At 71.4% G+C, this 55,539-nt stretch carries 54 protein-coding genes and 1 tRNA gene (2 of these 55 only partly in view); 17 read left to right on the top strand and 38 right to left on the bottom strand.

All coding sequences use genetic code 11. The features are described from left to right. On the bottom strand, window positions 1-95 hold the 5' end (the start) of the coding sequence (locus tag P5G59_RS19035; protein WP_301220597.1) for an RNA polymerase sigma-70 factor. 802 nt of this gene lie to the left of the window's left edge; only the first 95 of its 897 coding nucleotides appear in the window; it begins with the start codon at window positions 93-95; its stop codon lies beyond the left edge, outside the window. Further along, a complete protein-coding gene (locus P5G59_RS19030) occupies window positions 92-1,306 on the bottom strand; it encodes an NAD(P)/FAD-dependent oxidoreductase (protein ID WP_301220596.1) in 1,215 nt (404 codons plus the stop codon). Before P5G59_RS19030 ends, P5G59_RS19035 begins: the two co-directional genes overlap by 4 nt. Before the next feature lie 165 nt (window positions 1,307-1,471). Between P5G59_RS19030 and P5G59_RS19025 the strand changes: the two genes are divergently transcribed. Both P5G59_RS19025 and P5G59_RS19020 read left to right on the top strand, forming a co-directional pair. After that, window positions 1,472-3,016, top strand: a complete 1,545-nt coding sequence (locus P5G59_RS19025; RefSeq protein WP_301220595.1) for an ABC transporter permease — start codon at window positions 1,472-1,474, stop codon at window positions 3,014-3,016. Between the two features lie 35 nt (window positions 3,017-3,051). Next, the gene (locus P5G59_RS19020; RefSeq protein ID WP_301220594.1) at window positions 3,052-3,723 is read left to right on the top strand and encodes an ABC transporter ATP-binding protein; all 672 of its coding nucleotides are present in this window, start codon (window positions 3,052-3,054) and stop codon (window positions 3,721-3,723) included. Between the two features lie 66 nt (window positions 3,724-3,789). Here the strand turns inward: P5G59_RS19020 and P5G59_RS19015 are convergent, their stop codons facing one another. Next, entirely contained in the window at window positions 3,790-4,422 is a 633-nt protein-coding gene (locus P5G59_RS19015; RefSeq protein ID WP_301220593.1) for a hypothetical protein, read from the bottom strand. Next, window positions 4,419-5,015 (bottom strand): pentapeptide repeat-containing protein, encoded by a 597-nt coding sequence (locus P5G59_RS19010; protein ID WP_301220592.1) that lies wholly within the window; start codon window positions 5,013-5,015, stop codon window positions 4,419-4,421. Before P5G59_RS19010 ends, P5G59_RS19015 begins: the two co-directional genes overlap by 4 nt. Before the next feature lie 59 nt (window positions 5,016-5,074). Here P5G59_RS19010 and P5G59_RS19005 point away from each other — a divergent pair, with 59 nt between their 5' ends. The 3 genes from P5G59_RS19005 (at window position 5,075) to P5G59_RS18995 (ending at window position 7,595) form a co-directional block, all read left to right on the top strand. Further along, a complete protein-coding gene (locus tag P5G59_RS19005; protein WP_301220591.1) occupies window positions 5,075-5,623 on the top strand; it encodes an isochorismatase family protein in 549 nt (182 codons plus the stop codon). Window positions 5,624-5,775: 152 nt separating this feature from the next. Further along, complete coding sequence (locus P5G59_RS19000) at window positions 5,776-6,882, top strand: epoxide hydrolase family protein (RefSeq protein ID WP_301220590.1); 1,107 nt, start codon at window positions 5,776-5,778, stop codon at window positions 6,880-6,882. A gap of 65 nt (window positions 6,883-6,947) precedes the next feature. Beyond that, window positions 6,948-7,595 carry a DedA family protein gene (locus tag P5G59_RS18995; protein ID WP_301220589.1) on the top strand — a complete coding sequence of 216 codons (648 nt, stop codon included), beginning with the start codon at window positions 6,948-6,950 and terminating at the stop codon, window positions 7,593-7,595. 26 nt (window positions 7,596-7,621) lie between these two features. On the opposite strand, the gene P5G59_RS18990 is transcribed toward P5G59_RS18995, so the two are convergent. Then, window positions 7,622-8,044 carry a MarR family winged helix-turn-helix transcriptional regulator gene (locus P5G59_RS18990; protein ID WP_301220588.1) on the bottom strand — a complete coding sequence of 141 codons (423 nt, stop codon included), beginning with the start codon at window positions 8,042-8,044 and terminating at the stop codon, window positions 7,622-7,624. 71 nt (window positions 8,045-8,115) lie between these two features. Between P5G59_RS18990 and P5G59_RS18985 the strand changes: the two genes are divergently transcribed. Then, window positions 8,116-9,051, top strand: a complete 936-nt coding sequence (locus P5G59_RS18985) for a quinone oxidoreductase family protein (protein ID WP_301220587.1) — start codon at window positions 8,116-8,118, stop codon at window positions 9,049-9,051. A gap of 7 nt (window positions 9,052-9,058) precedes the next feature. Here P5G59_RS18985 and P5G59_RS18980 read toward each other — a convergent pair whose 3' ends face one another. Genes P5G59_RS18980 through P5G59_RS18965 form a run of 4 tightly spaced genes read right to left on the bottom strand, consistent with a single transcriptional unit; the run spans window position 9,059 to window position 13,082 of the window. After that, a complete protein-coding gene (locus tag P5G59_RS18980; protein WP_301220586.1) occupies window positions 9,059-10,093 on the bottom strand; it encodes a sugar phosphate isomerase/epimerase family protein in 1,035 nt (344 codons plus the stop codon). Then, window positions 10,090-11,256 carry a Gfo/Idh/MocA family protein gene (locus P5G59_RS18975; RefSeq protein WP_301220585.1) on the bottom strand — a complete coding sequence of 389 codons (1,167 nt, stop codon included), beginning with the start codon at window positions 11,254-11,256 and terminating at the stop codon, window positions 10,090-10,092. Before P5G59_RS18975 ends, P5G59_RS18980 begins: the two co-directional genes overlap by 4 nt. 9 nt (window positions 11,257-11,265) lie before the next feature. Next, window positions 11,266-12,363, bottom strand: coding sequence for a Gfo/Idh/MocA family protein (locus tag P5G59_RS18970; RefSeq protein ID WP_301220584.1), 1,098 nt, complete (start codon window positions 12,361-12,363; stop codon window positions 11,266-11,268). After that, a complete protein-coding gene (locus P5G59_RS18965) occupies window positions 12,360-13,082 on the bottom strand; it encodes a sugar phosphate isomerase/epimerase family protein (protein WP_301220615.1) in 723 nt (240 codons plus the stop codon). The genes P5G59_RS18970 and P5G59_RS18965 overlap by 4 nt, the downstream gene beginning before the upstream one ends. Before the next feature lie 165 nt (window positions 13,083-13,247). On the opposite strand from P5G59_RS18965, the gene P5G59_RS18960 reads away from it, so the two are divergent. The 5 genes from P5G59_RS18960 (at window position 13,248) to P5G59_RS18940 (ending at window position 18,298) form a co-directional block, all read left to right on the top strand. Beyond that, window positions 13,248-14,438, top strand: a complete 1,191-nt coding sequence (locus P5G59_RS18960) for an ROK family transcriptional regulator (RefSeq protein ID WP_301220583.1) — start codon at window positions 13,248-13,250, stop codon at window positions 14,436-14,438. 74 nt (window positions 14,439-14,512) lie between these two features. Next, window positions 14,513-15,664: a Gfo/Idh/MocA family protein gene (locus P5G59_RS18955; RefSeq protein WP_301220582.1), complete on the top strand. Its 1,152-nt coding sequence runs from the start codon at window positions 14,513-14,515 to the stop codon at window positions 15,662-15,664. Beyond that, on the top strand, window positions 15,661-16,395 hold the full coding sequence (locus tag P5G59_RS18950; RefSeq protein ID WP_301220581.1) for a ThuA domain-containing protein: 735 nt from the start codon (window positions 15,661-15,663) through the stop codon (window positions 16,393-16,395). The genes P5G59_RS18955 and P5G59_RS18950 overlap by 4 nt, the downstream gene beginning before the upstream one ends. 41 nt (window positions 16,396-16,436) lie before the next feature. After that, window positions 16,437-17,480 carry a Gfo/Idh/MocA family protein gene (locus P5G59_RS18945; protein ID WP_301220580.1) on the top strand — a complete coding sequence of 348 codons (1,044 nt, stop codon included), beginning with the start codon at window positions 16,437-16,439 and terminating at the stop codon, window positions 17,478-17,480. Between the two features lie 35 nt (window positions 17,481-17,515). Continuing rightward, on the top strand, window positions 17,516-18,298 hold the full coding sequence (locus tag P5G59_RS18940; RefSeq protein WP_435871288.1) for a YqaJ viral recombinase family protein: 783 nt from the start codon (window positions 17,516-17,518) through the stop codon (window positions 18,296-18,298). Here the strand turns inward: P5G59_RS18940 and P5G59_RS18935 are convergent. Further along, the gene (locus P5G59_RS18935) at window positions 18,190-18,948 is read right to left on the bottom strand and encodes a DUF998 domain-containing protein (protein ID WP_301220578.1); all 759 of its coding nucleotides are present in this window, start codon (window positions 18,946-18,948) and stop codon (window positions 18,190-18,192) included. The two genes, P5G59_RS18940 and P5G59_RS18935, sit on opposite strands and share 109 nt — an antisense overlap. A gap of 205 nt (window positions 18,949-19,153) precedes the next feature. Here P5G59_RS18935 and P5G59_RS18930 point away from each other — a divergent pair, with 205 nt between their 5' ends. Then, window positions 19,154-20,122 carry an NADP-dependent oxidoreductase gene (locus P5G59_RS18930; RefSeq protein WP_301220577.1) on the top strand — a complete coding sequence of 323 codons (969 nt, stop codon included), beginning with the start codon at window positions 19,154-19,156 and terminating at the stop codon, window positions 20,120-20,122. Here P5G59_RS18930 and P5G59_RS18925 read toward each other — a convergent pair. The 9 genes from P5G59_RS18925 to P5G59_RS18885 form a co-directional block, all read right to left on the bottom strand. Next, window positions 20,119-20,652, bottom strand: coding sequence for a GNAT family N-acetyltransferase (locus tag P5G59_RS18925; RefSeq protein ID WP_301220575.1), 534 nt, complete (start codon window positions 20,650-20,652; stop codon window positions 20,119-20,121). The two genes, P5G59_RS18930 and P5G59_RS18925, sit on opposite strands and share 4 nt — an antisense overlap. A gap of 83 nt (window positions 20,653-20,735) precedes the next feature. Then, on the bottom strand, window positions 20,736-22,733 hold the full coding sequence (locus P5G59_RS18920; RefSeq protein ID WP_301220574.1) for a S53 family peptidase: 1,998 nt from the start codon (window positions 22,731-22,733) through the stop codon (window positions 20,736-20,738). A gap of 329 nt (window positions 22,734-23,062) precedes the next feature. After that, window positions 23,063-23,752 (bottom strand): 50S ribosomal protein L1, encoded by a 690-nt coding sequence (gene rplA / locus P5G59_RS18915; RefSeq protein ID WP_301220573.1) that lies wholly within the window; start codon window positions 23,750-23,752, stop codon window positions 23,063-23,065. 72 nt (window positions 23,753-23,824) lie between these two features. After that, on the bottom strand, window positions 23,825-24,256 hold the full coding sequence (rplK, locus tag P5G59_RS18910) for a 50S ribosomal protein L11 (protein WP_175335715.1): 432 nt from the start codon (window positions 24,254-24,256) through the stop codon (window positions 23,825-23,827). A 118-nt stretch (window positions 24,257-24,374) separates the two neighbouring features. Beyond that, window positions 24,375-25,298, bottom strand: a complete 924-nt coding sequence (gene nusG / locus P5G59_RS18905) for a transcription termination/antitermination protein NusG (protein WP_301220572.1) — start codon at window positions 25,296-25,298, stop codon at window positions 24,375-24,377. A 52-nt stretch (window positions 25,299-25,350) separates the two neighbouring features. Further along, a complete protein-coding gene (gene secE / locus P5G59_RS18900) occupies window positions 25,351-25,623 on the bottom strand; it encodes a preprotein translocase subunit SecE (protein WP_175335717.1) in 273 nt (90 codons plus the stop codon). Between the two features lie 42 nt (window positions 25,624-25,665). Then, window positions 25,666-25,738: transfer RNA gene (locus tag P5G59_RS18895), tRNA-Trp, on the bottom strand. A gap of 125 nt (window positions 25,739-25,863) precedes the next feature. Beyond that, window positions 25,864-26,538, bottom strand: coding sequence for a LuxR C-terminal-related transcriptional regulator (locus P5G59_RS18890; protein ID WP_301220571.1), 675 nt, complete (start codon window positions 26,536-26,538; stop codon window positions 25,864-25,866). After that, window positions 26,535-27,770 carry an ATP-binding protein gene (locus P5G59_RS18885; RefSeq protein WP_301220570.1) on the bottom strand — a complete coding sequence of 412 codons (1,236 nt, stop codon included), beginning with the start codon at window positions 27,768-27,770 and terminating at the stop codon, window positions 26,535-26,537. Before P5G59_RS18885 ends, P5G59_RS18890 begins: the two co-directional genes overlap by 4 nt. 115 nt (window positions 27,771-27,885) lie before the next feature. On the opposite strand from P5G59_RS18885, the gene P5G59_RS18880 reads away from it, so the two are divergent. The 3 genes from P5G59_RS18880 (at window position 27,886) to P5G59_RS18870 (ending at window position 31,587) form a co-directional block, all read left to right on the top strand. Continuing rightward, complete coding sequence (locus tag P5G59_RS18880) at window positions 27,886-29,088, top strand: PspC domain-containing protein (RefSeq protein ID WP_301220569.1); 1,203 nt, start codon at window positions 27,886-27,888, stop codon at window positions 29,086-29,088. A gap of 23 nt (window positions 29,089-29,111) precedes the next feature. Continuing rightward, window positions 29,112-29,390 carry a hypothetical protein gene (locus P5G59_RS18875; protein WP_301220568.1) on the top strand — a complete coding sequence of 93 codons (279 nt, stop codon included), beginning with the start codon at window positions 29,112-29,114 and terminating at the stop codon, window positions 29,388-29,390. A 106-nt stretch (window positions 29,391-29,496) separates the two neighbouring features. Continuing rightward, the gene (locus P5G59_RS18870) at window positions 29,497-31,587 is read left to right on the top strand and encodes a RecQ family ATP-dependent DNA helicase (protein ID WP_301220567.1); all 2,091 of its coding nucleotides are present in this window, start codon (window positions 29,497-29,499) and stop codon (window positions 31,585-31,587) included. Window positions 31,588-31,618: 31 nt separating this feature from the next. On the opposite strand, the gene P5G59_RS18865 is transcribed toward P5G59_RS18870, so the two are convergent. The 13 genes from P5G59_RS18865 to P5G59_RS18805 all read right to left on the bottom strand — a co-directional run bounded on the left by P5G59_RS18865 (window position 31,619) and on the right by P5G59_RS18805 (window position 47,469). Then, a complete protein-coding gene (locus P5G59_RS18865; protein ID WP_301220566.1) occupies window positions 31,619-32,434 on the bottom strand; it encodes a hypothetical protein in 816 nt (271 codons plus the stop codon). Window positions 32,435-32,523: 89 nt separating this feature from the next. Beyond that, entirely contained in the window at window positions 32,524-33,666 is a 1,143-nt protein-coding gene (locus P5G59_RS18860; RefSeq protein WP_301220565.1) for a UDP-N-acetylmuramate dehydrogenase, read from the bottom strand. Then, window positions 33,663-34,100: a MaoC family dehydratase gene (locus tag P5G59_RS18855; protein ID WP_301220564.1), complete on the bottom strand. Its 438-nt coding sequence runs from the start codon at window positions 34,098-34,100 to the stop codon at window positions 33,663-33,665. The genes P5G59_RS18860 and P5G59_RS18855 overlap by 4 nt, the downstream gene beginning before the upstream one ends. Continuing rightward, the gene (locus P5G59_RS18850; protein ID WP_175335725.1) at window positions 34,100-34,546 is read right to left on the bottom strand and encodes a MaoC family dehydratase N-terminal domain-containing protein; all 447 of its coding nucleotides are present in this window, start codon (window positions 34,544-34,546) and stop codon (window positions 34,100-34,102) included. Before P5G59_RS18850 ends, P5G59_RS18855 begins: the two co-directional genes overlap by 1 nt. 514 nt (window positions 34,547-35,060) lie before the next feature. Continuing rightward, window positions 35,061-36,257 (bottom strand): MFS transporter, encoded by a 1,197-nt coding sequence (locus P5G59_RS18845; RefSeq protein WP_301220563.1) that lies wholly within the window; start codon window positions 36,255-36,257, stop codon window positions 35,061-35,063. Further along, window positions 36,238-39,027 carry an FAD-binding and (Fe-S)-binding domain-containing protein gene (locus tag P5G59_RS18840; protein WP_301220562.1) on the bottom strand — a complete coding sequence of 930 codons (2,790 nt, stop codon included), beginning with the start codon at window positions 39,025-39,027 and terminating at the stop codon, window positions 36,238-36,240. Before P5G59_RS18840 ends, P5G59_RS18845 begins: the two co-directional genes overlap by 20 nt. A gap of 13 nt (window positions 39,028-39,040) precedes the next feature. Continuing rightward, entirely contained in the window at window positions 39,041-40,687 is a 1,647-nt protein-coding gene (locus P5G59_RS18835) for an ABC transporter ATP-binding protein (RefSeq protein WP_301220561.1), read from the bottom strand. Next, on the bottom strand, window positions 40,684-41,862 hold the full coding sequence (locus P5G59_RS18830) for a serine hydrolase domain-containing protein (RefSeq protein WP_301220559.1): 1,179 nt from the start codon (window positions 41,860-41,862) through the stop codon (window positions 40,684-40,686). Before P5G59_RS18830 ends, P5G59_RS18835 begins: the two co-directional genes overlap by 4 nt. Continuing rightward, window positions 41,859-43,067, bottom strand: coding sequence for an anhydro-N-acetylmuramic acid kinase (locus tag P5G59_RS18825; RefSeq protein WP_301220558.1), 1,209 nt, complete (start codon window positions 43,065-43,067; stop codon window positions 41,859-41,861). The genes P5G59_RS18830 and P5G59_RS18825 overlap by 4 nt, the downstream gene beginning before the upstream one ends. Then, complete coding sequence (murQ, locus tag P5G59_RS18820) at window positions 43,067-43,999, bottom strand: N-acetylmuramic acid 6-phosphate etherase (RefSeq protein WP_301220556.1); 933 nt, start codon at window positions 43,997-43,999, stop codon at window positions 43,067-43,069. Before murQ ends, P5G59_RS18825 begins: the two co-directional genes overlap by 1 nt. Continuing rightward, complete coding sequence (locus tag P5G59_RS18815; protein WP_301220555.1) at window positions 43,999-44,892, bottom strand: ABC transporter permease; 894 nt, start codon at window positions 44,890-44,892, stop codon at window positions 43,999-44,001. The genes murQ and P5G59_RS18815 overlap by 1 nt, the downstream gene beginning before the upstream one ends. Next, window positions 44,889-45,866 carry an ABC transporter permease gene (locus P5G59_RS18810; protein ID WP_301220554.1) on the bottom strand — a complete coding sequence of 326 codons (978 nt, stop codon included), beginning with the start codon at window positions 45,864-45,866 and terminating at the stop codon, window positions 44,889-44,891. Before P5G59_RS18810 ends, P5G59_RS18815 begins: the two co-directional genes overlap by 4 nt. A 55-nt stretch (window positions 45,867-45,921) precedes the next feature. Further along, window positions 45,922-47,469, bottom strand: a complete 1,548-nt coding sequence (locus tag P5G59_RS18805; RefSeq protein WP_301220553.1) for an ABC transporter substrate-binding protein — start codon at window positions 47,467-47,469, stop codon at window positions 45,922-45,924. Between the two features lie 185 nt (window positions 47,470-47,654). On the opposite strand from P5G59_RS18805, the gene P5G59_RS18800 reads away from it, so the two are divergent. Then, on the top strand, window positions 47,655-48,536 hold the full coding sequence (locus P5G59_RS18800; RefSeq protein WP_301220552.1) for a MurR/RpiR family transcriptional regulator: 882 nt from the start codon (window positions 47,655-47,657) through the stop codon (window positions 48,534-48,536). Between the two features lies 1 nt (window position 48,537). Here the strand turns inward: P5G59_RS18800 and P5G59_RS18795 are convergent, their stop codons facing one another. From P5G59_RS18795 to P5G59_RS18785, 3 genes are all read right to left on the bottom strand, one after another. After that, on the bottom strand, window positions 48,538-49,026 hold the full coding sequence (locus P5G59_RS18795; RefSeq protein ID WP_301220551.1) for a GNAT family N-acetyltransferase: 489 nt from the start codon (window positions 49,024-49,026) through the stop codon (window positions 48,538-48,540). Then, the gene (locus tag P5G59_RS18790) at window positions 49,023-50,159 is read right to left on the bottom strand and encodes a mandelate racemase/muconate lactonizing enzyme family protein (protein WP_301220550.1); all 1,137 of its coding nucleotides are present in this window, start codon (window positions 50,157-50,159) and stop codon (window positions 49,023-49,025) included. The genes P5G59_RS18795 and P5G59_RS18790 overlap by 4 nt, the downstream gene beginning before the upstream one ends. Window positions 50,160-50,262: 103 nt before the next feature. After that, a complete protein-coding gene (locus tag P5G59_RS18785) occupies window positions 50,263-51,501 on the bottom strand; it encodes a S1C family serine protease (protein WP_301220549.1) in 1,239 nt (412 codons plus the stop codon). A 266-nt stretch (window positions 51,502-51,767) separates the two neighbouring features. Between P5G59_RS18785 and P5G59_RS18780 the strand changes: the two genes are divergently transcribed. Beyond that, window positions 51,768-52,592 carry an alpha/beta fold hydrolase gene (locus P5G59_RS18780; RefSeq protein ID WP_301220548.1) on the top strand — a complete coding sequence of 275 codons (825 nt, stop codon included), beginning with the start codon at window positions 51,768-51,770 and terminating at the stop codon, window positions 52,590-52,592. A 66-nt stretch (window positions 52,593-52,658) separates the two neighbouring features. On the opposite strand, the gene P5G59_RS18775 is transcribed toward P5G59_RS18780, so the two are convergent. The 3 genes from P5G59_RS18775 to P5G59_RS18765 all read right to left on the bottom strand — a co-directional run. After that, on the bottom strand, window positions 52,659-53,990 hold the full coding sequence (locus P5G59_RS18775) for an ABC transporter substrate-binding protein (protein WP_301220546.1): 1,332 nt from the start codon (window positions 53,988-53,990) through the stop codon (window positions 52,659-52,661). Window positions 53,991-54,058: 68 nt separating this feature from the next. Beyond that, on the bottom strand, window positions 54,059-54,991 hold the full coding sequence (locus P5G59_RS18770) for a carbohydrate ABC transporter permease (RefSeq protein WP_301220545.1): 933 nt from the start codon (window positions 54,989-54,991) through the stop codon (window positions 54,059-54,061). Beyond that, window positions 54,988-55,539 carry the 3' portion of a carbohydrate ABC transporter permease gene (locus tag P5G59_RS18765; RefSeq protein WP_301220544.1) on the bottom strand. Its footprint extends 378 nt past the window's final position, so only the last 552 of its 930 coding nucleotides appear in the window; its start codon lies off the right edge, out of view; the stop codon is at window positions 54,988-54,990. The genes P5G59_RS18770 and P5G59_RS18765 overlap by 4 nt, the downstream gene beginning before the upstream one ends.

Here is a 55,539-nt window from a genome sequence, read left to right as displayed (position 1 = left end):
GCCGCCGATCCGAGCATCTCGTACGCCACCGTGAACAGCAGGTTGCGGTGCGCGATGAACTCCGCCGTCGCCGCATCCGTCCCGTTGCCGCTCATGGCCGCGCCGCTCCCCCGCTCGCGGGCGCCGTCGTCCGCACCGTGGCGCCGCTGCTAGCGAGCATACGGGCACGGCTCCGGTCGCCGAAGGCCGCCGGGAGGCGCGTCGCTCCGGGATGCCGTGCCTCGAGGACGAGCTGCTGGACGGTCCCCCGGCACACCAGCTCTTTGACGGAGGCTCCGGCCCTCCCGGCGATGCGGGCGCCGGTCGGCGAGTCGTCCCTGTGCTCGAACTGGAACACTCCGTTCCGCCGCCCGAGGCTCAGGCACAGCCCGATGAACCCCATGGCGAACGGCCGCGGCTCGTCGCCGTGGATGCGCTGCAGCACGGTGTCGGCCGCGTGGCCGCCCAGCGGACCGGCGGCCTGGCAGCTCATCCGCAGGGGCATTCCGGACGGGGATGCGGCGTCGCCGGCGGCGAGGATGCGCTCGTCGTCGACGCTGGTCAACGTCTCGTCGGTGAGCAGACGGCCGTGCGCGTCGGTGCTGAGGCCGCTCGCGCGGGCGAGCTCCGGCACGAGGAAACCGGCGGTCCACACCACGGTCCCGCCGATCGTCCGCCCGTCGGCCAGCACCGCGCCGTCCGCGGTCACCGCCACGACGCGCGAGCCGGGGCCGTCGAGCACGTCCACCCCGAGAGCAGCGAGCCGCCGCGCGACGCCGCGGCGCGTCCGCTCGTGCAGCGTGGGCCCCAGCGGACCGCCGCAGGCCAGCGCGACGGGCCTACCCTGCTCCGCGAGCTCGGCGGCCAGTTCGATCCCGGCCGGGCCGCCTCCCGCCACGACGACGGGGGTCTCCGGCCCGGCCGCGGCGAGCGCCTCCCGCAGCGCCTCCGCGTCGCGCAGGTCGGCGATCGCGTGGGCGTGCTCGCCGCCGGGGACGTCCGCGACCGCGCGTCCGCTACCCGCCGCATAGATGAGGTGGTCGTAGTCGAGCGCCGCGCCGGATGTCAGCAGCACCCGGCGGCTCGCCGCATCGATGCGCCGCACCGTGTCCACCCGCAGGCCGACGGCGGGCGCGAGCACCCGGTCGAAGTCGACGACCGCGTCGTCGGTCCCGGCGACCAGCTGGTGCAGCCGGATGCGCTCGACGAAGACGTCGCGCGGGTTCACCAGGGTGACGCTCACGCTGTCGTCCGCGGTGAGCCGGTTCGCCGCCGTCACTCCGGCGTAGCCGCCGCCGATCACGACCACGCGGGTCTGCTGCTGCATGGGATCCCCTTCCACCGAAGAACGCTGTCGACCCTGAGACACCGCAGCGCCCGGATGTGTGACATCGCGGCACACGGCGGATGCATAGCTTCGCCATAGCGACCCGAAAACGGCGGTCCTTAACCTCGCGCAAGAACCACATCCGCCCCCACAGTTTGGAAGCCAATGTTCGGGACCTACCTGCGCCGCGAGCTGCTCAACCGCCGCAAGCAGACGATCATCATCGCCATCGGCATGGCGCTCGCGATCGCCCTCGTCATCATCGTCAACGCCGTGTCGGCTGGCGTGAAGCAGGCGCAGGAGAGCGTCCTGCAGTCCGTCTACGGCGTCGGGACAGACATCACGGTCAGCCAGCCGGCGACCGCTCAAGGTGCGAACGCGCTGCAGGGAGCCGGCGGGGGCCCGCGCTTCGACTTCGGCGCGAACGCGGGCACCGACACCGGCACCGCGCGCCAGGTGAACACCTCGCGCCTGGAGGCGACCCGCGGCTCGACGACCATGGACGCGGCAACGCTCTCCACCGTCCAGAAGGTGCAGAACGTGTCGGCCGCCGCCGCGGTGCTGTCGCTGACCAACACCAGCTTCAGCGGCACGCTGCCGAACTTCCAGCAGCTCCGCCAGGAGCGCCAGAACGGCCAGGCCGCCTCCCCGACCGCCCCGCCGACCGGCGGCTCCGACGGCGCGGGCGGGAGCTCCTTCACCGTTGACTCCTTCTCGGTGATGGGGCTGGACCCGGCGGGCAAGTCGGTCGGGCCGCTCGCCTCCGTGACGCTCACCGGCGGCCGCAGCTTCACCGCGGCCGACAAGGGCAAGGACGTCGTCGTGCTGGACGCGAGCTACGCCAAGACCGCGAGCAAGGCCGTCGGCGACACCGTCACCATCGGCGGGACCTCGTTCTCCGTCATCGGCATCGTCTCGGCGACCGGCTCCGACTCGACCACCGCGGCCAACGCCTACATCCCGCTGGATGTCGCCCAGACGCTCTCCGGCGAGACCGGCAAGATCTCGTCCGTCTACGTGAAGGCCGCGTCGTCGGGCGACATCGACCAGATCAAGACGGACCTGACCAAGGCCGTCTCCGGTGCGACGGTCAGCACCCAGGCCGACCTCGCGTCCACCGTCTCCGGCTCGCTCGGCAGTGCCGGCGAGCTGATCGGGAACCTCGGCACCTGGCTGTCGGTCATCGTGCTGGCGGCGGCGTTCCTGATCGCCATCCTGTTCACCATCTCCGGTGTCACCCGGCGCACCCGTGAGTTCGGCACGCTCAAGGCGATCGGCTGGTCCAACCGCCGCATCGTCGGGCAGGTGGCCGGCGAGTCGGTGGTGCAGGGCGTCATCGGCGGCGTGATCGGCGTCGCCGTCGGGCTCCTCGGCGTGCTCGTCGTCAACCTGGTCGCGCCGACCCTGACCGGCAGCATCAGCCACGGAGTGAGCGCGAATGCTGCCGGTCGGTTCGGGGGAGGCGCCGGCGCCGCCGGTGCCGCGACGGACGCCCCGCGCGCCGGAGGCTTCGCCGGCGGCGGGGCGTTCGGCGCCGCCCGCGAGGCGGCCACCTCGTCCGCGAACATCGCGCTGCACGCCCCCGTGACGCTCTGGATCATCGTCGGAGCGGTCGCCCTCGCGGTGCTCGGCGGTCTTCTCGCCGGCGCGATCGGCGGCTGGCGGGCCTCCCGTCTCCGCCCCGCCGCCGCCCTCCGCTCGGTCGCCTGAGCCTGCCCGCGCATCCCGAACCCAAGGAGTCACCCGTGTACACCCTCACCGATGTCACCAAGAAGTACAGCCAGTCCAAGCGCCAGGTCGTCGCGCTCAACGACGTGAGCCTTACGATCCCGGACGGCCAGCTGGTCGCCATCCAGGGCCCGACCGGCGGCGGCAAGTCGACGCTGCTGCAGATGCTGGGCGCGCTCGACCGGCCGACGTCCGGCTCCGTCGAGCTGGGCACGGACAGCCTGTCGAAGCAACGGGACTCGCGGCTCGCGAAGATCCGCGCCAAGGAGATCGGCTTCGTCTTCCAGGGCTTCAACCTCATCCCGACGCTCACCGCCCAGGAGAACGTGGAGACGGCCCTCGCCCCGCTGCACGTCAGCGCCGCCGACCGGAAGCGCCGCGCCGCGGAGGCGCTCGCCTCGGTCGGCCTCGCCGACCGCGGCAACCACCTGCCGTCCGAGCTCTCCGGCGGCCAGCAGCAGCGCGTCGCCATCGCCAGGGCCCTCGTGAAGGACCCGGAGGTGCTGCTGGCCGACGAGCCCACCGGCAACCTCGACGAGGAGACCCGCGACGAGATCATGGACCTGCTGGAGGGCCTGTGGCGCGACCGGGGCCTCACCGTCGTCATCGTCACCCATGACACCGCCGTGGCCCGACGCGCCCAGCGCCGGCTGCACATCAAGCACGGGCAGGTCAGCGAGGTCGCCTGACCGGCCGGCCCGCCCGCGCTGACGGCGCCCGCCCCCGCGACACCGGGGGCGGGCGCCGTCAGCGCGTCATGCCGGAGGCGTGAGGGTGACGCCGCGGTGCGCGAAGAACCGCTCGAACGTCGGGAGATCGACCTCGGCGTTCTCCGCGGTGCCCGGCACGCCCGACGGGTTGTGCAGCGTGATGCGGTCTCCGTCGAACCGGTGCACGAGCACGAGATGGCCGCCGCGACGGGCGTTCGGCCGGTCGGGGTAGCGGATCTCGGGCGAGACGGAGGCCAGCGCGACGCCACCGGCGCGGACGTGCGCGAGAAGGCCCTCCGCCTCCACGAACGGGTGGACCGTGCCCTCGATCCCGAAGTCCTCGCCGATCCACTCCACGAACGGCCGGTAGAAGAGGCCGCCGACCACGTCGCCGTCGCGCGTCAGAGCGCCGCGCCGCCGCGCCCGGCGGACCAGCTCGAACATGGCGATCCGCCCGTGCTCCGGAGTCCACGCGCGGAGCACCGAGCGAAGGGACGCCAGGCCGCAGACGTGGTGCGACCAGAAGAGGTACTCCTCCACCGAGGGATACCCGTCGGTGGCCCAGTCGAAGAACCGGGACGGGTCGGCTCCCTCCTCGATGAGCGGCCGGTTGCAGGCGATGTCGCCCCACTGCGACTCGTACGGATAGACGACCACCGGAGACACTCGCCCGCTCACCGGACCGGCACCACGACCATCCCGAGCGCCTCGGCCAGCACCACGGCCTGGCGCTCGTCGATGACCGTCCCCCGCAGCGTCACGTCGGAGAGGTCGACGCCGGTGAGGTCGCTCCCGGCGATCGTGGCCGCGCTCAGGTCGGCCCGGTCGAGTGCGACGGCGCTCAGGTCGCAGCCCTCGAAGGTCGCCTCCTGCGCGCGCACCTGAGACAGGTCGGCCTCCCGGAACCGCACACCCGTGAAGGTCGCGCCGCGCAGCTCCGCCCGGGACAGGCCGGTGAACGACCAGTTGCCGCCCTCCACCTTCAGCAGCGCGAACTCGCAGCCCTGGAACGTGCTGCCGGTGAGCTTGCACCGCCGGAAGGTGGAGTCGAAGAAGTTGCACGACTCGAACCGGCAGTTCACGAAGGCGGAGTCGGTGTGCTCGCTGACGTTGAACCGGACCTTGCGGAAGACGCACTCGGTGAACGTCGCCCCCGAGCTCCGCAGCTCGGTCATGTCGACGTCGTCGAACACCACTCCGGTGTACTCGACCCCGTCGAGATCGCGGCCGTACCAGTCCTCGCCCTTGATGGCGTCGGGGATGCTCGTCACCCGGCGAGCCTAGCGCCGACCGCAGACAGCGGGGTGCCTGCGGGGGTAGCATCCCGCTCGTGACGACTCTCCAAGGACGGACCGGGACGGCTCTGCTCGTGATCGACGTGCAGAACGGGGTGATCGGGGGCGCCCACCGGCGCGACGAGGTGGTCGAACGCATCGGCGGCCTCGTCGAGCGGGCGCGCACCGAAGGCGTGCCCGTGGTGTGGATCCAGCACTCCGACGAGCAGCTGGCGGAGGGCTCCGAGGAGTGGCAGTACGTCCCGGAGCTCGACCGCGACGAGGCCGAGCCGCTCGTCCCGAAGCACTACGCCGACGCGTTCGAGGAGACGACGCTGGAGGACGTGCTCGCCGCGGCGGGCACCGGGCGCATCGTGGTGACCGGGTCGCAGACGGACGAGTGCATCCGCTCGACCATCCATGGAGGTCTCGTGCGCGGCTACGACGTCACCCTGGTCGGCGACGCGCACACCACGGAGGACCTCTCGGAGTGGGGCGCGCCGACCCCCGACCTCGTGATCGCGCACACCAATCTCTACTGGTCGAACCACCGAGCGCCCGGACGCACGGCCGAGGTCGTGGACGCGGCCGACGTGCGGTTCTGAGGGGCCGAACTGCTGCGGAACTGAGCAATCGAACGGCCGAATCTCCTTCCTCGCTGCCTTACGTCGGAGTTCCGCCGCTCAGATGACCGAAGCTCCGACGGAAGCGGCTGAGTGCCGGTCGCGGTGTCAGAGCCCGGTCGTATCGTGTCGGCATGGCAGCTGTGATGGAGGGAACCCAGGCGGCACCGCAGGCCGTGTCCGACGACGCACTGGAGGATGTGCGACAGCGACTGCGCCGGTTCCGCGCGGTCCGAACCGTCGACGCCGGGGCGTGGGAGCTGGGGGTCGACGGCGAGTGGCTTCGCGGCCTCCTGCGCCACTGGGCGGAGGAGTACGACTGGAGGCGCCGGGAGGACGAGCTGCGCCGCCGCCCATGGGTGCTCGTCGACGATGAGCTTCCCGTGCGGCTCGTGCACCACCGCGTCGGGCCGGAGGCGCCGACGGTCCTTCTGCTGCACGGCTGGCCCGACTCGGTGCTGCGGTTCGACCGGGTCGTGCCGCTGCTGTCCGAGTACAACCTGGTCATCCCCGCGCTTCCCGGATTCCCCTTCTCGGCGCCGGTCGCGGCGGGCGGGATGCGCGCCAAGGACATCGGCGCGGCCGTCGGCTCCGCGGTCGCGGCGCTCGGCTACCGCGACTACGTGGTGTCGGCCGGCGATGTGGGCACGGATGTTGCAGAAGGACTGCTGGAGGCGCATCCCGGAGCGGCCGCCGCCGTGCATTTCACCGACATCTCGCAGTACCACTTCCTTCACGGACTGCCCGACGATCTGACGCCGGAGGAGCGGCAGTACGTCGAGCACGGGAAGGCGTGGCAGGCCGCCGAAGGCGGTTACATGCACGAGCAGGGCACCAAACCCGCGACCATCGCCGCCGCCCTGGGCGACTCTCCCGCCGGCCTCGCGGCCTGGATCGGCGAGAAGCTGCGCTCGTGGACGGATTGCGACGGCGACCTCTCCACCGTCTTCGACCCGGACGACGCCGTGACCTGGATCGCCGCGTACTGGCACACGGCCAGCATCGGCACCTCGTTCACGCCCTACGCGATACCCAGCCCCAAACCGACAGGACGCGTCGAGCTGCCGACCGTGTTCACCGTCTTCCCGAAAGACCTCGTGAACGCACCACGATCGTTCGCGGACCGCTTCTTCGACGTGCGCGAGTTCCGCACGCTCGAGCGCGGCGGCCACTTCGCCGCCTGGGAACAGCCCCACGACTACGCCGCCGGTGTCGTCTCGGCGGTCTCGTACGCGCGCTGACCGCCCGCGCCGACTCCCGGCCGTCTCCCATGCCGCCGCGCCCGCTTCCCCGATACGCTCGAAGCATGGCCCACGACCTCGCAAACGTCCTCGGCGACGTCGGGCCGCTGCTGTTCTACCTCGCGGTCTGGGGGCTGGTCTTCGCCGGCACCGCGCTCTTCGTCGGGGTGTTCATCCCCTTCATCACCGGCGACTCGCTACTGTTCGCCGCGGGGCTTCTGACGGGGACGCATCCCGAGCTCTCGATCTGGGTGCTCGCCGTCGGCGTCGGCATCGCCGCGGTGCTCGGCGACCAGGTCGGGTTCTGGCTCGGGCGGCGGTTCGGGCGGCCCTACCTCACCCGGCGCGGCGGCCGCTGGGTGCAGGCGGGTGTCCGCCGCGCCGAACGGTTCTACGAGCTCTTCGGCTGGTGGTCCGTGGTCATCAGCCGCTACATCCCGTGGGGACGCGTCTTCATCCCGCCGATCGCCGGGATCAGCGCGATGCGCTACTGGCGCTTCCTCACGGCGAACATCGTGGGCGCCCTCAGCTGGGGCGTCCTCATCACGGTCATCGGCTACTTCGCCGCGGTCAACCCGAGCGTTCGGCCCGTCGCCTACATCGTCGCCGGGGTCGTCATCGCCGCGTCGATCGTCGCCGGCATCCGCGCCTGGGTGCTCGACCGGCGGTCCCGGCGGCGCGAGGCGGAGGAGACCGCGGAGGGCGCCCGCTAAGCGGGCCGCCGGCCGCCCACGAGGCGTCACGCGAGGAGCGACTCCAGGAGGCCGGTGAGCGTCTGTCGACGCGTCCCGTCCAAGCCTGCCAGCAGAGGCGCGATCCGCTCGTGGATCTGTGCCGCCCCGCGGCCGGCGAGCTCCCGGCCGGCGGGGGTGAGGGCGACCCGCGCCGATCGCCGGTCGGTCTCATCGCGGGTCTTCGTGACGAGGCCGCGCTGCACCGCGCGGTCGATCAGGCCGGAGATCGACGACCGGTCGAGCCCGAGGTGGGCGGCCAGGTCGGACATGGTCGGCTCGCGGTCGCGCAGGATCGCGAGCAGCCGCAGCTGGGTGAGCGACAGCTCGCTCTCCGCGGCGACCCGGCTGACGACGCCGATCACCTCGAACGAGGTCTGCACGAGGGCGTCCAGCAGGCGGTCGGGATCGTCGTCGGTTCTCGCGGTCATAGAGCTAGCGTAACGCAATGGTTGGGGTTACCATCTATTTAGTTTGTAACCCCAACTATATTGGAGCAACCATGAGAGCAGCGCTGGTCACCCGCTTCGACACTCCCCCGCGCTACGCCGAGGTGGAGGAGCCGCGCGCCTCGGTCGCGCACGAGACCGTGGTCGAGGTCCTGGCGGCCGCCGTCTCGCCGCGCGTCCGCTCACAGGCCTCCGGGAGCCACTACACGAGCACGGGAGCGCTGCCCCTGGTCCCCGGGATCGACGGCGTCGGCCGCATGGAGACGGGCGAGCTGCGCTACTTCATCCTCCCCGACACCGACCGCGGGTCGCTCGCGGAGAAGGCGGTCATCGACCTGCGCCGCAGCGTCCCCGTCCCGCACGGCAGTGACCCGGTACAGCTGGCGGCCGCCATGAACCCGGCGATGTCGTCGTGGATCGCCCTGCGCCACCGCGCGCACCTGCGGCCGGGCGCGAGCGTGCTCGTGCTCGGCGCGACCGGGAGCGCAGGTGCGATGGCGCTCCAGGTCGCCCGCCGGCTCGGAGCCGCACGGGTCACGGCGGTCGGTCGCGACATCGAGCGCGTCGCCGACGCGGGAGCCGACGCCCTGGTCGACCTGAGCGACACCGCCGGCCTGTCCGAGGCGGGACGACGGGTGGATGTGGTGCTCGACTACCTCTGGGGCGAGCCGGCCGCCGACACGCTGCGAGCGATCGTTCCGCACCGCGACGACGACGCCCAGACCCTCACCTGGGTGCAGATCGGCTCCGTCGCAGGTCCCGAGGCGCCCATCCCGTCGGCCGCGCTGCGCGCGATCGACCTCGTCCTGGTCGGGAGCGGCCAGGGGTCGGTCAGCACCCGCGACATCGTCGCCGACCTGGGCGACCTCGCCAGCGAGGTCGCGGCGGGCGCGTTCACGACGCAGGCGCGGGCCGTGCCGCTCGCGGAGGTCGAGCGGGCATGGCACGAGGCGGCCACGACCCGCGACCGCCTCGTGCTCGTTCCCTGAGCGGGGTTCAGTCCTGGTTGCTGAACGCGGCGTCGAACGATGCGGTCGGCTGCTTCCAGAGCAGCGACCGGATGTACCCGACGGCCTCCTTCGCACCATGCAGGCGGTCCATCCCGGCGTCCTCCCACTCGATCGAGATCGGGCCGGTGTAGCCGATGGATTCCAACGCGCGGAAGGCGTCCTCCCACGGCACGTCGCCGTGGCCGGTGGAGACGAAGTCCCAGCCGCGACGCGGGTCGCCCCACGGCAGGTGCGAGCCGAGCACGCCGGCGCGGCCGTTCTTCGGGCGCAGGCGCGTGTCCTTGCAGTCGACGTGGTAGATGCGGTCCTGGAAGTCGACGATGAAACCGACCGGGTCGATGTCCTGCCACATCATGTGCGACGGGTCCCAGTTGAAGCCGAACGCCTCGCGGTGGTCGATCGCCTCCAGAGTACGGACGCTGGTCCAGTAGTCGTACGCGATCTCCGACGGGTGCACCTCGTGCGCGAACCGCACGCCCTCGCCGTCGAAGACGTCGAGGATCGGGTTCCACCGGTCGGCGAAGTCCTGGTAGCCGCGCTCGAAGACCTCGGCCGGCACCGGCGGGAACTGCGCGACGTACGGCCAGATGCTGGAGCCGGTGAAACCGACGACCGTGTCGACGCCGAGCCTGCGGGCGACCTTCGCCGTGAGCTTCAGCTCCTCGGCCGCGCGCTGCCGCACGCCCTCCGGGTCGCCGTCGCCCCAGACCTTCGAGCCGACGATCGCCTGGTGGCGGAAGTCGATCGGGTCGTCGCAGACCGCCTGGCCCTTCAGGTGGTTGGAGATCGCCCACACCTTCAGGCCGTACCGGTCGAGGATGTCGAGCCGGCCCTGCAGGTAGTCGTCGTCCTCGGCGGCGCGCCAGACATCGAGGTGCTCGCCGGAGCACGCGATCTCGAGGCCGTCGTAGCCCCACTCGCTCGCGTGCTTCGCCACCTCCTCCAGCGTGAGGTCGGCCCACTGGCCGGTGAAGAGGGTGACCGGGTGCGTGCGACCCGACTCTGCGGCGACGTCAGTCATTCGTTCGTTCCCATCTCGATCCAGGTGCCCGACTCGGCCGAGTCGATCACCGCGTCCGTGATCCGCACGGCCCGAAGGCCGTCGGTGAAGCGCGGGAGGCCGTCGGGCGTCTCGCCCGCGACCGCCGCGTAGGTGTCGGCGACGAACGCGTTGAACGCGTCCTGGTAGCCCTGCGGGTGACCCGACGGCACGACGCACAGCCGCGCGGCGTCCTCGCTGAGCTGATCGGCGTCGCGCGGGATGAGGAGGCTGCCCTTCCTGCGCCCGACCCAGAGCGTCTCCGGCTGCTCCTGATCGAAGGCGATGCTCTCCGAGCTGCCGGCGATCTCGAGCCACAGCCGGTTCTTCCGCCCGGGCGCGACCTGCGACACCAGCAGGGTGCCGAGCGCCCCGGAGCGGGTCTCGACGACCACCGCGACCGCATCCTCCGTCGTGATCCCGGAGTGCGCCGCCCGCTCAGCGAACACGGTCCGCTTGGTGGCGGAGACACGGCTCACGCGGTCGCCGCTGACGAACTCCACGAGGTCGACCAGGTGCGAGCCGATGTCGGCGAAGGCGCGCGAACGGCCGCCCTGCGCGGAGTCGACGCGCCAGTTGTCGTCGTCGGAGCCGAGGAGCCAGTCCTGCAGGTACGACGCGTTGATGCTGAGCACGCGCCCGGCCTGACCGGAGGCGAACCGGGAGCGGGCCTCGCGGACCATGGGATGGAACCGGTAGACGAACGGGACCGTCGCTGTCCTGCCCTCCGCCGCGGCGACGAGCCGCTCGGCGTCGGCCACGGTGGTCGCGAGCGGCTTCTCGCAGACGACGTCCTTGCCCGCGGCCAGCACCGCGGCCGCCTGGTCGGCGTGCAGCGCGTTGGGCGTCGTGACGTGCACGACGTCGACGCGATCGTCGGCGAGGAGCTCGTCGAGCGACGCGTAGGCACGCCCCGCGCCGAGGCGGTCCGCTGCCGCGACCGAGCGGTCGGGCGTCGACGAGACGATTCCCGTGAGCTCGGCCCTCGCCGCACGGATCGCCCGCGAGTGCACCTCGGCCATGAAGCCGCCGCCGACGATCGCGACCCGCAGGCGTGCGCCCGCGGCGCTCTCGTCGCGGCGGGTCAGGCCGCCGCTCTGCGCCGCGCCCTGCGCGGCCGTGCTCCGGTCACTGCCGTCCGTCATCTCGGCCGCCTACGCCAGGGTCTCCGCGCGCGGATCCCAGTCCTCCGGCAACGCCGGGGCGACCTCGACCGTGCTCTGCACCTCGACCGGCGTGCGGGACTCGCCCGCCTCGATGGTCGAGACCATGATGTCGAGCACGTGGTACGCCTGCTCGCCGGACGCCCGCTCCGGCACACCGGCACGGATCGCACGGGCGAGCTCGACGACGCCGATGCCGCGGCCGGCCGAGGTCCCGGTCGACGGGAGGGTCTCGATTCCGTCGCCGCCGTGGACGAGCAGCTCGCCCTCGAAGGTGTTCGGGTCGGGCACGACGAGCGTGCCGTCGGCGCCCGCGACCTCGAACTGCGTGCGGCCGAGCTTCGAGTCGAAGCTGAACACAGCCTGCGCCGTCTGCCCGCTCTCGAACTCGTACAGCGCGCTCACGTGGGTCGGCACGGTCACGGCGAACTCCTCGCCGGCGCGCGGGCCCGAGCCGATGACGCGGGTCTCCCGCGCCTTCGAGGCGCTGGCGCTCACGCGGGCGACGGGCCCGAAGAGCTGCACGAGGGCGGTGAGATAGTACGGGCCGATGTCGAACAGCGGGCCTGCGCCCTCCTGGAACAGGAAGTCGGGGTTGGGGTGCCACGACTCCGGGCCGGGGCTCTGCATGAGCGTGAGCGCCGTGAGCGGAACGCCGATGTCGCCGTTCTCGATCAGCCGGCGCGCCGACTGGATGCCCGCGCCGAGGAAGGTGTCCGGCGCGGTCGCGACGCGGAGTCCCTTGGCGTGCGCGGCCTCGAGCAGCTTTGTGCCGCTGGCGCGGTCGAGGGCGAACGGCTTCTCGCTCCAGACGTTCTTGCCCGCGGCGAGCACCTGCAGCGCGACCTCGACGTGCACCTTCGGGATGGTCAGGTTGACGACGATCTCGATCGCGTCGTCGGCCAGCAGCTCCTCCACCGTGCCGGAGCCCGCGACGCCGTATTTCTCGGCCTGCGCCTTGGCCCGCTCGAGGTCGATGTCGGCGACGAAGCGGACGTCGAGGTCGGGGAACGAGGTGAGGTTCTCGAGGTACTGGTTGCTGATCACTCCGGCGCCGATGACGCCGACGCCCACTCGCCCGGCGGTCATGCGAGGCCCTTCGAGGTGAGGAAGGCGAAGCTGTCGGCGACGGCCTGGAACCGGTCGCCGCGCGAGTCGTCGAGCTCGATCACGCGCAGCGCGTCCGGCGCTGCCGCGATGATCTGCTCGACCGGGAGCGAGCCCTGGCCCACCGCCACCTGATCCTTGGTCTCGTGGGTGCCGGGGCCGTCCTTGATGTGCAGCGCGACGACGCGGTCGCCGAGCTTCGGGAGGTAGGCGACCGGGTCGACGCCGCCGACGGCCACCCAGTACGTGTCGACCTCGAGCACGACCTCCGGCGCGAGCTTCCCCGCGAAGAACTCGAGCGCGGTGACGCCCTCGATCGTGCTGGAGATCTCGTGGTCGTGGTTGTGGTACCCGACGCGGATGCCGTGCTTCGCCGCGACCTCGGCCGCGGCGTTGAGCTGCTCGGCGGTCTGCGCGACATCGGCGGCGCTCTGCCACTTCTCCGGGGCGACGAACGGGTCGATGACGGTCTGGATGCCCAGCTCCTTCGCGGCGCCGAACACCTCGTCGAGGTCTCCCCCGATGAAGCCCTGGTGGGTGGTGGGGGCCGAGAGCCCGGCCTCTGAGAGGCCCTGGCGGAGCGCGTCGCCGAAGCTGAGGAACGCGAACGGCTCGACCTGCGTGAACCCGATCTCGGCGATCCGCTTCAGGGTTCCGACCGTGTCCTCCGTCAGGAGCTCACGGACCGTGTACAGCTGCACGGAGACTTTTGACGTCGACACTGTTCTCCTCGTCGAGTTCGTTCATGGGGATGAGCCGGTTGGCCTTTGTCCATTCAATCCGGACTTCTGCCGGATGTCAAACAAAAGTCGATCAGTGCGTGCATAACTTTGAGCCGCGAGCCGACACTGTGGTTCAATGGCGCTATGACCGACAGCGCGCGAGACTCGGTGCTCGTCGCCGCAGACGCCGCCGAGCTGCTGGCGATCCTGCGCGACGGCGTCCCGCGCACCCGCGCGCAGCTCGCCGAGCTGACCGGCCTCGCGCGCTCCACCATCGCCGCGCGCATCGACATCCTCACCGGGGCCGGCCTCGTCGTCCCGGCGGGCGACGACGTCTCGTCCGGCGGCCGCCCTCCCGCGCGCATCCGCTTCAACCCCGACTCCCGGGTGATCGTCGCCATCGACCTCGGCGCGACGCACGGGGTCGTCGCGCTGGCCGACCTCGCCGGCAACATCACGGCGAGCGAGTCGCGCAGGCTCGACATCGCCGAGGGCCCTCGCCGCGTGCTCGACTGGGCGCTCGAGGCGGCGAGCGAGCTCTACATCGCCTCCGGCCGCCAACCGGAGGAGCTGATCGGCGTCGGCGTCGGCGTGCCGGGTCCGGTGGAGCACTCCACGGGGCTCCCGGTGAACCCGCCGATCATGCCCGGATGGGACCGGTTCGACATCCCCGCGTACATCCGCCGTGTCTTCGACGTGCCGGTGCTCGTCGACAACGATGTGAACCTGCTCGCACTCGGCGAGCAGGCCCTGATGTGGCCGGACGAGACGGACCTGCTGTTCGTGAAGGTGGCCACCGGCGTCGGTGCCGGCATCATCGCGGGCGGCCGACTGCAGCGCGGCGCCCTCGGTTCCGCGGGAGACCTCGGCCACGTCCGCGTGCCGTTCGGAACGGACACGCCGAGCCACGGGGAGCAGGACGCCGACCTCGAATCGCTGGTCAGCGGGCCCGCCATCGCCCGGGCGCTCAGCGAGGCCGGTTTCGCCGCCGAGACGAGCGACGACGTCGTCGAGCTCGCCCGCAGCGGCAACCCGGTCGTGCAGGAGGCCATCCGCCAGGCCGGCCGCGACCTCGGCGCCGTCGTCGCCACGTGCGTCAACCTCCTGAACCCGTCGATGATCGTCGTCGGCGGCAGTCTCTCCCGCGTCGGCGAGCAGCTCCTCGCCGGGATGCGCGAGGTCGTCTACCAGCGGTCCACCCCGCTGGCGACGCAGCACCTGACCATCACCCAGTCCCGCTCCGGCGAGACCGGCGGCGCCATGGGTGCGGCCATCATGGTCATCCAGCGCGCCCTCGATCCGAACATCGGCATCCCGCGCACCCTGTTCCGCTGACCCCCGCGGCGGATTCCACCACCGACCACCACGACCATCCTCGAATCGATTCGAACCACCCTGAAAGGAGTGCCGTGAGCACGCACAGCGAACCCCTCGGCCGCCCCCTCCGCGCCGGAGTGATCGGCCTCGGCTGGGCCGGCCAGCAGCACATGGCCGCCTACGACGCGCTCCCCGGCGTCGAGCTCGTCGCCATAGCCGGCATGGAGGACGGCCCCCGGGCCGAACTCGGAGAGCAGTACGGCCTGACGCGACTGCACCGGGACTGGAAGGACCTCGTCGCCGAGGGCGACCTCGACCTGGTCAGCGTCGCCGTCCCGACCTTCCTGCACGCCCCCATCGCCGTCGGAGCTCTGGAGGCCGGCCTCCACGTGCTCAGCGAGAAACCGATCGCCCGCACCGCGGCCGAGGCGCAGACCATGGTCGACGCCGCACACCGTGCCGGCCGTGTGCTGGAGGTCGCCTTCAACCACCGGCGCCGTGGCGACATCGAAGCGCTCAAGGCCGCGATCGACGGCGGGCAGATCGGCCGGCCGTACCACGCGCGGGCGATCTGGCTGAGGCGGGCGGGCATCCCCGCGCTCGGCAGCTGGTTCACCAACCGCGAGATGGCCGGCGGCGGTCCGCTGATCGACATCGGCGTCCACGTGCTCGACTACGCGCTGCACTTCTTCGGCGAGCCGCGCGTGCAGGCGGTGTCGGCCGTGACGCACGCGGAGCTCGGGAACCGCGGCCGCGGCGGCTCGACCGGATCGGTCAAGCAGAACGTCGACTCCGCCTACGAGGTGGAAGACCTGGCGAGCCTGCTGCTCCGCCTCGAGGGCGGCGGCTCCATCGTCATCGAGACCAGCTGGGCGGCGTACCGCCCGGCCGGCGACGAGTTCGGCATCACCCTGTACGGCACCGAGGGCGGCGCCGACCTGCGCGTCGTCGACTACGCGCCCTCCGGCGAGCTGACCATCTTCACCGGTGAGGGCGAGGAGAGCCAGGACATCACGGTCACCGCCGACCCGGGCCGCGGCCACCTGGCCGTGGTCGAGACCTTCCTCGAGCACGTCGCCGACCCGGCGAACTGGTCGAACTGGGACGGCTCGCTCGCCCTCGACCGAGCGCGCGTCATCGACGCCGCCTACGAGTCGGCCCGCATCGGCGCCGAGGTGCGCCTCTCCCCCGCCACCAACGCGGACGGCGCCACCGCCGGCACCGCCGCCACCGAAGGAGCATGACCATGGCACTGCGCGTCACCGTCTGGAACGAGGGCGTCCACGAGGCGACCCAGCCCGAGATCGCCGCGATCTACCCGCACGGCATCCACGGCGCCATCGCCGAGGGCCTGCGGGAGCTGCTCGGCGACGAGGTCGAGGTGCGCACCGCGACCCTCGACGACCCGGAGCACGGCCTGAGCGAGCAGGCCCTCGATGAGACCGACGTCCTGCTCTGGTGGGGCCACATCGCGCACGACCGTGTCTCCGACGAGGTCGTCGAGCGGGTGCGGCAGCACGTGCTCGGCGGGATGGGACTCATCGTGCTGCACTCCGGGCACTTCTCGAAGATCTTCATCCGGATGCTCGGCACCACCTGCTCGCTGCGCTGGCGCAACCCGCAGGGCGGCGAGCGCGAGCTGGTCTGGAACGTGAACCCGACCCACCCGATCGCGGAGGGCGTCGGGCAGCCGATCGTGATCGAGGCGCAGGAGATGTACGGGGAGTTCTTCGACATCCCGACGCCCGACGACCTGGTGTTCATCAGCTCGTTCACGGGCGGCGAGGTGTTCCGCTCCGGCGTGACGTTCACGCGCGGCCGCGGCAAGATCTTCTACTTCAGCCCCGGCGACCAGGAGTACCCCGTCTACTTCCACCCGCAGGTGCGGCGGGTGCTCGCCAACGGGGTCCGGTGGGCGGCGCCGGTCTCCGGCGCACGCCAGGCGCCCGAAGTGTCCAACCCGCAGCCGGTCTGACCGGCGGCCCGGACCCTGACGAACGACACGGAGGCGAGACGATGACCGACGACCTCTCCACGCTGCCCCAGCCGCGGCATCCCGACCCGGCCGACGCGCCGCCGCTGCGCTGGGGCGTGCTCGGCCCCGGCGTGATCGCCGCCGACTTCACCGACGCGCTGCACCGGCACACCCGTCAGCGCGTCGTCGCCGCGGGGTCGCGCTCCGCCGAGCGCGCCGCGGCGTTCGCGGCGGCGCACGGGGTGGAGCGGTCGCACGGCTCGTACGAAGCGCTGGTCGCCGACCCGGACATCGACGTGGTCTACGTCGCCACCCCGCACAGCGAGCACCTCGAGCACGCGCTGCTCGCGATCGCGGCGGGCAAGCACGTCCTGATCGAGAAGCCGATGGCGGTCACCGCCGAGCAGGCCAGACGGATCGTTGCGGCGGCGCGAGAGGCCGGGGTGTTCGCGATGGAGGCGATGTGGACGCGGTACCTGCCGCAGACCGACATCGTCCGCCAGCTGCTCGACCGCGGCGCGCTCGGCGAGCTCCGCGTCGTCACCGCGGACTTCGGCGGTCGCGCGGCCTTCGACCCGGCGAGCCGGCTGTGGGACCCCGCCCTGGCGGGAGGAGCCCTACTCGACCTCGGTGTCTACACCGTCTCCTGGGCGTCGTTCGCGCTGGGCGCCCCGGCCGGGATCGTCGCGACCGGCACCCTCGCCTCCACGGGCGTCGACGAGCAGGCCGCCCTCGTGCTGTCCTCCGCCTCCGGCGCGCAGGCCCTGCTGAGCACGACCCTGCTCGCCGGCACCCCGTCGCTTGCCACCATCTGCGGCAGCGAGGCACGCGTGGAGACGGACAGCCCGTTCTGGGGCCCCAGCGGCATCCGGGTGGTCCGGGCGGACGGGACGCTCGCCGCGCACTGGCGCGACCCGTACGGCCGCCCACACCGCGATGGCATGGCGTACGAGGCCGCGGCACTCGCCCGGTACGTCGCGGAGGGCCGCACGGAGTCGCCGCTCCACCCGCTGTCGGAGGCCTTGGACACGCTCGCGACGATCGACGAGGCGCGGAGGCAACTCGGCGCGACGCGCGTGGAGTGACAGCCGGGGTCGGCCGGACGCGGCACAATGGACAGGTGCTCGACTCCGCCCCCTACCGCACCGCCGACCTGTACCGGCCGGCCGTGCTCGCGGATCTGAGCCCCGCCCGTCCCGCTCCCGTGCCCGTCATCCCGGCCGTCCCCGGCGAGACCGGCCACCTGGCGCGCGTCGTGGCGAGCTCCAGCGACAGGGCGGGCTGGCTGCGCGCCCGCAGCCGCGGCATCACCGCGACCGACGTCGCGAAGCTGTCGACGCCGCGCTCGGTGCGCGCCGCCGCGTACGACAAGCTGCACGGCACAGGGTTCAGCGGCAACGTGTTCACCCAGCACGGGCGCTCGCGCGAGCCGGAGATCGCCGCCTGGGTTGCGGCGACCCACGGCATCGAGCCCTCCGACCTGCTCTTCCACGCCGAGCGCGACCGCCGGCACCTGGCGACGCCGGACGGCCTCATCCTCCGCACCGGCGGTCGCATCGAGCTGGCCGAGATCAAGACCACCAACAAGCCCTTCCGCAGCATCCCGCGCCACTACCTCCGCCAGATCTGGTGGCAGCAGTACGTGCTCGGCGCGGAGCGCACCCTGTTCGTCTGGGAGCAGCACGACGGCTTCGTCCCGCTGCGCGACGAGCCGGAGTGCCGCTGGGTGGACCGCGACGAGGCTGAGATCGCGAAGCTGGTCGCCCTCGCCGCCGACCTGATCGAGCTGCTCCGTCAGGCGACGTCGAGCGCCGCGCCCGCCTCCGGCTCCTCCGCCGCCGCTTCCGCACCGTCCACCACGGTCCCCGAGCCGAGCGGGACGCGGGCGAGCGCGACCGCGTAGACCGCGATCCAGGCGATCGCGACCGTCGTTCCGATCAGCTCCAGCCAGGCCCCCACATCGGAGCCGACCCGCACGATCGCGAGCAGGCCTCCCACGATGGTGATGACGGCGACCGCCCCGCAGCTGAGCCGCGACAGCAGCGAGAGCCGGGGCAGGCGACGGCTGAACCCGACCTGCAGCATCGCGAAGCACGCCGCCGCGAAACCGACGACCGCGGACACCGTGTGCACCAGATCCTGGACCGTCGACTTGGGGTCGACCAGCGGGACCGGGCAGTACGCCGTGCACGTGACCTGCGACGCCAGCACGAAGCAGAGCGCGGCGAAGCCCAGCGTCGCCGCCGGCGTCCAGCGGGCGAGCAGGGGCGCCGACGAGCGCACATGCCCGCTCGCGAGCGCGATCGCGAACCCGCCCACAGCGATCAGCAGCAGGGCGACCGCGAACGGTCCGGCGGTCGGCGCCCCCTGCGCGCCGAGCTCGCTCACGTAGACGGGATACGGAACGGTCAGCCGGGCTGCCCAGATGATCGTGAGGCCGCCGAGCACGCACAGGGTGCCGATCCCGAGCAGCCACGGCACCGTGCGCTGCCAGCCCCGGGCGAGCAACGGCACGGCGAAGGGGTCGCGGGCGACCCGCAGCAGTCGTCGCACCTGTCGCTCCTCGGGTCGGCCGTCGTCTCCGGAGCCGGCGGCCGTCGCCGCCCCGGGTCGCAGCATCCTATCCGGCCTGCCGCTGGGAACGACCTGGGGGTATCCGAAACAGACTGTTCACATGTGGTGACCCGACGGTAACACCCCCGAAGCACGGGCAGGCTTGACTGGCACGCAGGACTTGGATCCGACGAGGGGAAAGCGAATGCCGAAGACGATGCGCGCCGCGCTCCTGGACGCTCCGGGCGGGCCCGAAGCCCTCCGCATCGGCGAGACCGCCTACCCGGACAAGGTCAACGCGGAGTTCCTGGTGAAGGTGGTCGCGTCCAGCGTGAATCCGATCGACGCGAAGACGCGGGCCGGGCGCGGGGTGTTCGGCGCCATCCACTCGTTCCCCGCGGTGCTCGGGCACGACTTCAGCGGTGTCGTGGTGGAGTCGCCGTACAGCGCCCACCCGATCCGCCCGGGCGACGAGGTCTTCGGGATGGTCATGGTCCCGCGCTTCGGCGGGAGCTACGCCGAGTACGTCTCCGTGCCGGCGCTGAGCGTCGTGAGGAAGCCGTCGACGCTGTCCCACATCGAGGCGGCCGCCGTTCCCGTCGCCGCGCTCACGGCGTGGGGCATGGTGGTCGAGGTGGCGAAGGCGCATGAGGGGCAGCGGATGCTCATCCACGCCGGGAGCGGTGGGGTCGGCCACTTCGCGGTGCAGTTCGCGTCGTACTTCGGCGCGCACGTGATCGCCACCGCGTCCGGCGGCAAGGCGTCGTGGCTGCGCTCCCTCGGCGCGGCCGAGGTGATCGACTACACGACCACACGGTTCGAGGACGTCGTGCACGACGCCGACGTGGTGATCGACCTGGTCGGCAACGTCCACGACGACACGGGGACCCGATCGCTTCAGTCGCTGCGGCCCGGGGGTCTCATCGTGAACGCCCCGACGGGAAGCTGGCCGACCTTCGCCGAGGAGACCGCGGCTGCGGGCGTCCGCGGCACCGACTACAAGGTGGCACCCGACGGCAACGCCCTCGCGGTGATCGCGCGACTCCTGGAGGCCGGGAACGTGCGGGCGCACGTCGACCAGATCTTCGCGCTGGAGCAAATCGCGGATGCGCACCGCGCCGTGGAGGGCGGACACACACGCGGCAAGGTGGTCGTGAAGGTCGCGGAGGGCTAGAGCGCCCGCTCCATCACGAAGTCGTCCTCGTAGCGGTCGCCGACCAGGAAGCGCTTGACGCCGACGCGCTCGAAGCCGTTCTTGCCGTAGAAGCGCTGCGCACGGCCGTTCTCCTGGTTGACGCCCAGCCAGATCCCGTCGGCGCCCGCCTGCTCCGCGACGCGCAGGCTCTCGGCCATGAGGCGGCCGGCGACGCCCTCGCCGTGGTGGCCCGGCAGCACATAGCACTTGCTGAGCTCGGCGGTGGGGCGGATGCGGAGGCTGGCCCGCACATCGTCGTCGCCCGGTTCGCCCAGCACGACCATGGTGTAGCCGATCGCGGCGCCGTCCCCGTCCTCCGCGATGAGCAGCCGGCGACCCTCGTCGGCGAGGTACTCGGCGAAGCGCTCCTCCGACAGGACGGATGCGATGAACGCGGCCTTCGCCTCCTCCGTCGTGTGCGGAGGGCAGGCGAGCGGGAAGGTCGCGGCGGCGACGGGCGCCAGGGCGGCCTCGTCGCCGGCGGCGGCGGGACGGATGGTGACGGTCACGCCCTCAGCCTACCGACGGCCGCACACAGCGGACCGGCCGCCTCCCGAGAGGGAGACGGCCGGTCCTCGATGCGTCCGGACCGTCAGTGCCGGCCTTGCGCCACCCAGCTGAGCAGGTCGAACGAGACGCCGCCGAGGCCGGTGACGTCGTCGTAGCCCTTCGCCGTCTTGAGCGAGGTGTCCTGATCCAGCGTCACTAGGTAGGTGTTGCCGCTGATCTTGCTGGTGTACACGAGCGCCTGCGGCGGGTTCTGCGGCAGCACGTCGCGGAACGCGTTCGGAAGGATGCGCTTCACGCCGTACAGCGTCGGGTTCGCGAACCCGATCGTGCTGCGCGTCGCCTGCTGCACGATCGCGATCTGCGCGGCCACGATCGGCGCGGCCAGCGACGTTCCGCCGTAGGTCTCGTTGATGTAGTCGCCGGTCGCCAGCGTGGTGTCGTCCACGATCGGGCGGATGCCGATCTGGAACCCGGTGTAGGGGTCGGCCAGGGCCGCCACGTCGGGCGAGACGCGCTTGCCCTGCGCGAGCGCCTGAGGCACGATGCCGCGCTGGTAGTCGGGCTGCGCGAACACGGCGCTCACGCCGCCGCCCGCACCGCCGACGAACCGGGTGCCCGGGAGGGGCTGGGCGTAGCTGAGGGTGCCGTCCGCGTTCTTGACGATCTGGTCGAACTGGTCGCCCCAGCCGGTCTCCCACGCGATCTTGCCGTTCTTGTCGATGCCGGTGCTCGTGCCGCCGACCGAGGTGACCCACGGCGAGGACGCCGGGAAGTCGGGCGACGCGTAGCCGAGGTTCGCGACCTCGTCGCCGTTGTCACCGCTCGAGAAGTACAGGCCGATGCCCTCGCCCGCGGCCTGGAGCTGCAGGTTCACCTCGCCCTGGATGACGTCGGCCGGGACCGCCTCACCCACATTGCCGTAGCTGTTGCTGACGATGTTGGCGAGCTTGTTGTCGAGGATCTTCGACATCGCGATGTCGAGGCCGCCGCCGCAGTCCGTGCCGCCGACGTACAGGATGCGTGCACCCGGGGCGATGGCGTGCACCGACTCGACGTCGAGCGTCTGCTCGCCCTGCCATCCGCTCGGCTGCTGGCACAGCTCCTGGTCGGTGAACTCGCTCGGCTTCGGCACCAGCTGCTGGTAGCTGGAGTTGGTGAGGCCCGGCTCGCCGTTCTGCTGCGAGTACGAGTTCACGTCCTTCAGGATGCTCGGGCTGGCGTACGCGTCGATGATCGCGACGGTCTGGCCGGTGCCGTTGACACCCTTCTTGCCCAGAGTGTCGAGCCCGTAGGCGCTGCGCAGCTGCTGCGGGGTGTAGCCGCAGTTGTTGGTGCTGTACTGCGTCTGGCCGTTGTACGCCGGCGGAACGGTCACGGTGTGCTCGCCGATGTAGTGCGAGCACGGGGTGTCGATCACCGGCGCCGCTGCCGCGAACTTGCGGGCGACCGTCGGGTCACCCGAGCTGCCGAGGTCGCCCTGCTTGATCGAGTCGGGACGCGTCGTCGTGCGCGACTGCTCGATGCTGATCGCGGACACCTTGCTGGCGAGCGCGGTCGGCACCGACGGAGCCGACGAGGGGGCGACGAGCTTGCGGTCGGCGTGGTTGTACGAGTGCAGCGACGTCCCGAAGACCGAACCGAGCTGCTCCGCGGTGCCGCGGAAGACGACGTACTGGCGGCTGTCCGGGACGCCCTGGATGGTGAGCCCTGCCGTCTTGATGAAGTTCACCACCGAGTCGAAGTCGGCCTGGGTGGGCGAGAAGCGGTTGATCCACTGCTGCGGCGACAGGGCCTTGCGGTACCCGCGGTCCAGCGGGTTCGAGACCGCCTTCGCGAGCGCCTCGGCGCCCTTCTGGTCGCGCAGGGGCAGGTAGATCTCGCCCTGCACCGTCGTGTCTGCCGCGGCCGCCCCGGCGTCGTTCGCCGGCGTCGCCCAGGCGGGGACGGATCCGGCGTACGGCACGCGATCGGCCGCGTTGGCGGCGGAGGTCCCCGCCAATGACAAAGCCACCACGGCGGTCGTGGTGGCGACGATCCCGAGAGCCCTCTTGTGGAGGGATCGGGTGGTGCGAAGTGCCATGAATGTCATCCTTCGAACTCGGGACTGGCTCGACTTCGAGCCGACGCGCGACGCGCGACAGGAGCGACCCTAGACCCGGGTGTTCTACCACCGCAACAGGGGGTAGACAGTTCCGTCGCAGAACTTATCGGAGGTGAATCATCCTCACCGGCTCTGCCGCCGCCCCCGCTGGCCCACCCGCATCCCGCCGAGTTGCGCCTTGTGGTCGCTATCCCGGACGAATAACCACCACAAGGTGCAACTCGGCGCCTCGTCGCCAGGCGCAGAAACTACGGAAGGGCCGGGACCGCAGTGCGGTCCCGGCCCTTCCGGGTGTTCGGTGAACGAACTCAGATGGCGTTGACGTCCAGCGGGATGCCCGGGCCGAACGTGGTCGACACGGCGCCCTTCTGGATGTAACGGCCCTTCGCGGCGGACGGCTTGAGACGCACGACCTCCTCGAGAGCGGTCTTGATGTTGTCGTTCAGCTGCTCGGCGGTGAAGCCGGCCTTGCCGACGACGAAGTGCACGTTGGCGTGCTTGTCGACGCGGAACTCGATCTTTCCGCCCTTGATGTCGGAGACGGCCTTCGCCACGTCCGGGGTGACCGTGCCGGTCTTCGGGTTGGGCATGAGGCCGCGCGGGCCGAGCACCTTGCCGAGACGGCCGACCTGGCCCATGAGCTCCGGGGTGGAGACGGCCGCGTCGAAGTCGGTGTAACCGCCGGCAACCTTCTCGATCAGGTCGGTTCCGCCGACCTCGTCCGCACCGGCCGCGATGGCCGCCTCGGCCGCGGGGCCGGTGGCGAACACGATGACGCGGGCGGTCTTGCCCGTACCGTGAGGAAGAATGACGGTACCGCGGACCATCTGGTCCGCCTTGCGCGGGTCGACGCCCAGCTTCAGCGCGACCTCGACGGTCGAGTTGAACTTGGCGGAGCCGGTCTCCTTCGCGAGGGCGACGGCCTCCTCCGGCGTGTAGAACTTTCCGGCCTCGATCTTCTCGGCCGCGGCCCGGTAGGCCTTGGACTTCTGTGCCATGTGATTTCTCCTAACGAGAATGTGGTGCGAGCCTGGCCGGCTCTTCCACGTATGTCTTGAGGGGGTCTTGGCTTACGCCTCGACCGTGATGCCCATGGAGCGGGCGGTGCCTGCGATGATCTTCGACGCCGCGTCGATGTCGTTGGCGTTGAGGTCGACCATCTTCTGCTCGGCGATCTGGCGCACCTGCTCCTGGGTCAGCTTGCCGACCTTGGTGGTGTGCGGCACGCCGGAGCCCTTGGGGACGCCTGCCGCCTTCTTGATCAGCTCGGCCGCCGGCGGGGTCTTCAGGACGAACGTGAACGAGCGGTCCTCGTACACGGTGATCTCGACCGGGATGACGTTGCCGCGCTGCGACTCGGTCGCCGCGTTGTACGCCTTGCAGAACTCCATGATGTTCACGCCGTGCTGACCCAGGGCCGGGCCGATCGGCGGGGCCGGGTTGGCGGCGCCGGCGTTGATCTGAAGCTTGATCAGACCGGTGACCTTCTTCTTCGGTGCCATGTCTCTTCCTTCTTTGTGTATTCGAGCTCGTGGGCGTCACGCCCGCGTCGCTCTCCCGGTTTCTCGGCCCTTCCGAGACCCGGTGTTCTGTAAAACCGTGGGGAGGCTCTGAATGTTCCTACTGCTTGGTGACCTGGTCGAAGCTGAGCTCGACCGGCGTCTCGCGCTCGAACAGCGACACGAGCACGGTGAGCTTTCCGCTCTCCGGCTTGATCTCGCTGATCGAACCCGGCAGGCCCGCGAACGAGCCCTCCTTGATCGTGATGGTCTCGCCGATCTCGAAGTCGACCTCGGTGATGACACTGCGCGCAGCGGCCTTCTGGCCCTTCGCGGCGCCCTTGGCCGGGGCGGCCTCGACCTGCACGAGGCTCTTCAGCATCGAGAAGGCCTCCTCGAAACGCAGCGGGGTCGGGTTGTGCGCGTTGCCGACGAAGCCGGTGACACCCGGGGTGTGACGCACGACCGACCAGCTGTCCTCGTTGAGGTCCATGCGCACGAGCACGTAGCCCGGGATGCGCACGCGGTTGACCATCTTGCGCTGGCCGTTCTTGATCTCGACCACGTCCTCCATCGGGACCTGGACCTCGTAGATGTAGTCCTCCATGTTCATCGAGACCATGCGGTTCTCGATGTTGGACTTCACGCGGCGCTCGAAGCCCGCGTACGAGTGGATGACGTACCACTTGCCGATCTTGGAGCGCAGCTCGGTGCGGAACGCCTCGTAGGGGTCGGCGACAGCCTCCTCCTCCTCGTCCTCGACGGCGAGCTGGGCGGCCTCCGCCTCGTCCTCGCTGTCGACCTCGAGGGCCTCGTCGACGGCACGGTCGGCCTCGGGGTCGACGGCCTCCGCCATCGCGTCGAGGACGGCGTCCAGGTCGACCTCGGTGCCGTCGTCGGCGACGACGTGCAGGGCCTCGTGCTCGGCCGAGTCGGACGCCTCGTCCTCGCTGGCGAGGACGTTGCCGGTCTGCGCCTCGTCGTCTTCGGAGGACTGCTCCGCGGCAGGGGCCCAGTCCACGTCGTCGCGATTGGTCTCAGACACTGAATTCATTCCATTTCTTGTCGGGGAGGCCGGTGCGGCCCTGTCGACTCGTCTACTTCGGGTTTCCGAACACCCACACGACACCCAGTCCGAACACCCAGTCAAGGAGGGACACGAGAGCCATCATGATGACCACGAACACCAGCACGACGCCGGTGTAGCTGAAGAGCTCCTTGCGGGTCGGTGTGACGACCTTCCTGAGCTCGCCGATGACCTGCCGGATGAACAGGGCGATCCGGGCGAAGGGGTTGCGCCGCGCAGCGCGATCCTTCTTCGCGTTGGCGACGATGTCCTCACTCGGCTCGTCGATTACCTTTCGGGCCACCTCGTTACACCTTTCGTGGACCGGCACCAGGGTGCCGATGTGCAGGGCGGACAGGAATCGAACCTGCAACCTGCGGTTTTGGAGACCGCTGCTCTGCCAATTGAGCTACCGCCCTAAGAAGCGAATCGCCGAACCTCACGTCGCCATAATCTGAAACAAAAAAGGGCGCAGAAAAGCTTGGCGGATTCAACCACCTCGTCAAGTGTACGTGACGCCGACGCCCGCCCGCAAAGCGGTCAATCAGAGCAGCCGCCGCTCGAGCGCCCAGGCCGTCAGCTCGTGCCGCGACGACAGCTGCAGCTTGCGCAGCACGGCCGAGACGTGCGTCTCCACGGTCTTGATGGAGATGAACAGCTCGGCCGCCACCTCCTTGTAGGCATAGCCGCGGGCGATGAGCCGCATGACCTCCCGCTCACGGGCGGACAGGCGGTCGAGCTCGTCCGTCGATTCTGCCTGCTCCCCCGCGGCCGCCCCGAACGCGTCGAGCACGAATCCGGCCAGTTTCGGGGAGAAGACCGCGTCGCCACCGGCGACCGCGACCACGGCGTCGCTCACCTGACGGCCCGAGCTGCCCTTCGTGAGGTAGCCGCGTGCGCCCGCCCGGATGACGCCGACGACGTCCTCCGCCGCATCCGAGACGCTCAGCGCCAGGAACCGGGTCGCGGGCGCCTGCGCCGCCGTGCGGCGCACGACCTCAGCCCCTCCCCCGCCGGATCCTCCGGGCAGGTGCACGTCGAGCAGCACCACGTCGGGGCGCGTCTCGAGCACGGCGGCGACGGCCGCATCCACGTCCGCCGCCTCGCCGACGACCTGCAGCCGCCCGTCGAGGTCGGAGCGCAGCCCCGAGCGGAAGATGGAGTGATCGTCGACGATCACCACGGTCACGGGCCGGTCGCCGCCGGAGGTCTCGGTCATGTCGTCTCGCTCGGGATGTCGATGGTCAGCTGGATCTCGGTGCCGGTCGCGCGCGCGTTCACGACGGCCTGGCCGCCCGCGCGCCGCATCCGGCCGATGATCGATTCTCGGACGCCGAGGCGTCCCTCCGGAAGGGCGTTCAGGTCGAAGCCCGGCCCGCGGTCGCGGACGAAGACGTCGACCCGGGCCGGCGCCTGCCCGCTCGCCGGCGCGGACTCGATGTAGACCGAGACCTCGCCGCCGGCATGGCGCGCGGCGTTCAGCATGGCCTCACGCGCGGCGGCGCCCAGCTCGGACGGCGCGTCGCGCACGGGCTCGCCCACGGTCACGATGTCGAAGTGGACGGCGTGGTCGACTTCGAGCGCCGCCGCCACCTCGCGCAGTTCCGCCGCGATGTCGCGCTCCTCCCGGGCCGAGCCTGGCGCGTCGGCGAACAGCCACTCGCGCAGTTCCCGCTCCTGGGCGCGGGCGATGCGGCCCACCTCGCTCGAGGCGCCCGCCCGGTTCTGGATGAGCGCGAGCGTCTGCAGCACCGAGTCGTGCAGGTGGGCCGCCATCTCGGCGCGCTGCTCCTCCTTGATGCGCGCCGTGCGCTCCGAGATCAGCTCGCGCCACAGTCTGACCGCCCACGGAGCGAGCAGAACGGCCGCGCCGGCGAAGGTGGCGACGAGGATGCCGAGCCACAGCATCCCGGAGCCGCCGACGTTCTGCGTGAAGGCGATGGCGAGCGCGACCACGACGAGGAACGCGCCGCACGCGATGCGGAAGACCGTGGGCGACAGCGGTGCGGAGGACGCGGGCTCCTCGTCGGCGAGCGTATCCCACGCGACGGCAAGGACCAGCAGGGCGACGGCGGCGGCAAGGGTTCCGAAGCCGGCGGCCGTCGCGCCGCCCGCCGCGAGGACGACGGCGGCCACGCCGGAGGCGGCGCCGGCCCCCGCGAGCACCCAGGGCACGTTGACGCGCCGGCGGACGCCGTCGGCCGGGTCGGAGCCGGACGGCGGCCGGAGCGGGGTCAGCGCCCAGAACCAGAGGTAGAGGAGGAGGCCGGCGCCGCCGAGGAAGCTCGCTCCGACGAATGCCCACCGCACCGCCGCGACCGGCCACCCGAGATGGTCGGCCAGCGCGACGGACACCCCGCTCACCCAGCAGGAGCGCGGTCGCGCCAGCGGCGGCCGGCGGGCACCGGCGCTCGGGCCGGCGGACGGACCGGCGGGCGCGGAGGAGGACATAGCTGGAATCCAAGCAGACCCCGAGGGAGCCCGCATCCGGCCGCCGCGGGAATCAGGGTCCGCTCAGGGGTTCACCCGATACCCGGCGCCGGGCGCCGCCGCCAGGATGGTGAGCATGTCACAGAACGATTCGACTCCTCCGGTGGGGACGCCGGCGAACCCGTACGGCGGGCCGAGGACCGGCTTCTCCGGCCGCGGCACGCGCTTCTTCGACTGGATGCGCGGTCTCGGCGTCGTCCGGGCCGACGGCTGGCTCGGCGGCGTCTGCGCCGGCATCGCCTACCGGCTCGGCATCGACCCGCTGATCGTGCGCGGGATCGTCGTTGTGGCCGGGATCCTCGGGGCGCCCGTCCTGCTGCTGTACGCGGCCGCTTGGGCGCTGCTGCCCGATCGGGACGGCCGCATCCACCTGCAGCGCCTCTTCGAGGGCGACTTCGAGCCGCCCATGGTCGCCATCGGCGTCCTGCTGCTGCTGTCGCTGCTGCCGTGGGCGAGCGGGTTCTGGTGGGCCGGCGGACCGTTCTGGGATGTGCCCGGCTGGGGCGAGGTCGTCGGCCGCGTGATCTGGACGCTCGTGGTGATCGGTGCGGTCGTCGCGCTGATCGTGGTGGCGGTGAACCGGTCGGAGGCGCGCGGGGGCGGTGGGACGGCGAGCGCTGCTCCGTCGCAGCCGGATGCGGGGGCTCCGGCTGCGCCTCCCGCGCCGGATTCGACTCCGGCAGCCGCTGCGTCGACGGCAACGGCGGTCGCGGCGGAGAGCGTCCAGCTGGACATCGCCGCCGAGCCGACGCCGCCTCCCGCTCCCCCGCAGGGCGCCTCGACGGAGGATGTGGCCGACTGGCAGCAGCGGCAGGCCCAGTGGCGCGCCGAACACGCGGCGTGGAAGCAGCGTCTCGCCGCCGACATGCGCGCTGTGAAGGCGCAGCGGTCGGCCGAGCTGCGCACCCAGGTCGCGATAGCGACCGCGGAGGCGGCGGCGCGCCGCGACGCCTACCGTGCGGCGAACCCGCGCGTCGGTGCGGCGATCGGCTGGCTCACGGTGGGGCTCGCCCTGGTCGCCGGCTCGCTGGTGGCGATCGTGTGGCCGCAGCTGGCAGAGGTCGCGCGGTTCACGACGGCGGCCGGCCTGGCCGCGGCGACGCTGGTCGTCGGTGTGGCCGTGCTGATCGCCGGGCTGGCGCGGCGGCGCAGCGGGTTCCTGATCTTCCTCGGGATCCTCCTCGCCGCGCTCACGGTGGCCGCGTTGATCCTCGCCGGGAACGGGATCGCGGGCATCCACCTCACCCACGAGGGCCTCCCGGTCCTCCAGCAGCTGTGACCGAGAACGAGAGGGAGACCAAGATGACCGGACCACAGGATGTGACAGAGCCGACTGCGCAGGCGCAGATCCGCTGGGGCGGCGTCGTGTGGGGGCTGCTGCTCGCGATCTTCGCGGGCTCGACGCTCTACGTGCTGGCGTCGGCCGAGCGGGCCGCCGGGGTGGCCCTGTGGTTGCGCTCGCTCACCCCGGGATCGGCGTGGGCGCTCGCGGCGGCCGTCCTCGGCCTGATCATCGTGGTGTCCGCTCTGCTCGGAGGCATCCGGGCGTCGCAGCGGCGCCGCGTCCGCCCGCGGGGCTGAGTCCGCCCGTCACCCGTCACCCGTCCACAGCCGGACCCCGATCGCACTTCTCCACAGATGTCCGCGATCGGGGCCGGCCGTCAGGCGTCCCTGGGACGATGGCTCCATGACCACTGCAGCAGACGCCCTCACCAGCCTCCGCGCCCTCGTCGGGCGACCGGAGGCCGAGTTCCACGACGGTCAGTTCGAAGCCATCCGCGCACTCGTCGACGACCACCGGCGTGCGCTCGTGGTGCAGCGCACCGGCTGGGGCAAGTCGGCGGTCTACTTCGTCGCCACCATGCTGCTGCGGGCCCGGGGCGCCGGTCCGACCATCCTCGTCTCCCCTCTGCTCGCGCTCATGCGCGACCAGGTCGCTGCGGCAGAGCGCGCGGGCGTGCGGGCGGTGACCATCAACTCGGCCAACCGCCACGAGTGGGAGGACGTGGCGGCACGGCTGCGAGAAGACACGGTGGATGTGCTCCTCGTCTCCCCCGAGCGGCTCAACAACCCCGAGTTCCGCGACAGGCAGCTTCCCGCTCTCGTCGATCGGAGCGGCCTCCTGGTCGTCGACGAGGCGCACTGCATCTCCGACTGGGGCCATGACTTTCGTCCGGACTACCGTCGGCTCCGCGACCTGATCGCCCTCCTCCCTGCCGACGTCCCCGTGCTCGCGACCACCGCAACGGCCAACGAGCGCGTCGTCGCCGACGTGGTGGAGCAGCTGGGCGCGGGCAGGGAGGGCGAGGTCCTCACCATCCGCGGCCCGCTCGCTCGCCGCTCCCTCCGGCTCGGAGTGCTCCCGCTCCCCGATGCGACCACGCGGCTGGCGTGGCTCGCCGGCCATCTGTCCGACCTCCCGGGCAGCGGCATCGTGTACACGCTGACCGTCTCCGCGGCGGAGGACACCGCGCGGGTGCTCCGGCGCGCCGGCCACGAGGCCTACTCGTACACCGGCCAGACCGACACGGCCGAGCGCGAAGACCTGGAGGGCCGGCTCAAGCGCAACGAGGTGAAGGTGCTCGTCGCCACGAGCGCGCTCGGGATGGGCTTCGACAAGCCCGACCTGGGCTTCGTCGTCCACCTCGGCGCACCGTCGTCTCCCGTCGCCTACTACCAGCAGGTGGGCCGCGCGGGCCGGGCGACCGACAATGCCGACGTCCTGCTGCTGCCCGGCCCTGAGGATCGGGCGATCTGGCAGTACTTCGCGACCGCCTCGATGCCGTCCCGCGAGAAGGCGGCCGCGGTACTGGACGCGCTGGGCGACTCCGCGCAGTCGACGCGGGTGCTCGAGAGCCGCGTCGACCTGCGGGCGTCCACCCTCGAACTGCTGCTGAAAGTGCTCGACGTCGATGGCGCGGTGCGCCGTGTGAGCGGCGGCTGGGTCTCCACGGGCGCGCCCTGGAGCTACGACGAGGAGCGCTACGCCCGCATCGCGGCCGCGCGCGAGGCGGAGCAGGCGTCGATGCTCGAGTACGAGTCGACCTCCGGCTGCCGCATGGAGTTCCTTCAGCGGGCGCTGGACGATCCGGACGCCGGTCCCTGCGGCCGGTGCGACAACTGCGCAGGAGTGTGGTTCCCGACCGACGTTGACGACGGCGCCGCCGGCCAGGTGGGTTCGTTGCTCGACCGGGTGGGCGTCGAGGTGGAGCCGCGCAAGCTCTGGCCGACGGGCGCCGACCGGCTCGGAATCCCGGTGCGGGGGAAGCTCGCGGCCGACCAGTTGCTCGAACCGGGACGCGCGCTCGCCCGCCTGACGGACCTCGGGTGGGGCGGCCGCCTGCGCGACCTGCTGGCCGACGACGCCCCCGACCAGCCGGTGCCGCCTGCGGTGCTCGACGCGTGCGTGCGCGTCCTCGCCGACTGGGATTGGGCTTCCCGGCCCGCCGCGGTCGTGGCCATGCCCTCTCGCCGCAGGCCGGTGTTCATCGAGTCGCTCGCCCGAGGCATCGCCACGGTCGGGCGCCTCCCGTTCGCCGGAACGCTCGGCTGGCGGGGCGCCGCCCCGGCGGGTTTACCCGGCGGGAACAGCGCCTTCCGCCTGGCGTCGGTCTGGGACCGCTTCACCGCCGAGGGGTTGCCGCTCCCGCCGGCGGCGCCCGTGCTCCTGGTCGACGACCTGGTGGACAGCCGGTGGACGATCACGGTGGCCGGTCAGGAGCTCCTGAGGTCGGGCGCTTCGGCCGTCCTTCCGTTCGCCGCCGCCCTCCGGGCGTGACGTCGTGCCTCGCCGAGAGCGAGTGGCGGCGTCAGATGAAGTCGCCTCCACCGAAGTCACCGCCTCCGAAGTCGCCTCCACCGAAGTCACCGCCGCCGAAGCCGCCCCAGTCTCCGCCGCCCCAGCCGCCTGCGTCGGCGCCGCTGCCGCCGTCCCAGCCGCCGCCTGCGTCACCGCCGCTGCCGCAGTCCCAGCCGGCCGCTTCGGTCGAGCCGCCGTCGCCGCCGTGGTCGCCCGAACCCCCGTCGCCGGAGCCGTCGTTGTTCTGATCGTTCGCATTGTCGGCGTTCTGGTCGCCAGAGCCCGCGTCCGCCTGGTTGTCCGCAGGCGACGGCAGGAACGAGCTGACGATGGCCGAGCCGATGACGTACCCGGCGACGCTCCCGAGCAGCGACGTGGCGAACATGCTGCCGAGTCCCGGCCCTCCGAAGCCGCCGCGGCCTCCGCCTGCGCCGTAGCCCCCGAGGGAGCGCTCCAGCGTGCCCGGTTGCCGCAGCTCGGAGCGCGTGGCCGCGTGCGCCAGGGAGCGCGGGTCATCCGCCCGGGGCTGCTCGCCCGCCGGCGCGTTCTGGCTCAGCTGCTCGAAGACCATGCGCCGCTGCTCCGGCGTGAGCTTCGCGAACGCCTCCTCGTGCACCTGCTCGATCGTCTCGGGCGGGGCGGTGCGGAGCAGATAGCGGTAGCGCTCGACGGCGATCTCGTCCTCGCTGCGTGGCTGCGCGCCGGTCGGCGCCGGGGCGCCCGCGGCGGCTTCAGGGCCTCCGTATGGCTGATACCCGGCGTTCTGCTGCTGAGAGCCGTTCGGGCGCGATTCCTCGCGTCCGAGAAGGCGGTCCAGGAATCCCATGTCGTCCCTCCGGTCCGTCCCGACGCAGTGCGCGTCGTCGTGGGATCAGCCTACGGAGGCGGACGTGAGAATCCTCTCAGAGTCCGCCGTCAGATCGCCAAGCCGACCAGCACGGGTTCCGGCTGCAGCACGACACCGAACTCGGCCTGCACCCGCGACTGGATGAAGGTCGCCAGCTGCACGACGTCGTCCGCCGTCCCGCCCCCGCGATTCACGATCGCGAGCGTGTGCTTCGACGAGATGGCGGCTCCGGAGCCGGGAAGCGCGAACCCCCGACGGATGCCCGCCTGCTCGATCAGCCACGCGGCGCTGAGCTTGACCGTGTACTCCGTGGCGGGCAACGACGGCACATCCAACGGGTGCACCCCACCCGGCGGCAGGTCGAGCACGGTGTCCGGCTCCGCCGGCTCCTGCGGCCACCGCGGAGCGTTCGCGGGCAGGGTGCGGGCGAAGCCCTCGGAGACGATCGGGTTGGTGAAGAACGAGCCGGAGCTGACCGAGTCCGGGTCGGCCGGGTCCAGCACCATCCCCTTCGACGAGCGCAGCGACAGCACCGCACGCCTCAGCTCCGCGACCGGCACGCGAGATCCGAGCGGTACCCCGAGAGCGTCGGCGAGCTGCGCGTACGCGACGGGGGCGCTGAGCGGCGCCGAGATCCCGCCCGGAACGGAGTTGTCGGCGAGCTCGAGGTCGACGGTGAGCACCACCCCGTACCTCCCGCGCTTGAGCACCGACGTGCGGTATCCCAGCCCGAGTTCCTGGCGCGTCAGGTACACGACCTCCCCGGTCGCGTCGTCGAGGAACTCCACCCCGACGAGCGCCGACTCGATCTCCTGGCCGTACGCGCCGATGTTCTGCACGGGCGCGGCGCCGGTGGATCCGGGGATGCCCGAGAGCGCCTCGATCCCCGACCACCCGTTGTTCACGGTCATGGCGACGAGTCCGTCCCACGGCTCGCCCGCCTGCACCCGCAAGCGGATGCGGCCGTCGGGCGCGGCCAGCCGTTCCACTCCACGGGTGCGGGCGTGGATGACCGTGCCGTCGAAGCCCTCATCGCTGGCGACCGTGTTGGAGCCCCCGCCGAGCAGGAACCAGTCCTCGCCGCTGCCGCGGGCGTCGAGCACTCCGTCGATCAGCTCCTCGCGCGTGTCCGCGGCGACGAGCAGCCGTGGAGCGCCGCCGACGCGCATGGTGGTCAGGTCGGCGAGGCGCGCCGTCGTGGAGTCCGTCATGCCAGCCGGACGCGCACCTGCGCCTTGCCCAGCACCGTCTCGCCGCCGAACGTCGTGGTCAGGTCGATGCGGGCGACGCGCGCCTCCGCATCGAGCTGGCCGACCTTCGCCGTCACGGTGACGGTGGCGCCGTCCGCCGGGTCGACGACCACGGGACGGGTGAAGCGCACCTGGTAGTCCGCGACCAGGGCCGGGTCTCCGACCCAGTCGACGACCGGCTGCACAGACAGGCCCATGGTGAGCATCCCGTGAGCGATCACCCCGGGAAGGCCGACCGAGGTGGCCACATCGTCGCGGTAGTGGATGGGGTTGAAGTCGCCGGATGCGCCCGCATAGCGGACGAGGGAGTCGCGACTCACCTCGAACGTGCGCTCGGCGACAACGTCACCGACGGTCAGGGCGTCGAAGTCGGGGGTGTTGTCGGTGCCGGCCATCACTCGTCTCCTCGCACGACCAGGGTGGATGTGGCGGTCACCACGTGGGCGCCGTCCGCGTCGACGATGGTCGACTCGGCGGTCACCATCGAGTGGGCGCCCAGCGACTTGACCGACGTGACGCGGAGCGTCGCGGTCAGCTCGTCGCCGGCGAACACCGGGCGGCTGAAGGTGAAGCGCTGGTCGCCGTGCACCACCCGGCTGAAGTCGATGCCCGCGTCCGGCTCGGAGAGCAGCTGGGCGAGCGTCGCCTCCTGCACGACCACCGGGAAGGTGGGCGGCGCGACGAGGTCCGGGTGCCCGGCGGCTCGGGCCGCCTCGACATCGAACGACAGCGGCGTGGTGGCGAAGACGGCACGCGCGAACTCGCGCACCTTCTCACGGCCGACGAGGTACGGCTGGGTGGGGGGAAACTCCCGCCCCTGCAGCTCTGGATTCACTGGCACCCGACGATTCTACTGACCGCACCCTGCGCGCTTCCGGCAGGCTCCGGACGACATAAGACCCCGGCGGCCGCGTGGCCGCCGGGGTCTTCGTGCTCGGTGCTAGCGCCTTACTGGCAGCTGTCGCACTGCAGCAGGTCCATGGGGTCGACGGGAACCGAGTAGCCGCCAACGCTGTCGTTTTCGTAGTCCATGATGGCCTCCCCTTGAAGTCTTGGTGATCCGCGTTCCCGCGGTGTTCACCCACTATATAACCCGAATGACACGATTGTCATTCCACTACATGTTGTGTTTTGGGGTTTTTTTCTCGCTGCCCCCAGATCGAGGGGCCGAAGCCGGCGCCGGGGCCTCACGATTGACCGTCGAACTCTCGTCAGACCGGCGTTTTGCCGCAGATCAGACGGATTTTCGACGTCGTCGACGATCGGTCGACATTCCCGGCACTGCTGGGGCGCTTCCCGGAAAGTCTCGCGTCGACCACCGACATTCCGGCGTGTCGCGGTGTGTCCGATGAGGGTCACGCCGTCGTGTCACGCTCGGAGGACAGAAGCTCCAGCTCTCGGCCTCGCCGGTGGCCGAGCACGGACAGCACAGCACAACCGGCGAGCAGGCACGCGACGACGACGAGCACCGCCGCGGGGGCGTCCGCGACCGTGGCGGCGACCGCGAACGAGATCGCGGAGCCACCGGCCGCGCCGATCGCGACCAGAGCGCCCGAGATCCGGGCCGCGCCTTCGGGAGGAGTGAGGGCGAGCGCGGAACCCAGCAGGAGCGCGTAGCCGGGCGCGACGCAGACGACGACCGCGGCGACCAGCAGCACGGCGCCGACGCCCTGTCCGACGACCGCGGCGACAAGGGCGAGTGCTGCGGCGGCGAGGGCGGCGACCGGGAGGTAGACGCCGGGCCGGACGCCGCGGGCCAGGAGGGCCGTGCAGGCGAAGCGGCCGACGGCCATCAGGGTCCAGAAGACGGCCGTCCCGGCGGCGGCCGCGGCCGGCGGGATGCCGAGCAGCCGGCCGGGGAGGGTGCTCGACCATCCGGCGAGGATGGTCTCCGCGCCGACGAAGAGGAAGAGCGCGACGGGGAGGAGCGCCACACCGCCGCGGACGCGTGAACCGGAGACCGCACTGCCCGCGCGCGAAGTCCCCTCGGGGACGGAGCCGTGCCAGCTCCCCCTCGCCACAGCGCCCGACACGGCGGCGGCCGCGGGCACTGCCGCGATCACGAGGATGGGAGCCCACAGGGCGCCCTGTCCCGCCACCAGCAGGAGCGGCGCGACGGCGGCCGCCACGGCGGAGGCGCCGTTGAGGGCGCTCAGCCGCGCGGGGGTTCCGCTCGCCGACCGCGCCCGGGTCAGCGCGGTGGCACTCGCCTCCACGAGCCCGAAGCCGATCCCCGTGAGGAGCGCCGCACCGTGGAAGACGGGGACCGACGGTGCGAAGGCGGCGACGACCAGCCCGGCCGCCTCCAGCCCGCTCCCGAACGGGAGCACGGTCCCCGCACTCCCCCGGCGCGCGACCGCGACCACGAGGACCCCGGCGAACAGGCCGAGGAAGAGCAGGGAGACGCTCGGCAGCAGGTCGGCCGCCGGGACCTCCAGCCGGGCGGCGGTGCCGGGGAGAGACGCCGGGATCGCCGCGCTCACCGCGCCCAGGGAGACGAAGGCGAGGGCCAGTGCGGCGTCCTGGCGACGCTCAGGGCCGGGTCGCGTCATCGAGCAGCTCGAGGATGTGCCGGTACGGCCGCCCGGTCGCCCGGGTCATGCCGAGCTCGCAGGTGCGGTTGGCGGAGGCGTACGCGGCGAACTCCCGGCCGGCCAGCTCCGCGGCCTCGGCGCGCGTGGCAGACGCGGTGAGCTCGGGATGCAGCATGCCGCGGTCGCCGGCGAAGGCGCAGCATCCCCATTCGACCGGGACGACCACGTCGTCGCTGATCGCCCGCGCGACGCGCACCATCGGGTCGGTGACGCCGAGGTGCGTGGACGAGCAGGTGGGATGCACGGCCACGGACTCGAGCGGTCGCCGCACGGTGAGCCGGGGCAGGACCTCCCGCTCGATGAACTCGACCGCATCGATGACGGTCAGTCCGGCGCCGTCGGTCAGGTGGAGGAAGCCCTCGGTGCACGAGACGCCGTCGGAGATCACGGGCAGCTCCCCGCCGCGCGTGGCCTCCCGGAGCACGGGCAGCGCCGTGTCGGCCATCGTCTGGTGCCCTCGCGGGTTGCCCTTCGACGTCCACGGGGTCCCGCAGCACAGCGACTCCACGCCCTCCGGGATGGCGACCGCAACTCCCGCGCGCTCGCACAGGGCGAGGAACGCCTCCCGCACACCCTGCGACGACTCGGCGGGCCCGAACAGGGAGCCGATGCACGACGGCACGTAGACCGCGACCGCGTCCGGCGCCTCCCGGGGCCGTCTCCTGGCGCCGCCGCGCGGGAGCCCGCGGTCGTAGCGCGGAACGTCGTCCGCGCCGATCACGGCGCGCCCGAGGTCGGTGACGGCGGTCACCAGCGGCGCCGGCAGCAGCTTCGCGGTCGTCATGGCGGCGGCGCCGACCCGCGTGACCGCGCCCCAGCGGCCGGCGGCGGCGTTCCAGCCCGCGGCGACGAGGGAGTCGTCATGCTCCGCCCGCAGCCGCTTGACGAGCTTCCCGGTGTCGATGCGCACCGGGCAGGCCGTCTGGCACATCCCGTCGGCGGCGCAGGTGTCCAGGCCGTCGTAGCGGTAGTCGCGGTCGAGCTCGTCGACCAGCGCGAGGTCGCCCGCCAGCCGGGCGCGCTCCCGCTCGCGGCGCAGGACGATCCGCTGGCGCGGCGTGACCGTGAGGTCCTTGCTCGGGCAGACCGGCTCGCAGTAGCCGCACTCGACGCAGCGGTCCACCTCGGCCTCGACGGTCGGTGTGAGCTTCAGGTGCTGCAGGGGGCCGTCCGGATCCTCGTTCAGCAGGACGCCGGGGTTGAGCAGCCCATCGGGGTCGGCGAGCCGCTTGACGCTCAGCATCACCCCGTACAGCCCGTCGCCGAACTGGCGGCGCACGTACGGCGCCATGATGCGGCCGGTCCCGTGCTCGGCCTTCAGCGTCCCGCCGTTGCGGAGCACCAGCTCGACCATGTCCTCGGTGAACTCGGCGTAGCGCCGCATCGAGCCGGGGTCGTCGAAGTGCTCGGTGAGCATGAAGTGGATGTTGCCGTCCTTGGCGTGCCCGAAGATCACGCTGTCCTCGTACCCGTGGCGGTCGAACAGCTCGATCAGCCCCTCGCAGGTCGCGCGGAGGGCGGCGACCGGCACGGCGATGTCCTCGAGCATGGCCGTCGTCCCGGACGGGCGGTTGCCCGCGACCGTCGCGTAGAGGTCCTTCCGGATGTGCCAGAGCGCGTTCCTCCTGGCCGCGTCCCGGGTGAGGGCCGCCGGCTGGGCGAGCGGGAGGGTGGCGGCCAGCTCGCTCCAGGCGGAGAGGCGGGCCGCGAGCGCGTCCGCATCGGGCTCCTGGTACTCGACCAGCAGCGCGGCGTGCCGGTCGACCTCCAGGCCGAGCAGCTCGTCGTCGGCCCCGGGGTCGCGCTGCGCGACCCGCAGCGAGGTGGCGTCGAGCAGCTCGACGGTGGCGAGACCGGAGGCGACGAGCGCGGGCAGAGCGCCCGTCGCATCCGCGAGCGTGCGGAAGTAGAGCATCCCGGTGGCCGTGTGGGTCCGCACCGGCAGGGTGGCGAAGGTCGCCTCGGCGACGAAGGCCAGCGTCCCCTCGCTGCCGACGACCAGGTGCAGCAGGATGTCGACGGGCGCGTCGTGGTCGAGGAAGGCGTTGAGGCCGTAGCCCATGGTGTTCTTGATGGCGTACTGGCGGCGGATGCTCTCGACCATTCCGGCATCCGCCCTGACCAGGTCGCGCAACTCCCCGAGCCCGGCCCACAGCTCCGGAGCAGCCTCGCGCAGCAGCTGGTCGGCGTCGGGCGCGGCGGTGTCGAGCACGGTCCCGTCGGCGAGCACGAGCACCGCCGACACGATCGTGTTGTAGGTGTTGTGCTCGGTGCCGCACGCCATCCCGCTGGAGTTGTTCGCGACGACGCCGCCGATGGTGCACGCCGCCTCGCTCGCGGGGTCCGGGCCGAGTTTGCGGCCGTGGCGGGCGAGCCGCGCGTTCACCTGGCGGACGGTCGCGCCGGGCTGCACCCGCACGCGCTCCCCGCCGTCGAGCACCTCGATGGCGCGGAAGTTCGCCCGCGTGTCCAGCAGGAGCCCGGTCGTCGAGGCCTGCCCCGACAGGCTGGTGCCGCCGGAGCGGAAGGCCACCCGCGTGCCGGAGGACGCCGCGACCCCGAGCAGCTGAGCCAGGTGCGCTGTATCGCGCACCGTCACGACGCTGAGCGGCGTCATCAGGTAGTGGGAGGCGTCGTGCGCCATCGCCAGCCGGTCGATGGCGCGATCGCGCACCGAACCGGGCGCGAGGCTCTCGAGCCGTTCGGCCAGTTCCGTGGGGGCTGCCATCGCCGGCCTCCGCTCAGGCGACCGCGAGCGACGTGCCCGGGATGGCGGCGATGAGCTGCCGGGTGTACTCCTGCTGCGGCGACTCGAAGATGGCGTCGGGCTCCCCGCTCTCCACGATCTCGCCCGCGCGCATCACGTACACCTGGTGCGCGACCAGGCGGACGACCGCCAGGTCGTGGCTGATGAAGAGGTACGACAGCCCCAGGTCGCGCTGGAGGGAGACCATCAGGTCGAGGATCTGCTCCTGCACCAGCACGTCCAGGGCGCTCACCGCCTCGTCCATGACGACCAGCTCGGGGTTCAGCGCGAGCGCCCGGGCGATCGCGACGCGCTGCCGCTGGCCGCCGGAGAGCTCGTGCGGGTAGCGGTCGGCGAACGAGCCGGGCAGTGCGACCTTGTCGAGCAGGTCGGCGACCGCCGTCTTCCGGCTCGCGGCGTCGCCGATGCGGTGCACGCGCAGCGGCTCTGCGATCACCTGCCCGATCGTGTAGCGCGGGTCGAGGGAGGCGTACGGGTTCTGGAAGACGGGCTGCACCGCGCGGCGGAACTCCAGGAGGCGGCGGCCGGAGAGCCGGGAGACGTCCTCGCCGCGGAAGGACACGGTCCCGCCGTCGGGTTCCTCCAGCTTGAGTGCGAGGCGTGCGGTGGTCGATTTGCCGGAGCCGGACTCGCCCACGATGGCCACGGTCTGTCCGCGCGGCACGCGCAGGCTCACGCCGTCGAGCGCCAGGAACGGCTCGGACCGGCCCCGGATGCGGTACTTCTTCACCGCACCGGTCACCTCGAGCAGGGTCTCCGGGGCCTCGCCCTCCGGCCCGGAGGCGACGGCCGGGGCGACCTTCGCGCTCGCCATGCCGGGCGCGGCGGCGAGCAGTCGCCGGGTGTACTCGTGCTGCGGATTCGCCACGAGCTCCGCCGCGGGGCCGGTCTCGACGATCTCGCCTCGGAACATCACCGCGACGCGGTCGGCGCGCTCGGCGGCGAGCGCCAGGTCGTGCGTGATCAGCAGGACCGCCGCGCCCAGCTCCGAGGCGAGCTCTCCCATCTGGTCGAGCACCAGGCGCTGCACGGTGACATCCAGCGCCGAGGTCGGCTCGTCGGCGAGCAGGACCTCGGGCCGGCAGGCCAGCGCCATCGCGATCAGGACGCGCTGCCGCATCCCGCCGGAGAATTCGTGCGGGTACTGGTTGAAGCGGGCCGGCGCGTCCGCGATGCCGGCGCGCTCCAGCAGGCGGATGGCCTCCTGCTTCGCCGCGTCGCCCTTGGCCCGGCCGTGCACCTGAAGGGCCTCGACGATCTGCGCTCCGATCTTCATGACGGGGTTCAGGTTCGTCATCGGGTCCTGCGGCACGAGCCCGATGCGGTTGCCGCGGATGGCCGTCATGGCCCGCTCCGGCGCCGCCGTGATGTCGAGCTCCTTGAGCCGGATGGTGCCGGACGAGATCCGGCCGTTGTCGGCGAGAAGGCGGTTGACGCACGCGGCGAGGGTCGACTTGCCGGACCCGGACTCTCCGACGATCGCCACGGTCTCCCCCGCGGCCACGTCGAGGCTGACGTTGCGGACCGCCTCGACCTCTCCGCGGGAGGTGGTGAACATGACGGACAGGTCGCGGATGCTCAGCACGGGCTCGCGGACGGGTTCCTGGTGGTTGCTGTTCATCGTTCCTCGGCGTTCGTTGTGACGGGAGAGGCGGCGGCCGCGAGCGCGTCGGCGGCCGCGTCGAGCAGGACGGACTGGATGGCGTCGCCTGTGACGAGCGCCGGGATGCGCGGGCGGTCGCCGCGCGCCGGGAGCGGTCCGACCACGCCGGAGAGCCGCATCGCGGCGGCCGCGACGACGACGTCGGCCTCCAGACCGAAGCCGAACCAGGTCCCGGTGAACCCGCTGTGCCCGAGCACCGTGACCGTGTCGACGCCCGAGCGCAGGCTGCTGCGGCGGAAGCCGACCGCCTGACCCGGGTTCAGCGGGGACGGCCGGGCGAAGCGCCGAAGCACCGGTTCGGAGACGAACGCGCCGTCGCGCAGAGCGGCGCCGAGCGCGAGCAGGTCGTCGACGGTGGAGAAGAGGCCGGCGTGGCCGGAGACGCCGCCGAGCGCGTGAGCGGCATTGCCGTCGTTCACCTCGCCGCGCAGCGGGCGGTCGCGCCAGCCGGCGAAGCCGTCGACGCGGAACGGCACCGGGTAGGGCTCGCCGGTGGCGACCATCCCGTACTCGTATGCGTCGCTGTCCGCGCTCGTGACGGCGGAGTCCTGCGGCACGGGACCGTAGGTGCCGGCGAGGCCGAGCGGCTCGGCGACGAGCGCGCGGTACGCCTCACGGAGGCCGAGGCCGGTGACGCGCTCGACGATCGTGCCGGCGAGGATCAGGCCGAGGTCGGAGTAGCTCCAGGCGGTCCCCGGCGCGGCGGCGAGAGGCAGCTGCTGGGCGCGCAGGAGGGCGTCGTCCCGGTCGGTGGTCTCCAGGTACAGCGGCCACCACGACTGCAGCCCCGCCGTGTGCGTCAGGAGCTGTTCGAGGGTGACGTCGTCCTTGCCTGCGCCGGTGAACGCGGGCAGCAGCCGGTGTGCCTTCTCGTCGAGCGCGATCCGGCCGTCGTCGACGAGACGCATGACGAGGACCGTCGTCGCGGCGACCTTGGTGACCGAGGCGAGGTCGAGGAGGAGGTCGCGGCGCATCGGGACGGCCGGGGCCGTCTCCGAGGCCGCCGCCGCCCAGCCGCCGACCGCGACGTCGGAACCGCCGGCGGTGCGGACGCCGACGATCGCCGATGCGGGGTGTGCGTCGGCGCCGCCGAGCCGGAGCAGGCGGTCGACGTACGGGTCGAGCCGGCTCATCCTGCGGCTCCCTCGCTCGCCCGGAACGTCACGCGCGGCCAGGCCTCGCGCACGCCCGTGGACGGCAGCGGAGTACCCGGCGCCGGGCTGAGCCGCCCCAGCACCCGTCCGCCCGAGGCTCCCGTGCAGCTCGGGACGTTGCCGGGCAGCCCGCTCGCGCTCGCCCAGCCGATCAAGGCGAAGGCGACGGCCTCCTTGTCGTCGGACGGGACGCCCACGGCGTCGCTCGTGCGCACCTGCACCTCCGGCAGCAGCTCGGCGATGCGCCCGAGCAGGACGGGGTTGCGGACGCCGCCGCCGGAGACCAGCAGCGACTCGACGCCGGCGGCCCGGACGGCGTCCGCCACCGTCCGCGCGGTCAGCTCGGTCAGCGTGGCGACGACGTCGGCGAGCGCGAGATCTGCGCCGCGGCGGGCCAGGTGCTCGAGGACGTAGTCGAAGTGGAACAGCTCCTTGCCGGTGCTCTTCGGCGTCGGCAGCGCGTAGTACGGCTCCGCGAGGAGCTGCTCGAGGAGCTCGTCGTCGACGGTGCCGGCCGCCGCCAGCCGGCCGTCTCGGTCGAAGCCGTCCGGGGTCCCGGCGTCGGCCGTGACCACCGCGTCGATGAGGGCGTTGGCGGGTCCGATGTCCCACGCCGCCGGCTCCTCGCCGGAGGCGACGACGGTGACGTTGGAGATGCCGCCGAGGTTGAGGGCGCCCGCGCGGCGGCCCTCCTCCGCGTCCGCGGTGAGGAGGATCGTGTCGAGGATGGGCACGAGCGGCGCCCCCTGCCCGCCCGCGGCGATGTCCGCCGCACGCAGGTCCGACAGCACCGGGAGGCCCGTGGCCTCCGCGATCCAGGCCGGCTGTCCGAGCTGCAGCGTCCCGAGCGCGCGGCCGTCGGCGATCCAGTGGAACACGGTCTGCCCGTGCGAGCAGACGAGGTCCACCGGGCCGAAGCCGGCCTGGCCGTGGGCGCGCACGGCGGCGGCCGCGGCCGCACCGAACTCCTGGCCGATCAGCGTGTCGAGCTCGCACGCGACGTCGAAGCCGACCGGCGCGGGCGGGAGCGCCGCCCGCAGCCGCTCCCTCAGTCCGGGCGAGTACGGAGTGGAGGTGGTGTACTCGATCGCGGCGGTCACGCCGTCCGCGTCGTCGGCGAAGTCCACGACGGCGATGTCGATGCCGTCGTGCGAGGTGCCGGAGATCATGCCGAGGACGCGCATCAGGAGGTCGCCTTCGGAGCCGAGGCCACCACCGTGCGCAGCACGCCGGCCGCATCGTCCAGCGCCTGCCGGGCGTCGTCGACGGTCATGCCGGTGACGATCGTCGCGATCGCGAGCTTCGCGTTCCAGTCCGCCGCGTCGAGAGCGACCCGGGCCGTCTCGTCGTCCGTTCCGGTGGCCAGGGTGACGATCCGGACGGCGCGGCGCACCAGCTTCGCGTTGGTCGCCTTCACGTCGACCATGAGCGTCTTGTACGTCTTGCCGAGCCTGATCATGCTGATGGTGGAGATCATGTTGAGCACCAGCTTGGTCGCGGTTCCCGCGCCCAGCCGCGTCGATCCGGTGACGACCTCCGGACCGACTGCGATCTCGATGCCGTGCCGGGAGATCGCCGAGATCGGGGTGTCCAGGTTGCAGGACAGGCCGACGGTGAGCGAGCCGCTCTCGTTGGCGAGGGCCAGCGCTCCGAGCACGTACGGGGTCCGGCCGCTGGAGGCGATGCCGACGACGGTGTCGAGGGGGCCCGGCGCGACGCGCTCCAGGTCGCGGCGCCCGGTCTCCTCGCTGTCCTCCGCCGCCTCGATCGAGCTGACCAGGGCGGTCGGTCCGCCCGCGATCAGGCCGAGGACGATGTTGCCGTCCGTGCCGAACGTGGGCGGGATCTCGGACGCGTCGAGCACGCCGAGCCGCCCGCTGGTTCCGGCGCCGACGTAGATGATCCGGCCTCCGGCGCGCACACGGTCGGAGGTCTCCTCGATCGCCGAGATGATCGTCGGCAGCGCATCCCGCACCGCCCCGGGGATGAGGGCGTCGCGGTCGTTCATCAGGGTGACCAGCTCCGCGACGCTCAGCTCGTCGAGCATCAGGTCGTCGTCGGCCACCGCCTCGGTCATCAGCTCGTCGAGTTCGGCATCGGGCGAGTTCGCAGCCATCATCGGCCTCCGGTCTTGGGGTCGAGGGCGGCACGCAGGCCGTCGCCGAGCAGGTTCAGCCCGATGACGGCGCAGATCAGCGCGGCGCCGGGGAAGAGCAGCATCCACGGGGCGACGCTGGTCAGCGCCTGCGCCTCGTAGACCATGCCGCCGAGGGAGGCGGCCGGGGGCGGCGTCCCGAACCCGAGGAAGCTCAGCGCGGCCTCGGTGAGGATCGCCCACGACAGCGACAGCGTGATCTGCACCACGAGGATGCCGCGCATGTTCGGGATGACGTGGGCGAACAGCGTCGAGAAGCGCCGTCGGCCGATGGCCGTGGACGCCTGGACGTAGTCGGCCGTGCGCAGCGTCAGCACGGGTCCCCGCGCGACGCGGGCGAAGATCGGCATGTAGACGACGGCGATCGCGATCGCCACGGTCAGCCAGCTGCGCTGCAGCGTGGCGGCGAGCGCCAGCGCGAGCAGCAGCGAGGGGAAGGCGAACAGCACGTTCGTCACGATGCCCACCACACGGTCCGTCACCCCGAGGAAGAATCCGGCGAGAACGCCGATCAAGGTGCCGACCACCGCGGCTGCCGCCACGGACACCACCGCGATCAGCAGCGAGTTGGCCAGCCCGGCGGCGACGCGGGAGAACGTGTCGCGGCCGAACTGGTCCGTGCCGAACCAGTGCTTCGCACTCGGCGCGCTCAGCGCCTCCGAGACGTTCTGGTGCGCCGGGTTGTACGGCGTCAGGCCGAACGCGGCGAGCAGGGCGAGCACGACGACCACCGCCATCAGCACCAGCCCGGTGATCCCCGGAACGGTGCGGAAGGCCGCGATCCACGTGTGCGAGCGGCGGCTGGAGTCGATGGCGACGTCGGGGACGTTGCTCATGCCGGTCGCGGCGCTCACCGGACACGCACCTTCGGGTCGACGACCCGGTAGACGAGGTCGGTGAGGAGGTTCACCAGCACGAACATCGTGGCGATGATCAGCACCGTGCTCTGCACCACGGCGTACTCCTTCTGGTTCAGCCCGAGCAGGACCTGGCGTCCGATGCCCGGGATCGCGAAGATCTGCTCGGCGACGAGGGCGCCGCCGAGGAGGAAGCCGAACTGCAGGCCGGTCATCGTGACGACGGGGATGAGTGCGTTCCGCAGCACGTGCCTCACCCGCAGGCGCCGCTCGGGGACGCCCTTGGCACGGGCTGTGCGGATGTAGTCCTCCGCGCGGATGGAGAGGATCGCGGTCCGCGTCGTCTGCAGCACCGGTGGCGCGATGCTGATGCCGAGCACCAGCGCGGGCAGGATCATCTGCTGCAGGTTGAGCGCCGGATCCTGGAGCAGCGTCTTGTACCCCTCGCCGTTGGGGTACCAGCCGAACGAGTTGGCCAGCCACGTCGCCAGCACGGTCGCGAGCAGGAACGACGGGATGGACAGTGCGAGGAGGCTCCCGAACTGAGTGACGTTGTCGCCGAAGCGGCCGGGCCGATTGGCGGCGAACACACCGCCGGGGATGCCGAGCAGCAGTCCGATGACGATCGAGAACAGCGCCAGCTCGATGGTGTTGGGCAGCGCCTGCGCGGTCATCTGCACGACGCTCTGGTGCGAGGTGGTGTTGACCCCGAGGTTGCCGGTCAGCACGCCGCCGAGCCAGTCGAAGTACTGAACGATCGGCGGCTTGTCGATGCCGTAGTACGACTCCAGCTGCCGGATCTGCTCCTGGGTCAGGTCGCCCGCGGCGGTGCCGTAGGCGGCGGTGATCTGGTTGCCGGGGACGACCCGGAGGATCACGAAGGTGAGGATGGACACCCCGATGAGGGTGAGGATCGCCTCGCCGACCCGCCGGGTGACGGGATGGCGGAGGAGGTGCAGGAATCGAGTCATGGGAGCCGTGGGGTTCGGGTGCCGGGGCGGGCGCTCGGCCCGCCCCGGCGCGCGGTCAGGAGAGGGTCGCCTTCCACAGGGTGGACACGTCGGCGTCGTAGCGGGCCTCGAAGCCGTTCACGCTGGAGTTGAGCACGATGTACTCCTTCGGCGTGAAGAGCCAGATCCAGGCGGCGTTGTCGACGAGCTCCTTCGACAGCTTCTCGTACACCGCCTTGCGCTTGGCGGTGTCGGTCGTCGCGATGCCCTCGGCGAAGAGGCTGTCCAGCTCGGGCGAGCTGTAGCCTGCCACCTTGTTGTAGGTGCCGCCGGTGGTGAAGTAGCGCGCGTACATGGTGTTCGGGTCGGCGCTGCCCGCGTTCTGGGCGATCGCCGCGTCGAAGTCGCCGGCGAGCCACTTTTGCACGTAGGCGTTGGAGTCGAGCGCCTGCACGTTGACCTTGATGCCGACCTTGCCGAGCTGCGCCTGCACGTTCTGCGCCTCGTCGACGGCCGTGGAGTACAGCCCCTGCGAGGTCATCACGTTGAGCGTGAAGCCGTCGGGCGTTCCCGCCTTCTGCAGGTACTCCTTGGCCTTCTTGAGGTCCTGCTTCGCGCACGGCTGGGCGTTCGGGTCGGAGCGGTACTCCGGGGAGGTGATCGGGCCCGTCACGGTGCCGGAGCCGAGGGCTGCGGTGTCGATCACGTCCTGACGCGAGATGGCGCACTGGATCGCGAGCCGCGAGTTCACGTTGGCGAGCACCGGCGAGGCGGCGCGCAGCTGGAGCACGTGGTACTGCAGCGAGCTGGCCTCCATCGACTTGGTCTTGTTCGACACGGCCGTCTTGGCGGTCACCGGGTTGTCGAAGATCGCGACGTCGACCGACCCGGTCTTCAGCGCCGACACCATCGACTGGTCGTCGGGGATGATCCGGAACTCGACCTTGGCCGCTCCGGGCTTGCCGCCGAAGAAGTCGGGGTTGCGCTCGAGCGAGATGGACTCGTTGGCGACGCGCCCGGTCCACTTGTACGGTCCGGAGCCGACGGGGGTGGTCTGGAGGCTGTCGACCGGCACGTCGGAGGGCACGATGCCGGTGTTCACCGCGGTGAGGCCGGACGGGAAGGACGCGTCCGGCTTCTTCAGGTGCACGACGACCGAGGTCGGCGACGGTGCGTCGATGGAGGCGACCGAGGCGAAGTAGGACCGCGAGCTGGCCTTGGACGCCGGGTCCATGATCTTCTCGTACGTGTACTTCACGTCGGTGGAGTCGAGAGCGGACCCGTTGCTGAACTTCAGGCCGTCCTTGAGGGTGAACGTGTAGGTCAGGCCGTCCTCGGAGACCTTCGGGAGGGCGGCGAGGTTCGCGACCGGCTTGTCGTTCTTGTCGGTCGTCAGCAGCGGGCTGTAGATCTGCGAGAGCACCTGCACGGACTGCTCGGAGGTCGTCGTCCACGGGATCGTCTGGGTCGGGTCGGCAGTGATGCCGAAGACGAGGGTGGCGTTCGGGTTCGCGGACGCGGTGGGGGAACTGCTGGTACCGGTGCATCCAGCGAGCAGCATGGATGCGACGGCAACCGCGGCACCGGCGGCGATCGCGTGCCGTCCGTTGCGGTTGACCTTCATTTCGGGCCTCCTTGGTAGGTGTTGCGCCTGCTGTGAGCAACAACGTCGGCGACGTTGCCGGGATCAACGCTATGAGAAAAATATTCCTCTTGCGTTTCCAAGTTGTAAATTATTTAGCACGATGGACGCGGTAAGTCCAATGGGGTGCCGCTACGGTGAACCTGAACGACGACGAGGAGGCAGTGTTGACGGAGGACATCCTGGTGCGCTTGCGTCAGGCGCTGCCCATGCTGCGGCGCAGCGAGCAGCTGATCGCGCAGGCCGCCCTGGCCTCCCCCGCCGAGGTGGCGAACCTGAGCATCACCGAGCTCGCGGCCCGCTGCGGGACCTCGACCGCCACCGTCGCGCGGTTCTGCCGCAGCGTCGGGTTCGACGGCTACAAGGGCTTCTGCCTCGCGCTCGCGCGCGCGGCGGTCGACGAGACCGGGCGGCGCTACCAGTTCGGCGTCTCCGAGGGCGACATCGACCCGACCGACTCCACGCGGGACGTCGTCCGCAAGCTGGCCTTCCAGGAGGCGCGGGCGGTCGAGGAGACCGCCGAGCTGCTCGACCTCGACGAGGTCGACCGCGTCGTCACGGCGATCATCGACGCACCCATCACCGACGTGTACGGCTCCGCCTCCAGCGGCCTGGCCGCGCAGGACCTCGGCCAGAAGCTCCGACGCATCGGCTACATCGCGAACGCGTGGACGGACGCCCACCTGGCCCTCACCAGCGCCGCGGTCCTCCGGCCCGGGTCGGTGGCGATCGCGTTCTCGCACTCCGGGGAGACCGAGGAGGCGCTCTCCGCGATCGAGACCGCGCACCGGGCGGGCGCTTTCACCGTCGCGGTCACCAACTTCCCGAACTCGCCGCTCGCCCAGATGGCGGACGCCGTGCTGACAACGGCATCGCGGGAGACGCGCTTCCGTTACGGCGCGATGTCCAGCCGCATGGCGCAGCTGATGATCGTCGACGTCATCTTCATGGGCGTGGCCCAGCGGCATCCCGAGTCGGTGGCGGATGCGCTCACCGCCTCCCTCGCCGCGGTGGAGGGCCGCAGGCGCCCGCGCCGGAACGGCAGCTGACTCAGAGCCGCTTCGCCATCCCGATCTGCGGCACGCCCCACTCGGGCAGGGTCTCGCGCGTGCCGTCCGCCTCCCAGCCGGAGCGCTCGTAGAAGCGCCTCGACGGCTCGTTCTGCTCGAAGACCCACAGGCGGGCGGTGGTCGCGCCGCGGTCCGCCAGCTCCCCCTCGGCGGCGGCCAGGAGGCGACGCCCGAACCCGCCGCCCTGCGCGTGGGGCGAGACATAGAGGGAGCTGACGTAGCCGACCCCCGGAGCAGTGAGGCGGAACCCGACGATGCCCGCGAGCCGCCCGTCCGGCCCCTCTGCCCCGAGGAAGTCCATGCCTGGAGCGGCGAGACTCCGCTCCCACAGCGCTTCGGCGGCATCGGGCGTCATCCGCTCGACCAGCTCGGCCGGCATCACCTCCCGGTAGCTGAGCGCCCAGCAGTCCAGGAAGATCGCGACGACCTCGCCGAGGTCCTGGAGCCCGACAGGGCGCAGCCGCGTCACCGCCGGCCTCCGATCGGAGCGGCGTCGGCGAGGGCGGGCGCGAGCCTTTCGATCCCCGTCCCCGGCGCCTCGGAGAGGTGGACGGCGGATCCGGCGTACTGCACACCGCCCTCGACCGGGCTCGCGGAGAGCCAGAGCCCGGCGTCGAGGTCGTGCGCACCGTGCGACCCGCTGGTCTGCTGGAGCCGGGACGCGAGCGCCGCCGCGGCGGCGATGCCGACGTGGCTCTCGGACATGCAGCCGACGAACACGGACACCCCTGCCTCCTTCGCGGCGTCGGCCAACGCGATCGCCTCGGCGATGCCCCCGGTCTTGGCGAGCTTGATGTTGACCCGGTCGACCGCTCCCCTCGCCAGCACCTCACGCAGGTTCCGGGAGGTCCAGACGGTCTCGTCGGCGACGATCGGCGTGGTGGTGTGCCGGGTGACGTAGGCGAGACCGTCGATGTCGTCGCGGTGGACGGGCTGCTCGACCAGCTCCACGTCCACACCGTCGTCACGCCAGGCGTTGATGATGCGAACAGCTTCCTCCGGCTCCCACCCCTGGTTGGCGTCCACCCGGATCGCGACGGCGTCGCCGACCCTCGCCCTGACGGCCTCCACCGTGCGGAGGTCGTCGCCGCCCGCGCCGGTCTTCACCTTCAGCGTGGTGAACCCGTCGGCGACGTGCTCCTCGGCGGTGCGGAGCAGCTCTGCCACGTCTGCAGCGGTGACCGCCGCGGACAGCGTCATGTCGGTCTCGACCACCGCGGACGAGCCGCCGAGGTACCGGTGGAGGGGTTCCCCTGCGGCCCGCGCCGCGAGGTCCCACACCGCGCACTCGACCGCCATGCGGGCCGACGGGTTGCCGACGACGGCGTGTGCGAGCCGCGCGCTCACAGCGCCGGGCTCGTCGCCGGGCATCCCCCGCACGGCTTCGGAGAGCGGGCCCTCGACCGCGGCGACGACGCTCTCGTGGCTCTCGCCGGTCACCCGCCAGCTGACGGGAGCCTCGCCCCAGCCGGAGCGGCCGTCGGTGTCGACCATGCTCACGAGCAGGGCATCCACGACGTCTGCGCGTCGCACCGCGGTGACGAATGGCCGCCGCAGCGGGACGAGCCGCCGGTGGACGCTGATGCGATCGATCCGAGCCATGTACCCTCCACCACGCCGCCGGGAGCCGATGTAAGGATTTTACGCAATAGCCGCCGGATGTGTAAAAAGTACACTCTCGCCGGGACTCCCGGCCGTCGGAGCCTCAGGCGACCGGACCCTGCGCCAGCGTGACGTCGGCGGTGTGCGATGCGCCGTCCTGGTCGGCCCATGTGACGGCGACCGTCTGGCCCGGCCGGTGCGAGGCGAGCGCGGTGGTGAGCTCCTGCGCGGAGGAGACCGCGGCCCCGTCGATCGCCGTGATCGTGTCGCCCGCGACCAGCCCGGCCTCGGCTGCCGGACCCCCGTCGACGACTCCCGAGATGGCCGCGCCGGTCGCCGTGCCGTCTGCGAGGTCGGACGCCACCTCCACCCCGAGGAACGCCGGGTAGCCGATGGTCACGGTGGAGGAGGCCTGGCCCGCCTCGATGCCCGCGGCGATCGCGAGGGCGTCCTCGATCGGGATCGCGTAGCCGGCGACCGTCGAGCCGCCCTCCTGAGCGGCGGTGTCGATACCGATCACACGGTCGGAGGAGTCGAACAGCGGGCCGCCGGAGTCGCCGGCCTGGATGTCGGCGTCGGTCTCGATGAGTCCCGACAGCGTCTCCGAGGCCGCCGTCTGCTCCGCCTGGGTCGTGATGGTCTGGTCGAGGGCCGTCACCGTGCCGGGCGAGGCCGACGGCGTACCGCCCGTGCCGCCCGCGTTGCCGACCCCGGTCACGGACTCGCCGACGACGGTGTCGCCTGAGGTGTCCAGGGCGGCTGTGGCGAGGCCGGACGCGCCGCTCAGCTGGAGCACCGCGACGTCGTCGGTCGCGTCGGTCCCGACGACCGCCGCCGTGTAGACGGCGCCGGTCGCGATGACCGTGACGCTGATGCTGGTGGCGCCCTCCACGACGTGGTTGTTGGTGAGGATCTCGCCGTCCGACGACAGCACGATGCCCGTGCCGGCGCTCTCGGCCTGAGCATAGGTGAGCTGGGAGGTGATGTCGACGACGCCCACCTCCTGCGCCGCGGTCGCACTCGCTAGCGCGGTGCCGCCCGAGGATGCCGATGCGGACCCGCCGAAGCCCGAACCGCCGCCGTAGCCGTACGGGCTGCGACCGAGTGCGGTCCTCACGTCCGGGACGACGTGCGTGGCGGTGTGCGCTGCGGCCGGCGAACCCGAACCGGTCACCGCCGCGACTCCGAAGGCAGACCCTGTCACCAGGGCGATCGCGAGCGCCGACGACAGGGCGACCATCCGCCCGCGCCGCCGCGTCGACGCGCGGTGCCCGTCGCCGCCCGCCGTCGTCGCGGCCCCCGGGTCGTCCGGCGTGGCGGGGGCTCCGTCGATCGTGTTCATGGCTCGTGTCCTCTCGGGATGTGCTTGTCCGCTCAGGACACCGCACCCGCGTGAGGGAACGTCATGGTCCGGATATGGGGCAGCCGGGAGAAAGCCAGAGCCTCCTATGAGAACGGAGTGAGCTTGCTCGGGGCGCGCATCCCTGAACCGGTTCACACATTCGTAACCAGGCCGTTCCGCCGCAGGCCTGGTGCACCCCGTCCGGGGGACGTTAGCGTGGCCATGCACCCTGGCCCACAGCACCGCACTGCTCACCGGAGGGAATCATGGGAACTGTCACCACGTCGGACGGCGTCGAGATCTACTACAAGGACTGGGGTTCGGGTCAGCCGATCGTGTTCAGTCACGGCTGGCCGCTGTCGGCCGACGACTGGGACACGCAGCTGCTGTTCTTCCTTCAGCACGGCTACCGCGTCGTCGCGCACGACCGGCGCGGGCACGGGCGCTCCAGCCAAGTGAGCGACGGCCACGACATGGACCACTACGCCGCCGACCTGCGCGCGGTGGTCGAAGCGCTCGACCTGAGGGACGCCATCCACGTCGGGCACTCGACCGGCGGCGGCGAGGTCGCTCACTACATCGCGACCTACGGCGAGGACCGTGTCGCCCGCGGCGTCCTGATCAGCGCCGTCCCGCCGATCATGGTGCAGACCGAGAACAACCCGGGCGGACTGCCGAAGAGCGTGTTCGACGACCTGCAGGCGCAGCTCGCGGCGAACCGGTCGGAGTTCTACCGCGCGCTGCCGTCGGGCCCGTTCTACGGCTTCAACCGGCCGGGCGTCGAGTCGTCGGAGGCGATCATCGAGAACTGGTGGCGCCAGGGCATGATGGGCGGCGCGAAGGCGCACTACGACGGCATCGTCGCCTTCTCGCAGACCGACTTCACCGAGGACCTCAAGAAGATCACGGTCCCGGTGCTGGTGATGCACGGCGAGGACGACCAGATCGTCCCCTACGCCGACTCCGGCCCGCTCTCGGCGAAGCTGCTTCCGAACGGCACGCTCAAGTCGTACCCGGGATTCCCGCACGGGATGCCGACCACGCAGGCCGACACGATCAACGCCGACCTGCTGGAGTGGCTGCAGTCGTAGCGTGCGCGCACGAGGAGGCGGGGCGGGCCCCGAGCCTGCCCCGCCTCCCCTGCGCCGGGTTCGCCGTTACTTCGCGACCGGGATGGACTGAGCCTTCAGCGTCTTGATCGTCGACTCCTGAGCCGCCTTCAGAGCGTCCTCGAGCGTACCGCTGCCGCTGACCGCGCCCTTGAACCCGTCGGAGACGTCGGCGTAGGTCTGGGTCATCGTCGGGCCCCAGGTGAAGTCGGGCTTCACCTGCGACGAGGCCTTCGCGAAGACGTCGTAGATCTTCTGGCCGCCGTAGAACTCGACACCCTGCTGCAGGGCGGGGAGCTTGAGGCCCGCCTTGGTGGCCGGGTACAGGTTGGCCGCCTTGTTCAGGGCGGTCAGCGCCTCGGAGGAGGTGTTCAGCCACAGTGCGAACTTCGTTGCCTCGTACAGGTGCTTCGACCCGGTGAAGGCCACCACGGAGCTTCCGCCCCAGTTGCCGGCCGCCTGGTCGCCGGAGGACCACTGCGGCGAGGGCGCCACGGCCCAGTCGCCGCTCGTGTCCGGAGCGCCGGAGGAGATGGAGTTCGCTCCCCAGACGGCGGAGTTCCACGTCCAGGCCTGGCCGGAGTTGTACGCGTTGTTCCACTCGTCGGTCCATGCCGGCACCGTGGACACGAGCCCGTCCTTGATCAGCCCGTTCCAGTAGTCGGCGACCTTGCTGGACTCCGAACCGGTCAGGTCGACCGTCCAGTTCTTGCCGTCGTTGGCGAACCACTGGCCGCCCGCCTGCCACACGAAGCCGGCGAACTGGTTGATGTCGGTCTGCGAGAAGTTGGTGATGTAACCGCCCAGGGCACGGATCTTCTTCGCGGCGTCCTTGTACTCGTCCCAGGTCTTCGGGACGGCGATGCCGTTCTTCTCGAAGAGGTCCTTGCGGTAGAACATCGCCATCGGGCCGGAGTCCTGGGGGATGCCGTAGACGGACTTGTCGGAGCCGAGGGACACCTGGTTCCATGTCCAGTCGACGAACTCGCTCTTCGCCTTGACGACCGCCGAGCAGGTGCTGAGGTCCTCCAGCGCGTTCTGGACACGGAAGTTCGGGAGGGCGTCGTACTCGATCTGGCCCAGGTCGGGGGCGTTTCCGGCCTTGACCTCGTTGAAGAAGTTCTTGTAGGTGCCGTTGTTGCCGTTGGGGCCCTCCTGCACCTTCACCTGGATGTCCGGGTTCTTGTCGTTCCAGAGCTTCACGACATCGGCCATCCCGGGCACCCAGGTCGTGAAGTCGAGGGTGACCTTGCCCTTCGACGGCGTGCAGGCGGCCGCGCTCGCGCCTCCGGCGGACGACGACGAGGAGCAGCCGGCCAGGGCGACCGCCGCCCCCACCGCGACAGCGGTGAGCACGGCGATTCTCTTCGGGTATCGCATTGTGATCCTTCTCTCGGTGTGATCCACCCGGCTTCGGTGCCGGGAGCTGAGGGGGTCGTCCGGTCCGGCTATTTGAGCGAGCCGGAGCCGAGTCCGTTCCGCCAGTAGCGCTGCAGCAGGAGGAACGTGACGACGAGGGGGACGATCGACAGGAAGGCGCCGGACAGCACGAAGGTGCGCAGCTCCGGGACCTGGTTGATCTGCGTGTTCCAGGTGTAGAGGCCGTACGTGACCGGGAACAGCTCGGTCGAGCGCAGCATGATGAGCGGGAGGAAGAAGTTGTTCCAGATCGCGACGAACTGGAACAGGAAGACCGTCACCAGCGCGGGCGTCATCAGTCGGACGGCGATGGTGAAGAACGTGCGCAGCTCGCCGGAGCCGTCCAGTCGCGCTGCCTCCATCAGCTCGTCGGGCACGCTCGCCGCCGCGAAGATGCGGCTGAGGTAGACGCCGAAGGGACTCACGATGGAGGGCAGCAGGACCGCCCAGATGGTGTCGGTCAGCTGCACCTTGCTGAACAGCAGGAACAGCGGGAGCGCCAGGGCGGTCGCCGGGACGAGCACCCCGCCCAGCACCACGTTGAACAGCGTCTCCCGGCCGCGGAAGCGGTACTTCGCCAGCGCGTACCCGCACATCCCGGCGAGGAGGGTGGCGAGGAAACCGCCGACGCCGGCGTAGAGGATACTGTTGAGCATCCACCGCCCGAAGATGCCGCCGTTGTAGGCGAGCACGTCGCCGATGTTCTTCACGAGGTCGAAGTCGGCGAACCACAGCCCGTTCGTGGTCAGCAGCTGGCCCCGCGACTTGCTCGACGCGACGACCAGCCACCAGAGCGGGATGAGCGTGTACAGGGTGAAGATCACCATGACCGTCATCGCGACGGCACGCGAGACGGGGCTCTGCTTCGGTCCGGTGCCACGGCGGCTGCGGCGGCCGCGGCGGCGCTCCTCGCGCTCTGCGCGCTGGGCGGTCGGGACCGGGATGAGGGTCTCGGCGGTCATGCGTCCTGCCCCTTTCGCTGCGTCACTTTGAGGAAGGTGAAGGAGAGGATGAAGGTGGCCAGCGCCAGCACGACGCTGAACGCGGCGGCGAGGTTGTAGTTCGGGAGCGAGCTGGTCGCGTAGATCGTCATGTTCGGCGTGTAGGTGCTCGTGACGGCGGAGCTGAAGGAGGCGAACACCTGCGGTTCTGCGAGCAGCTGGAGCGTGCCGATGATCGAGAACACGGCGGTCATGAGGATCGCGGGCCGCACGATCGGGATCTTGATCGACCACGCCATCCGGAACTGCCCGGCGCCGTCGAGACGCGCGGCCTCGTAGATCTCCTGCGGCACCGCGAGCAGAGCCGAGTAGATGATGAGCATGTTGTAGCCGACGTAGACCCAGGTCACGACGTTGGCGATCGACCACAGCACGAGGTCGGCGCCGAGGAAGGGAACCGCCTTGGTGAGGGCCGAGAACGGCGACAGGTTCGGCGAGAACAGGAAGCCCCACATGATCGCGGCGATGACACCCGGCACCGCGTACGGGACGAAGTAGGCCAGCCGGAA

It is taken from the genome of Leifsonia virtsii (assembly GCF_030433675.1).
GTDB classification, from domain to species: Bacteria; Actinomycetota; Actinomycetes; order Actinomycetales; family Microbacteriaceae; genus Leifsonia; species Leifsonia virtsii.
The sequence above is the reverse complement of the archived record's forward strand: the minus strand, read 5'-3'. Positions and strand labels throughout refer to the sequence as shown.

Bases quoted from the DNA above. Each gene is read 5' to 3' on its own strand.
- P5G59_RS19030 (WP_301220596.1), bottom strand. From the start codon at position 1,306: ATGCAGCAGCAGACCCGCGTGGTCGTGATCGGCGGCGGCTACGCCGGA.
- P5G59_RS19025 (WP_301220595.1), top strand. From the start codon at position 1,472: ATGTTCGGGACCTACCTGCGCCGCGAGCTGCTCAACCGCCGCAAGCAG.
- P5G59_RS19000 (WP_301220590.1), top strand. From the start codon at position 5,776: ATGGCAGCTGTGATGGAGGGAACCCAGGCGGCACCGCAGGCCGTGTCC.
- P5G59_RS18995 (WP_301220589.1), top strand. From the start codon at position 6,948: ATGGCCCACGACCTCGCAAACGTCCTCGGCGACGTCGGGCCGCTGCTG.
- P5G59_RS18990 (WP_301220588.1), bottom strand. From the start codon at position 8,044: ATGACCGCGAGAACCGACGACGATCCCGACCGCCTGCTGGACGCCCTC.
- P5G59_RS18985 (WP_301220587.1), top strand. From the start codon at position 8,116: ATGAGAGCAGCGCTGGTCACCCGCTTCGACACTCCCCCGCGCTACGCC.
- P5G59_RS18980 (WP_301220586.1), bottom strand. From the start codon at position 10,093: ATGACTGACGTCGCCGCAGAGTCGGGTCGCACGCACCCGGTCACCCTC.
- P5G59_RS18975 (WP_301220585.1), bottom strand. From the start codon at position 11,256: ATGACGGACGGCAGTGACCGGAGCACGGCCGCGCAGGGCGCGGCGCAG.
- P5G59_RS18970 (WP_301220584.1), bottom strand. From the start codon at position 12,363: ATGACCGCCGGGCGAGTGGGCGTCGGCGTCATCGGCGCCGGAGTGATC.
- P5G59_RS18960 (WP_301220583.1), top strand. From the start codon at position 13,248: ATGACCGACAGCGCGCGAGACTCGGTGCTCGTCGCCGCAGACGCCGCC.
- P5G59_RS18950 (WP_301220581.1), top strand. From the start codon at position 15,661: ATGACCATGGCACTGCGCGTCACCGTCTGGAACGAGGGCGTCCACGAG.
- P5G59_RS18945 (WP_301220580.1), top strand. From the start codon at position 16,437: ATGACCGACGACCTCTCCACGCTGCCCCAGCCGCGGCATCCCGACCCG.
- P5G59_RS18930 (WP_301220577.1), top strand. From the start codon at position 19,154: ATGCCGAAGACGATGCGCGCCGCGCTCCTGGACGCTCCGGGCGGGCCC.
- P5G59_RS18920 (WP_301220574.1), bottom strand. From the start codon at position 22,733: ATGGCACTTCGCACCACCCGATCCCTCCACAAGAGGGCTCTCGGGATC.
- rplA (WP_301220573.1), bottom strand. From the start codon at position 23,752: ATGGCACAGAAGTCCAAGGCCTACCGGGCCGCGGCCGAGAAGATCGAG.
- rplK (WP_175335715.1), bottom strand. From the start codon at position 24,256: ATGGCACCGAAGAAGAAGGTCACCGGTCTGATCAAGCTTCAGATCAAC.
- P5G59_RS18890 (WP_301220571.1), bottom strand. From the start codon at position 26,538: ATGACCGAGACCTCCGGCGGCGACCGGCCCGTGACCGTGGTGATCGTC.
- P5G59_RS18885 (WP_301220570.1), bottom strand. From the start codon at position 27,770: ATGTCCTCCTCCGCGCCCGCCGGTCCGTCCGCCGGCCCGAGCGCCGGT.
- P5G59_RS18880 (WP_301220569.1), top strand. From the start codon at position 27,886: ATGTCACAGAACGATTCGACTCCTCCGGTGGGGACGCCGGCGAACCCG.
- P5G59_RS18875 (WP_301220568.1), top strand. From the start codon at position 29,112: ATGACCGGACCACAGGATGTGACAGAGCCGACTGCGCAGGCGCAGATC.
- P5G59_RS18870 (WP_301220567.1), top strand. From the start codon at position 29,497: ATGACCACTGCAGCAGACGCCCTCACCAGCCTCCGCGCCCTCGTCGGG.
- P5G59_RS18865 (WP_301220566.1), bottom strand. From the start codon at position 32,434: ATGGGATTCCTGGACCGCCTTCTCGGACGCGAGGAATCGCGCCCGAAC.
- P5G59_RS18860 (WP_301220565.1), bottom strand. From the start codon at position 33,666: ATGACGGACTCCACGACGGCGCGCCTCGCCGACCTGACCACCATGCGC.
- P5G59_RS18855 (WP_301220564.1), bottom strand. From the start codon at position 34,100: ATGGCCGGCACCGACAACACCCCCGACTTCGACGCCCTGACCGTCGGT.
- P5G59_RS18845 (WP_301220563.1), bottom strand. From the start codon at position 36,257: ATGACGCGACCCGGCCCTGAGCGTCGCCAGGACGCCGCACTGGCCCTC.
- P5G59_RS18840 (WP_301220562.1), bottom strand. From the start codon at position 39,027: ATGGCAGCCCCCACGGAACTGGCCGAACGGCTCGAGAGCCTCGCGCCC.
- P5G59_RS18835 (WP_301220561.1), bottom strand. From the start codon at position 40,687: ATGAACAGCAACCACCAGGAACCCGTCCGCGAGCCCGTGCTGAGCATC.
- P5G59_RS18830 (WP_301220559.1), bottom strand. From the start codon at position 41,862: ATGAGCCGGCTCGACCCGTACGTCGACCGCCTGCTCCGGCTCGGCGGC.
- P5G59_RS18825 (WP_301220558.1), bottom strand. From the start codon at position 43,067: ATGCGCGTCCTCGGCATGATCTCCGGCACCTCGCACGACGGCATCGAC.
- murQ (WP_301220556.1), bottom strand. From the start codon at position 43,999: ATGGCTGCGAACTCGCCCGATGCCGAACTCGACGAGCTGATGACCGAG.
- P5G59_RS18810 (WP_301220554.1), bottom strand. From the start codon at position 45,866: ATGACTCGATTCCTGCACCTCCTCCGCCATCCCGTCACCCGGCGGGTC.
- P5G59_RS18805 (WP_301220553.1), bottom strand. From the start codon at position 47,469: ATGAAGGTCAACCGCAACGGACGGCACGCGATCGCCGCCGGTGCCGCG.
- P5G59_RS18790 (WP_301220550.1), bottom strand. From the start codon at position 50,159: ATGGCTCGGATCGATCGCATCAGCGTCCACCGGCGGCTCGTCCCGCTG.
- P5G59_RS18785 (WP_301220549.1), bottom strand. From the start codon at position 51,501: ATGAACACGATCGACGGAGCCCCCGCCACGCCGGACGACCCGGGGGCC.
- P5G59_RS18780 (WP_301220548.1), top strand. From the start codon at position 51,768: ATGGGAACTGTCACCACGTCGGACGGCGTCGAGATCTACTACAAGGAC.
- P5G59_RS18775 (WP_301220546.1), bottom strand. From the start codon at position 53,990: ATGCGATACCCGAAGAGAATCGCCGTGCTCACCGCTGTCGCGGTGGGG.
- P5G59_RS18770 (WP_301220545.1), bottom strand. From the start codon at position 54,991: ATGACCGCCGAGACCCTCATCCCGGTCCCGACCGCCCAGCGCGCAGAG.